At 64.9% G+C, this 57671-nt stretch carries 45 protein-coding genes and 2 pseudogenes (1 of these 47 only partly in view); 30 read left to right on the top strand and 17 right to left on the bottom strand.

The features are described 5' to 3' along the window. From HD592_RS08820 to HD592_RS08810, 3 genes are all read right to left on the bottom strand, one after another. On the bottom strand, positions 1 to 376 hold the 5' end (the start) of the coding sequence (locus HD592_RS08820) for a hypothetical protein (protein WP_184453442.1). 557 nt of this gene lie to the left of the window's left edge; the window shows 376 of its 933 coding nt (coding positions 1-376); the start codon lies at positions 374 to 376; its stop codon lies off the left edge, out of view. Next, on the bottom strand, positions 373 to 1704 hold the full coding sequence (locus HD592_RS08815) for a tyrosine-type recombinase/integrase (RefSeq protein ID WP_184453439.1): 1332 nt from the start codon (positions 1702 to 1704) through the stop codon (positions 373 to 375). Before HD592_RS08815 ends, HD592_RS08820 begins: the two co-directional genes overlap by 4 nt. Positions 1705 to 2507: 803 nt before the next feature. After that, positions 2508 to 3335, bottom strand: a complete 828-nt coding sequence (locus tag HD592_RS08810) for an SDR family oxidoreductase (protein ID WP_221437865.1) — start codon at positions 3333 to 3335, stop codon at positions 2508 to 2510. 522 nt (positions 3336 to 3857) lie between these two features. Between HD592_RS08810 and HD592_RS08805 the strand changes: the two genes are divergently transcribed. Both HD592_RS08805 and HD592_RS08800 read left to right on the top strand, forming a co-directional pair. After that, positions 3858 to 4358: a helix-turn-helix domain-containing protein gene (locus tag HD592_RS08805; protein ID WP_184453436.1), complete on the top strand. Its 501-nt coding sequence runs from the start codon at positions 3858 to 3860 to the stop codon at positions 4356 to 4358. A gap of 8 nt (positions 4359 to 4366) precedes the next feature. Beyond that, a complete protein-coding gene (locus tag HD592_RS08800) occupies positions 4367 to 5215 on the top strand; it encodes an IS3 family transposase (protein WP_184453434.1) in 849 nt (282 codons plus the stop codon). Between the two features lie 60 nt (positions 5216 to 5275). Here the strand turns inward: HD592_RS08800 and HD592_RS12680 are convergent, their stop codons facing one another. The 4 genes from HD592_RS12680 to HD592_RS08780 form a co-directional block, all read right to left on the bottom strand. Next, entirely contained in the window at positions 5276 to 5578 is a 303-nt protein-coding gene (locus tag HD592_RS12680; protein WP_184453432.1) for an integrase core domain-containing protein, read from the bottom strand. Between the two features lie 54 nt (positions 5579 to 5632). Next, entirely contained in the window at positions 5633 to 5845 is a 213-nt protein-coding gene (locus HD592_RS12675) for a DDE-type integrase/transposase/recombinase (protein ID WP_407822385.1), read from the bottom strand. Then, positions 5830 to 5997 (bottom strand): IS3 family transposase, encoded by a 168-nt coding sequence (locus HD592_RS12670; RefSeq protein ID WP_425503122.1) that lies wholly within the window; start codon positions 5995 to 5997, stop codon positions 5830 to 5832. The genes HD592_RS12675 and HD592_RS12670 overlap by 16 nt, the downstream gene beginning before the upstream one ends. A 700-nt stretch (positions 5998 to 6697) precedes the next feature. Next, positions 6698 to 9769, bottom strand: coding sequence for an immunoglobulin-like domain-containing protein (locus tag HD592_RS08780; protein ID WP_184453426.1), 3072 nt, complete (start codon positions 9767 to 9769; stop codon positions 6698 to 6700). 195 nt (positions 9770 to 9964) lie between these two features. Here HD592_RS08780 and HD592_RS08775 point away from each other — a divergent pair. Continuing rightward, positions 9965 to 10156 (top strand): annotated as a pseudogene (locus HD592_RS08775) (isochorismatase family protein); the annotation flags it as partial. Between the two features lie 544 nt (positions 10157 to 10700). On the opposite strand, the gene HD592_RS08770 reads toward HD592_RS08775, so the two are convergent. After that, positions 10701 to 11528 (bottom strand): GNAT family N-acetyltransferase, encoded by an 828-nt coding sequence (locus HD592_RS08770; RefSeq protein WP_184453424.1) that lies wholly within the window; start codon positions 11526 to 11528, stop codon positions 10701 to 10703. Positions 11529 to 11737: 209 nt separating this feature from the next. Between HD592_RS08770 and HD592_RS08765 the strand changes: the two genes are divergently transcribed. The 3 genes and pseudogenes from HD592_RS08765 to HD592_RS08755 all read left to right on the top strand — a co-directional run bounded on the left by HD592_RS08765 (position 11738) and on the right by HD592_RS08755 (position 20283). After that, positions 11738 to 12991 carry an ATP-binding protein gene (locus HD592_RS08765; RefSeq protein WP_184453422.1) on the top strand — a complete coding sequence of 418 codons (1254 nt, stop codon included), beginning with the start codon at positions 11738 to 11740 and terminating at the stop codon, positions 12989 to 12991. 641 nt (positions 12992 to 13632) lie between these two features. Beyond that, entirely contained in the window at positions 13633 to 18777 is a 5145-nt protein-coding gene (locus tag HD592_RS08760) for an endo-alpha-N-acetylgalactosaminidase family protein (protein ID WP_184453420.1), read from the top strand. 228 nt (positions 18778 to 19005) lie between these two features. Beyond that, a pseudogene (locus HD592_RS08755) lies at positions 19006 to 20283 on the top strand (peptidoglycan bridge formation glycyltransferase FemA/FemB family protein). A gap of 120 nt (positions 20284 to 20403) precedes the next feature. Here HD592_RS08755 and HD592_RS08745 read toward each other — a convergent pair. Beyond that, positions 20404 to 21231: a YwiC-like family protein gene (locus HD592_RS08745; RefSeq protein WP_184453413.1), complete on the bottom strand. Its 828-nt coding sequence runs from the start codon at positions 21229 to 21231 to the stop codon at positions 20404 to 20406. 137 nt (positions 21232 to 21368) lie between these two features. On the opposite strand from HD592_RS08745, the gene HD592_RS08740 reads away from it, so the two are divergent. Then, entirely contained in the window at positions 21369 to 22343 is a 975-nt protein-coding gene (locus tag HD592_RS08740; protein ID WP_184453411.1) for a bile acid:sodium symporter family protein, read from the top strand. Positions 22344 to 22615: 272 nt separating this feature from the next. Here the strand turns inward: HD592_RS08740 and HD592_RS08735 are convergent, their stop codons facing one another. Then, positions 22616 to 24580, bottom strand: a complete 1965-nt coding sequence (locus tag HD592_RS08735) for a solute carrier family 23 protein (RefSeq protein WP_184453409.1) — start codon at positions 24578 to 24580, stop codon at positions 22616 to 22618. A gap of 432 nt (positions 24581 to 25012) precedes the next feature. Here HD592_RS08735 and chvE point away from each other — a divergent pair, with 432 nt between their 5' ends. The 7 genes from chvE to HD592_RS08700 all read left to right on the top strand — a co-directional run bounded on the left by chvE (position 25013) and on the right by HD592_RS08700 (position 33561). After that, complete coding sequence (gene chvE, locus HD592_RS08730; RefSeq protein WP_184453407.1) at positions 25013 to 26197, top strand: multiple monosaccharide ABC transporter substrate-binding protein; 1185 nt, start codon at positions 25013 to 25015, stop codon at positions 26195 to 26197. An 83-nt stretch (positions 26198 to 26280) separates the two neighbouring features. Further along, on the top strand, positions 26281 to 27828 hold the full coding sequence (locus HD592_RS08725; protein ID WP_184453405.1) for an ATP-binding cassette domain-containing protein: 1548 nt from the start codon (positions 26281 to 26283) through the stop codon (positions 27826 to 27828). Continuing rightward, positions 27825 to 28994, top strand: coding sequence for a multiple monosaccharide ABC transporter permease (gene mmsB, locus HD592_RS08720; protein ID WP_184453403.1), 1170 nt, complete (start codon positions 27825 to 27827; stop codon positions 28992 to 28994). The genes HD592_RS08725 and mmsB overlap by 4 nt, the downstream gene beginning before the upstream one ends. A gap of 155 nt (positions 28995 to 29149) precedes the next feature. Further along, complete coding sequence (locus HD592_RS08715; RefSeq protein WP_221437864.1) at positions 29150 to 30184, top strand: LacI family DNA-binding transcriptional regulator; 1035 nt, start codon at positions 29150 to 29152, stop codon at positions 30182 to 30184. A 252-nt stretch (positions 30185 to 30436) separates the two neighbouring features. Continuing rightward, entirely contained in the window at positions 30437 to 31180 is a 744-nt protein-coding gene (locus tag HD592_RS08710) for an L-ribulose-5-phosphate 4-epimerase (RefSeq protein ID WP_184453401.1), read from the top strand. Then, positions 31180 to 32688 (top strand): L-arabinose isomerase, encoded by a 1509-nt coding sequence (araA, locus tag HD592_RS08705; RefSeq protein ID WP_184453399.1) that lies wholly within the window; start codon positions 31180 to 31182, stop codon positions 32686 to 32688. The genes HD592_RS08710 and araA overlap by 1 nt, the downstream gene beginning before the upstream one ends. Positions 32689 to 33276: 588 nt before the next feature. Further along, complete coding sequence (locus HD592_RS08700; protein ID WP_154476535.1) at positions 33277 to 33561, top strand: HU family DNA-binding protein; 285 nt, start codon at positions 33277 to 33279, stop codon at positions 33559 to 33561. A 166-nt stretch (positions 33562 to 33727) separates the two neighbouring features. Here HD592_RS08700 and HD592_RS08695 read toward each other — a convergent pair whose 3' ends face one another. Next, positions 33728 to 34888: an ROK family protein gene (locus HD592_RS08695; RefSeq protein ID WP_184453397.1), complete on the bottom strand. Its 1161-nt coding sequence runs from the start codon at positions 34886 to 34888 to the stop codon at positions 33728 to 33730. A gap of 190 nt (positions 34889 to 35078) precedes the next feature. On the opposite strand from HD592_RS08695, the gene HD592_RS08690 reads away from it, so the two are divergent. From HD592_RS08690 to HD592_RS08650, 9 genes are all read left to right on the top strand, one after another. Next, positions 35079 to 36386: an alpha-L-fucosidase gene (locus HD592_RS08690; RefSeq protein WP_184453396.1), complete on the top strand. Its 1308-nt coding sequence runs from the start codon at positions 35079 to 35081 to the stop codon at positions 36384 to 36386. A 36-nt stretch (positions 36387 to 36422) separates the two neighbouring features. Then, positions 36423 to 37697 carry an ABC transporter substrate-binding protein gene (locus HD592_RS08685; protein ID WP_221437863.1) on the top strand — a complete coding sequence of 425 codons (1275 nt, stop codon included), beginning with the start codon at positions 36423 to 36425 and terminating at the stop codon, positions 37695 to 37697. A gap of 25 nt (positions 37698 to 37722) precedes the next feature. Beyond that, on the top strand, positions 37723 to 38637 hold the full coding sequence (locus HD592_RS08680) for a carbohydrate ABC transporter permease (protein ID WP_184453394.1): 915 nt from the start codon (positions 37723 to 37725) through the stop codon (positions 38635 to 38637). Then, the gene (locus tag HD592_RS08675; protein WP_184453392.1) at positions 38627 to 39547 is read left to right on the top strand and encodes a carbohydrate ABC transporter permease; all 921 of its coding nucleotides are present in this window, start codon (positions 38627 to 38629) and stop codon (positions 39545 to 39547) included. The genes HD592_RS08680 and HD592_RS08675 overlap by 11 nt, the downstream gene beginning before the upstream one ends. A 63-nt stretch (positions 39548 to 39610) precedes the next feature. Then, positions 39611 to 41095: a M81 family metallopeptidase gene (locus tag HD592_RS08670; protein WP_184453390.1), complete on the top strand. Its 1485-nt coding sequence runs from the start codon at positions 39611 to 39613 to the stop codon at positions 41093 to 41095. Then, positions 41092 to 42042, top strand: coding sequence for an ROK family protein (locus HD592_RS08665; RefSeq protein WP_343058780.1), 951 nt, complete (start codon positions 41092 to 41094; stop codon positions 42040 to 42042). The genes HD592_RS08670 and HD592_RS08665 overlap by 4 nt, the downstream gene beginning before the upstream one ends. Beyond that, on the top strand, positions 42042 to 42731 hold the full coding sequence (locus tag HD592_RS08660) for a copper homeostasis protein CutC (protein WP_184453388.1): 690 nt from the start codon (positions 42042 to 42044) through the stop codon (positions 42729 to 42731). Before HD592_RS08665 ends, HD592_RS08660 begins: the two co-directional genes overlap by 1 nt. 29 nt (positions 42732 to 42760) lie before the next feature. Next, positions 42761 to 43102 carry a DUF3039 domain-containing protein gene (locus HD592_RS08655; protein ID WP_154476551.1) on the top strand — a complete coding sequence of 114 codons (342 nt, stop codon included), beginning with the start codon at positions 42761 to 42763 and terminating at the stop codon, positions 43100 to 43102. After that, entirely contained in the window at positions 43099 to 44910 is a 1812-nt protein-coding gene (locus tag HD592_RS08650) for a DEAD/DEAH box helicase family protein (RefSeq protein WP_184453386.1), read from the top strand. Before HD592_RS08655 ends, HD592_RS08650 begins: the two co-directional genes overlap by 4 nt. 129 nt (positions 44911 to 45039) lie before the next feature. Here HD592_RS08650 and HD592_RS08645 read toward each other — a convergent pair whose 3' ends face one another. Beyond that, positions 45040 to 46380 carry a nicotinate phosphoribosyltransferase gene (locus HD592_RS08645; protein WP_184453384.1) on the bottom strand — a complete coding sequence of 447 codons (1341 nt, stop codon included), beginning with the start codon at positions 46378 to 46380 and terminating at the stop codon, positions 45040 to 45042. A gap of 81 nt (positions 46381 to 46461) precedes the next feature. On the opposite strand from HD592_RS08645, the gene clpS reads away from it, so the two are divergent. The 4 genes from clpS to HD592_RS08625 are packed head-to-tail and all read left to right on the top strand — an operon-like array spanning position 46462 to position 48973. After that, positions 46462 to 46749 carry an ATP-dependent Clp protease adapter ClpS gene (clpS, locus tag HD592_RS08640; protein ID WP_184453382.1) on the top strand — a complete coding sequence of 96 codons (288 nt, stop codon included), beginning with the start codon at positions 46462 to 46464 and terminating at the stop codon, positions 46747 to 46749. Further along, a complete protein-coding gene (locus HD592_RS08635) occupies positions 46746 to 47321 on the top strand; it encodes a DUF2017 family protein (protein ID WP_184453380.1) in 576 nt (191 codons plus the stop codon). Before clpS ends, HD592_RS08635 begins: the two co-directional genes overlap by 4 nt. Before the next feature lie 9 nt (positions 47322 to 47330). Further along, the gene (murI, locus tag HD592_RS08630; RefSeq protein WP_184453378.1) at positions 47331 to 48167 is read left to right on the top strand and encodes a glutamate racemase; all 837 of its coding nucleotides are present in this window, start codon (positions 47331 to 47333) and stop codon (positions 48165 to 48167) included. Further along, on the top strand, positions 48164 to 48973 hold the full coding sequence (locus HD592_RS08625; protein ID WP_184453376.1) for an MBL fold metallo-hydrolase: 810 nt from the start codon (positions 48164 to 48166) through the stop codon (positions 48971 to 48973). Before murI ends, HD592_RS08625 begins: the two co-directional genes overlap by 4 nt. Before the next feature lie 73 nt (positions 48974 to 49046). On the opposite strand, the gene HD592_RS08620 is transcribed toward HD592_RS08625, so the two are convergent. Beyond that, positions 49047 to 49967 (bottom strand): LysR family transcriptional regulator, encoded by a 921-nt coding sequence (locus tag HD592_RS08620; RefSeq protein WP_184453374.1) that lies wholly within the window; start codon positions 49965 to 49967, stop codon positions 49047 to 49049. A 138-nt stretch (positions 49968 to 50105) separates the two neighbouring features. On the opposite strand from HD592_RS08620, the gene HD592_RS08615 reads away from it, so the two are divergent. Continuing rightward, entirely contained in the window at positions 50106 to 50234 is a 129-nt protein-coding gene (locus HD592_RS08615; protein WP_184453372.1) for a histidine kinase, read from the top strand. Between the two features lie 92 nt (positions 50235 to 50326). On the opposite strand, the gene rdgB is transcribed toward HD592_RS08615, so the two are convergent. Further along, the gene (rdgB, locus tag HD592_RS08610) at positions 50327 to 51010 is read right to left on the bottom strand and encodes an RdgB/HAM1 family non-canonical purine NTP pyrophosphatase (RefSeq protein ID WP_184453370.1); all 684 of its coding nucleotides are present in this window, start codon (positions 51008 to 51010) and stop codon (positions 50327 to 50329) included. Continuing rightward, positions 51007 to 51777: a ribonuclease PH gene (gene rph / locus HD592_RS08605; protein WP_184453368.1), complete on the bottom strand. Its 771-nt coding sequence runs from the start codon at positions 51775 to 51777 to the stop codon at positions 51007 to 51009. The genes rdgB and rph overlap by 4 nt, the downstream gene beginning before the upstream one ends. 36 nt (positions 51778 to 51813) lie before the next feature. Here rph and nudC point away from each other — a divergent pair, with 36 nt between their 5' ends. Together nudC and HD592_RS08595 are read left to right on the top strand one after the other, a co-directional pair. Further along, positions 51814 to 52845, top strand: coding sequence for an NAD(+) diphosphatase (nudC, locus tag HD592_RS08600; protein ID WP_184453366.1), 1032 nt, complete (start codon positions 51814 to 51816; stop codon positions 52843 to 52845). Positions 52846 to 52890: 45 nt separating this feature from the next. Beyond that, positions 52891 to 54909, top strand: coding sequence for an ATP-dependent helicase (locus tag HD592_RS08595; RefSeq protein WP_184453364.1), 2019 nt, complete (start codon positions 52891 to 52893; stop codon positions 54907 to 54909). 22 nt (positions 54910 to 54931) lie between these two features. On the opposite strand, the gene HD592_RS08590 is transcribed toward HD592_RS08595, so the two are convergent. Then, positions 54932 to 55939 carry a hypothetical protein gene (locus HD592_RS08590; RefSeq protein WP_184453362.1) on the bottom strand — a complete coding sequence of 336 codons (1008 nt, stop codon included), beginning with the start codon at positions 55937 to 55939 and terminating at the stop codon, positions 54932 to 54934. Positions 55940 to 55995: 56 nt separating this feature from the next. After that, positions 55996 to 57549, bottom strand: coding sequence for a zinc-dependent metalloprotease (locus tag HD592_RS08585; RefSeq protein ID WP_184453360.1), 1554 nt, complete (start codon positions 57547 to 57549; stop codon positions 55996 to 55998). Positions 57550 to 57671 lie beyond the last annotated feature (122 nt).

Raw genomic sequence — 57671 nt, 5'->3', positions numbered from 1 at the left:
CCCCCCGCGAGCGCGCTCGGTCAAGTAGTTTGGCCAGATCGGCGACCTCAGGCATCGCGAACGTCGGCCAACCGCACATGCAGGGGAATACCTGTACTTCGGGAATCAAGCCTTCCTTGATTTCTCCGTGCTCATCAATGCCGATACATCCGAAGAGCTTCGGCGCTTGCGAACGGTCGTGAGTCGCACGCGCAATCGCCCCAGGTGTTCCCCCGCGCGGCTCTTTGAGGACGAGACGCCACCCGGGAACGTCCTGCGCCTTGGGATCCTCTTCGGGAACGAATCGAGCGAGGATCGAAGCGCGCCGTTCATTGCTTCCGTTTCGAGCGTGCCAGATTCCGCGATCGCAAATAATATCGACGCGATCAACGCTCATGCCCGGAGCCTCTTCCTTGCCTCGTCGAGGTCGGCGACCTCTCCCGTCGTATTCGCGCGCCGACGCTCGGCCATGTTCGACACGATCTCTTGTTGATAGTCGGCGTCCTGACGCTGGTAGCGCATCGCCATTTCCGGTTTCGTCCACCCATAGCGGTCGAGGAGGGCCGCCGTCGTCGCGCCCGCCTGACCGAAGCGCGTCGCCGAGTAATGCCGGAAGGCGTGCCACCCCGCCGAACGGTCCTCGGGAATCTGTACCTCGGCAGCCTTGAGGGCGGTCTCAAGCCACTTCGTCGCCGTGTTGTCGCGCATGAACGAATCTGGGCGAGTGGCCGTCGTGAACACGGGGGACTTCAAACCCGGGCCCGTGAACTCTTCCAAGTGAGCCGCGAGCGCGTCCACGGTGTCGGCGGCTAGGTACACGTCGCGGCGCTTGTGTGTCTTCGTGGCCCCGAGTGCGAGGCCGCTCCCTTCTCGGTGGAGGGAGTGGAGGACGTGGACGACGCCGGTGCGCTTCACGGTGTCGAGGTCAATGCAATCACGGGTGAGGGCAAGCGCCTCATTGATCCTGAGTCCGGCATCGGCTTCGAGGATGACGAGGGCCCGGCCACGCGGATAGATCGCGTCGGCGATCGCGTCGATCTCATGATCCGCGAACAGGTACTTCGGTGGCTTGACGGGGATCGGCTTGCCCCCTCGTGGCACTTGGCACGGGTTGGATGTGAGTGGGCACTTCTTCGACTTCACGCCAAGGTTCATCATCGCGTTCATCGTCTGATAGCACGTCGCCTTCACGCCGTCGGGAAGGCGCTGATACCACTCAGTCACGTCCTCGTCGGTCACGTCAACGATGCGCATTGTCTTGAACGTCGGGTACACGTGATTCTCGAGGATCCCCTCACGCTTCTGAATGGTCTTGCGTGCCCACTTCATGACCTCGCGTCCGTACCTGATGTACTCGGTGCCCCATTCCTCGACGGTCATTTCACGTGCCTCGGCGTCGCGGGCCTCCTTGATCTGTGCGGCCTTGACAGCATCGGGGTGCTTCCATGTCCCGGCGGCGACCTCGGCCCCCACCTTGATGAGCCATTGCTCGGCCTCGCCCTGAAGGCGGAACGTGTGGGGTGCGAGGATGCGCGGGGCCCTGCCGTCCCCGGTCCATGTCGGATCGGGGAATGAGGCTTGCCAACGTCCGGAGTTGAGTTGCTTCCGGCTCCCGAAGCCGGTCCATCGCTTCGGGCGGCGGCCGCGCCTCTTGCCCTGAGAGGGGCCTGATCCGTGATTATCGGCGTTTCGTGCTACATCTCGGCCCTGATGGGGGGTGGACATGAAACCCATCTCCTCACCCTGTTATTGGAATCATGCGGAAAAGTCGGGGTTAGTAGCACGTTGGGGGGTGCTACCTACGTGCTACATCTCCAAGGGGAATCCTAGCATTCGGTGGGACTCGGTGGGCTATAGCGCGAAGTAGGAATCCCGCGCGATTCCAACGAAAAGTGAAGAAATCGGCGCGATCGCACCAATCCGAAAAGTGCCCAAAATTGGCGATTTGGAGAGTCCCCCCATCTCCACCATGTGTACTCGACTTTTGATACGAAGATGTGAGTACGAACTGAACCCCTTGGGTTCCGCGTTTTACAAGGTATTTCGCGAGATTCGAGGGGTTCTTTGTTTTGTTGCGACGATTGGGGTCGGTATTGGTCACGACCCGTGACGGTGAGATTCTGGTGTTTGACCAGTCCGGGGCGACTTGAGCCGGGGTGGCGTCAAAAAGTATGGGCCTACGTCAAAAGGTTCATGGTAGGCGTCACAAGTTATAGTGTCTTCTGGGAGGCTTTTAGTTGTTCGTCTTGTGAGACTCGCGTCTCTTGTAACCTCACTGGAGTGCCAAATAGCTTGCCTCACGTTTAGTGATTGCTGTTATGGGACTGAGAACCACTGGCTTGCTTCGGGATCGCATCGGTGGTGGTGTTGTGTGCACACTGCATCTGTCGTTTCTTCATGGGCACGCCCCAGTCAACGGATGACGGTCGTTGAAAAGATGACGTCGTTGTACCAGTTCAACAGGAACTTTTGAAAAGTCCCAGGCTCAATATGCTGAGCCTGGGACTACATCGTAAGAGAATTTCGCTTTATTCGCCGTCGCGCTCCTTGCGGTAAGCCTGGTATTCCGCTAGACGTTCCTTGTATTTGCCGATATCCTCCGGCTGGATTGGCCCGGGGTAGTCGTTGGCGCGGAACCACGCATCGGTACCGCCGTCAAGGAAGATAACCGAGCCACAGAGGAAGTTAGCGGCAGGGGAGAGCATGAAGATCACCCATTGTGCGATGTCTTCAGGATTGCCGAATCCGCCGACTGGAACAGGGAAGTCGAGGACAGCCTGCGCGGTTTCTGGGGTGGCAAGCTGCTTGTCGATCATCGGAGTGCGGATAGCGCCGGGTGCGAGTGCGTTGAGGCGGATTCCTGATCCGGCCCATTCCATCTTGGTAGCGGTCGATCGGACCCAGTGTGCTAGTGCAGTCTTGGAACCTGCGTAGATCGCGGTTGCCGGACTGTGGGTCGACTTGGCGACTTCGAGTACTCGATCGAGGTCACGATCGTTGAATGCCTGGATGAGTTCCTTCGGCAGTCCGGGAACTGTGGTGGTCGAGTTAGAGGAGAAGACGACGACCTTCGAATCGATACCTTCGGCGAGCAGATCGCGGATACCTTCGAGTAGCTCAACGACGCCCCAATAGTTTACCTTCGCGATGAGCTCTTCGCGTCCAGGGATCGGGCCGAGACCAGCGGCAAGGGCGGCACCTTCGAGGCGCCCGCCACTCATCTCGTGGATTTTTGCGATTGCCTCATCGCGCCCTTCCTTCGTGGAAAGATCTACGGTGATATCAGCATAGTGGAGGTCAATACCGATGACGCGGTGGCCTGCCCAGCGAAGATGATTAGCGGTTGCTTTACCCATTCCGGATGCGACTCCGGTTACTACATAAACTCCCACAATAACTCCTTGAGATTAGGTGGTGGCATTTGCCTTTAGAGTCAGTATAGCGACATCTCTGTGACGTGGATTGAAGAATAAGAAGTTCGTTGCCCGTAGCTCCTCAATGTCTTTCGGATCCTGTTCCTTCTTCGGAATCCGAGTAGTGATAGCGCCGTATAGAGGAAGACGACAATGCGTTGATCCTCAAACAAATGGGTATTGTCTCGTCCGCTAGATACGTGCTTTGCAGTGAATGTGCGATGCTGAAAACGTGGTCGACTAGTTTTGCGGTTAACCACACTCTTTGACGAATTGTATTCGTCGTCGACTCAAATCAAACAAGAACATGGATAAACGTTGGATTGGCAGCGGCTCGACGATAAGAAGGCGTCGAGAATCAGACATTATATTCCCGGTCTTGACTTCACAGATCATGCGACCTATGAATGTACTGAACCCTGAAAGTTGGACGGTTATTTGTTCAGTTTTAGGGTAGGGGGTGTTATGCGTCCTGATAGTTCGTTGTCGGTGGAGCAGCGAGAGGCGGCTGTTGATTCGTTTGAGGCGGGGTATGGCTCTCGAGCCACAGCGAGAAAACTTGGGTTGCCGTTTCGGCCGGTGAATCTTCTTTATGACAGGTGGGTTCTGCATGGGAGAATGGCGCTTGTGGCAGGTGATACGAAAGCTGTTTACTCGTGGGAGTTCAAGCGCTCGGTTGTTGCTCGTTTTCTTGCTGGTGAGAGTGCGAGGCAGTTGGCGGCAGAGTTTAATTTTTCTTCGGTTGATATCGTGTATTCCTGGGTGCGGGTGTGGCGTTTAGCTGGTGATGAGGGCTTACGCCCAAAAAGGCGTGGTAGGAAGCTGAAAACGTTGATTGCTAGCCCTGATCCCGAGAGGAGCGCGACGGTTCCGGATGCTGCGTTAATTGAGGAGAATACGAGGTTAAAAGCAGAGGTATCGTATTTGAAAAAATTACGAGATCTGAGGGATCAGGGGCAAGGCTGAAAACCCGTGTGGTTGCCACTCTCAGATCTGAATACCCGTTGCCGGTACTGTTACAGGTAGCCAATCTGGCGCGATCGACGTTCTATTATCAGCTGGGGCAGATGCAGGCTCAGGACCGGCATGTGAAGTTGAAACAGGCGATTCGGAAGATTTTCGATAAAAGCCATCAGCGTTATGGTTATCGCCGTGTTCGGCTTCAGCTGCTGCGTGATGGGTGGTGTGTGTCGCGCAAGCTTGTTGCTAAGTTGATGAGGCAGCTCGGTTTACGCTCTAAAACGAGGAAGCGTAAGTGTTACAACTCTTACCGCGGTACAACGTCACGTCGGGCTGATAATCATTTAGATCGGCGGTTTGCCACGGAAAAGCCGAATCAACAATGGGTCTCCGATATTACCCAGTTCCAGATCTCGGGGCAGAAGCTGTATTTGTCTCCGGTGATGGATTTGTGTGATCATTCGATTCTTGCTCACACTCTTTCGGTGTCTTCTACAACGAAAGTGTCCGCGTTGAGCCTGAAAAAGGCTTTTCGTGTAGCGGGTGATCCTGAAGGTGTTCTTGTTCATACTGATCAGGGTTATCACTATCAGCACCAGTCATGGATCAGTCAGCTAGTTGAGCATCAGTGCGTTCAATCCATGAGCCGTAAGGGCAATTGTTACGATAACTCCGTGATGGAGAACTTCTTTTCTCACTTGAAAGAAGAAATGTTCAACAATGACTCATTCGCTTCCATCAGCGAGCTACGCGCAGCGATTGACGAGTACATACAGTGGTACAACACTGAGCGTATGCAAGAACGGCTCGGAGGGATGACCCCAAACGAATACCGGCAACACGCACTAACCACCATCGGATAGAATCACACTGTCCAAGAATTGGGGTTCAGTACAGAAGCGTTCTGGGTTTTGTTCCGTTTCTTATGTTGTTGCTATTGGCTCTGGTGTGTTGGTAGTTCGTTTAGCGTAATAGATTTGCTTTATTTCTGTTGGTGTGTGGTAGTCGATTGCCTTGTGTAGGCGTTGTGTGTTGTACCAGTGCGCCCGGTTCAGGGTGGCGAATTCGACATCCATGAGTGACGCCCATGATTGACTATAGATCAGCTCGCTCTTGTACAGCCCATTAACTGTTTCGGCTAGCGCGTTGTCGTAGCTATCGCCAACCGTGCCGGTAGAAGGCTTGATCCCGTAATCAGTAAGCTTCTCGTTATAAGCGATAGACACATACTGCGAGCCGTGATCACTATGGTGAATAAGCCTGTCTAGGTCTTGTTTCGCTCATGCTATGGCCTGCTCTAGTGCTTGTAGCGGTAGTGCCTCGGTTTTCATACTTGATCTGGTTGCCCAGCCCACGATCTTACGGCTGACGACGTCGGTCACGAAGGCTGTGTACACGAAGCCGGATAGGGTTCGCACATAGGTAATATCAGCGACCCACAGCTCATGGGGCCTACTGGCCTTGAAGCGGCGATTCACTAAATCCGGGCGCATATCCGGGCTATGAGCTGGGTTCGTCGTGATCGGTGATCTGCCACCCTCGTACCGCAAAGCCCGGCTTGACGCATCAACCTCGCTATGCGATCACGTCCACTATCCCAGCCCTCGCGTCTGATCGCGTGCCACATTTTACGACCCCCATACACTGAATAATTCTCCCTATGAATCCGCTCTAGCTCGCTGATCAGTAACTGATCACTCACATGACGGGCAGCTATCGGGTGTGATCATGCAGCATAATAGCCACGAGAGGTAAGAAACACTCCATCATGGTGTTCGCGTAGCACCCAGCATATCCGCCAGGCCCCTAAAATCTTTGCGATATTCATCAATAAACGCGATCACTTTGTTCCGGGACGGTCGAGCTCTGCCACGAAAAAAGCCGATGCCAGCTTCAAAATCTCATTGGCTCGTTTCAACTCTTGATTCTCGCGTTTAAGCCTTTTATTCTCAGCCAGCACGTCACTAGGAACACCAGGCCTGACACCCACATTCTATTTGTTCCTGACGCCACCAGCGATCCAGTGTCTTATCCGAGACCCCTAACTTGGGAGCAATATCTTTAATCACCGTGCTCACAACCAAATCTGGCTGTGAATCAACACGATCTTCAACAAGCCGAAGAGCCCTCACTCTACACTCCGGCAGAAATGGTTTAGACATGTCCCAATCCCCTCAAAAAACCAGGAACAAAACCCAGGACACTTCAATCGACTCCTCCACCCCACAGGGAAAGAAACACATAAGCGTCGCAATTACATGGCTTTCTCATCGTTGGGATGCAGGAAAGTCGGGTGTGCCCCCACTACCCGAGGGAAGCAGGGGCACAGTCCTTTCAGCCAGCGACTACTTCACACGACGCCGGGTCGCCACAAGCGCCGCGCCCATCAGGAGCATCGCACCTGCAAAGCCCGCGAGGTTGCGCGAATCGGCGCCTGTCCACGCAAGCTTGCCGGAGGAAGCGGGCGGTTGGGTCGCCGACTGAGGTTCCGGTTGCGGCGCTGGGACCCCACTCTGGTTGTCTGTCGGAGCACCAGGGGCGGGCGTTTGCTTTGCCTCGACCGTCACTGTCGCCGTCTTAGCCACTTTCGCACCCTGCGAATCAGCAACCTCAAACTTCAACACATACGTACCCGGCTTGGACAGGTCCAACCCACCATCATCAACAAGCTCAACCCGATCAGTAATCACACCATCTTCAGCATCTTCAGCCTTCACCACCAAAGACACTGGATCAAACTCGTCACCAGCAGCAACCGAGGCATCCTTCACCTCCAAAGACGGAGCCTCATTCAAAGCCACCATCTTCATATTCACCGTCACTGTCGCCGTCTTAGCCACTTTCGCACCCTGCGAATCAGCAACCTCAAACTTCAACACATACGTACCCGGCTTGGACAGGTCCAACCCACCATCATCAACAAGCTCAACCCGATCAGTAATCACACCATCTTCAGCATCTTCAGCCTTCACCACCAAAGACACTGGATCAAACTCGTCACCAGCAGCAACCGAGGCATCCTTCACCTCCAAAGACGGAGCCTCATTCAAAGCCACCATCTTCATATTCACCGTCACTGTCGCCGTCTTAGCCACTTTCGCACCAGCCGAATCAACAACCTCAAACGTCACCGTATACTTACCCGGCTTGGACACATCCAACCCACCATCATCAACAAGCTCAACCCGATCAGTAATCACACCATCTTCAGCATCCTCAGCCTCAACCACCAACGACTTCACATCAAAATCATCACCAGCAGCAACCGAGGCATCCTTCACCTCCAAAGACGGAGCCTCATTCAAAGCCACCATCTTCATATTCACCGTCACCACCGCCGACTTAGTCGCCTTCGCACCAGCCGAATCAACAACCTCAAACGTCACCGTATACTTACCCGGCTTGGACACATCCAACCCACCATCATCAACCAGCTTCACCTGATCAGTCAGCACACCATCTTCAGCATCCTCAGCCTCAACCACCAACGACTTCACATCAAAATCATCACCAGCAGCAACCGAGGCATCCTTCACCTCCAAAGACGGAGCCTCATTCAAAGCCACCATCTTCATATTCACCGTCACCACCGCCGACTTAGTCGCCTTCGCACCAGCCGAATCAACAACCTCAAACGTCACCGTATACTTACCCGGCTTGGACACATCCAACCCACCATCATCAACCAGCTTCACCTGATCAGTCAGCACACCATCTTCAGCATCCTCAGCCTCAACCACCAACGACTTCACATCAAAATCATCACCAGCAGCAACCGAGGCATCCTTCACCTGCAAATCGGGGTGCTGATCCCACTTCGCGGTGAAGGACATATTGCCATCGACCTTGAGCTTGTCCGTCGACTTGTAGGTCTTGCCCTCCGTGTTGTCGTCCGCCCATCCCATGAAGGTGTAGCCATCGCGGGTCGGGGTGGGGAACTCTACCGTCTGGCCGTCAAACTGGGTGCGGCTGATCCGATCCGTGCTGCCATCGACAGCTCCGCCATCGAGGTTGAACACGACCTGCCTCTCGGTATCCCACACCGCGTGAATGACAACGTTGTAGTTAGGCATCGATCTTGACGAATCAGCCAGCATCGACACCCCGGCGGAGTCCCATGCCCATCCGCGGAACACGACGTCATCACCCAGGTCGGAAGGCTTCGTGGGCGTAGGAAAGTTCAGATCTGCGATAGCCTGACCGTAGGGCACGGTCAGCGTGTTCTCGGCGGAGTAATCGCTGTCGGCCTTGGGAACGCGGGGATCGTTATCGAGGAAGAGGCTAAACTTCTGCCGCTTGTATTCGAGGCGCAGGTAGCCGTTCGTGTCACGCCTTGTGCCGTAAAGCGTGCGGATGAAGGTCAGCGGAGCAGCGTCGCCGCGAGTAGCGTTTACCCTATCGAAACCCGTTTGACTCCTCACCGCTTTCTGCTGCTTCTTCGGGACGACCCGATCGAAGCCCTTGATCTCGGGGACAGGGAACGAATATCCGGTCCAGGATGTATCGGACTTCCAATACGAGAGCGCCTCATCCACAGGGAACTGTCTCGGCTCGAGCCCATCTTCAAAACCTTCCAAAGCGAAATCCACGAAGACCGGGTGAGACGCAGTGTTGAAACTGATGCCCATCGCGATGGTGTGATCGGTGTAGCTCACGCCGGGCCGGGAGACCGAGGTTGCCCTCTTCCCCGCGTATTGGATGAACTCGCTATACGTGAGCCGGTACGGAGGAGTATCCAAGTAGTTTGCAGAACTCTCTCCGGTCATGATCTTCCAACCGGTCAGGCCGAAGCCCCGCTTCCCTTCGCTGGGCACATTCACGATGTCCTTGTCGAAGGGCCAGGCGTCGCCAAACTCCTGGCCGAAGCGCATGCGCACCGTGTAGGGGTTCGTCGTCGCATCATAGGTGGTGCCATTCTTCGAGATGACCGGATCGAACGTATATTCTGACTGATTGCCTTTCTCGAAGACCACGTCGTAGACCTCGCGGTCGAAGAAGACGTTGTAGACGTTCTTCTTGTCGGCGCTCAACGGGCGGATCGCGCTGTCGTCGTTAGCGTTCTGCGCTGTCGTGAAGTCGGCGTTCAGATGGTAGAGCTTGGCGAACAACTCGGGATTCGACGAGGTGGCCAGTTCAATATCAGGGAACTGGACGCCGCTCGGATCGACTGTCAGGAGGCCGGGTACATGCCCCTCGGCACCCGTGAAGTTCTTCAGGCCGATGTATTCATACTTATCGCCGATGGAGCCGACGTTGGCCTCATCATAGTCGGCGCGCTCCGACCAGAATTGGACAGTGTATGGAATATTCTGAGGGGCTGCCTCATTGGGTGTAGCGTGAGCACCGCCAGGCAAAACAATCAACAGAAAACTAAACAAGGCCGCGAAAAGCAAGCGTGCCCTAGACGTGTTGCGCATGGTGGCTACCCCGGTTGTAGGCGAAATAGAATACATACGGTACTCTACCCGTCTCGACCCACAAAAGCTGAACTGTCCGCAGATTCTGCAACGCTCGCAACCGAAGCCGCACCCGCACCCGTCCCCACGCCCTATCGATACCCCTGCCACCTGCAAACGGCTAGAATGAAGAACCACGAGCTCACGGGAGGAAACATGCCCGATCATCGCGCACTCATCATCGTCGACGTCCAGCCGACCTTCTGCGAAGGCAGGGCCCTGGGCGTGGAGAGCGGCAACGCATTCGCCGAGCGCATCGCCGACTTCGTCACCGACAACGCCGACGAATACGACCTCATCGTCACCACTCAGGACTGGCACGTGGACCCGGGCGCCCACTTCTCCGACCTGACCGTCCCGTCAGCGAGGAACGCGGGGAGGCCGCCCGAGCAGAAATGGACGAAGCCGGGTGTCTGAATCTTTTGGTACGGAGTAGACGGTTTTGGTTGACCCAGCATTTGCGTGGCCGTGAAAGCATCTAGATCCTCAGCACTAAGTCTCTAAGTCTACGAAATCTTGCACCCAAGCTGGCCGTCTTGCACCCAAAACGGTGCCTCTGCACCCGAAATCAGGCTTGTATTAAAATGAGAGTGTAAGTAACTAAGTGCCTGCTGGCGTTGATACACTCACGCGCCAGCAGGCATTTTGTCGTTTTCTTGTGGCATTTTGTGCCCCGCGCGTGAGAGTTCACGGTTTTCGCGCAAAACTCCTGGTTAGAGCGTTTTGATGCGCGTGAGAAGTGCCCGGATTGGGGCACTATCGCCTGCTTGGGTGTACATCATGTTGTGGGAAGCCGCCCTGGTCGACCTCGCTGGACCAAGCTCGGCCGTGCCTTGCCGAACTAGGTGTTGGCCGGAGCGTACGGTGTCGTGCGCCGATGGAGCGGTTGCGTCTAATCAGCCAGTGTGCGGAAGTGGTAGCCGCCTTGGTCCTGCCATCCCAGCGAGCGGTACAGGGTGATGGCTCGAGCGTTGTCTGCCTCCACTTGGAGTACCCCGGTACGGGCTCCGAGTTCCCGCCCCATCAAGGTCATGGCGGTCATCATCTGTCGTCCCAGGCCCATCCCTCGCATCCGGCTCAGAACGAGGAGATCGGAGACGTCGTAGAACTCGCCTGCTGCGCTGACTCGTCCTCGGCCGATGGGTTCGTGTTCATTCCAGAGGGTGAGGTACTTCGCCGGGTGGGCGAGTGTGACCTCCAGGGCGTGGGGATTGTCGTGGAATCTCTGTGATGCGAGTGATTTCCATCCTTGGGTGGGTGTATCGGTCCATTCGGCCGAGACCCCCGCGGGCCACTGCACATCCCCAGCCGCTACGTGTGCCGGAAGTGTCTGGACGAGTGCTGGAACTGACCAAGCGTAGTCTGCGTGCTCGAGAGCATCGTCGAGTTCCTTGTTGACGGGCGTGGCTCCGGTGTCGATGGTGCTTCCTGGAACAAACGAATCTGCTCGCTCGGCTTGCGCAGGAATCCTCTGCGGGATCTCCGCATGCGTCAGGAGCGGGATCTGGTACTTAGGGGAGAGCCCGCGGGATGCGTAGGAATCCTTTACGTGCTTGATAGCCTCGGCAATGGGCACGCCAGGTTTCCCGACGGGAAGAGCGCTGTTCGCGCGGCTGGTGTACCCGCCGCCGAATCGGAGGATCCAGTCGCCCAGGTGCTCCTGGGACAGTCCCGGCCAAGCCTGTCCCATGCCCACGTGAATGCGCTCGAGCTCTTGCATGGGCCTCTCCTATCAGCATCGTTGTCGGAAGCATAAACTACCGCCTAGGTCCTGATGTTGGACCAGTCGGGCGAGGGCGGTTTGGAGGACCTGCTCGAGTTGCTGGTCGTGTAGGACTGACAGCATGGTCGAGTGCGGGGTGCGGTATCTGCCTCTGGCTGTAATGACGAAACTTCGATTTGAAGAATGACGAACTGTAGACTTCATGCATGACTGATTATCGACCTCGAGTGGTGGACGGCGAGCTGAACCGGCGGATGGCGGCGATGGGGGCTGTGCTCATCGACGGTCCCAAGGCGGTCGGGAAGACGTGCACTGCTGTTGAGGTCGCTGCCTCGGTGTTCAGGATGGATGTCGATGAGGCGGCTCGCGCAGCCCTCGAGGTGGCGCCCGAGCAGCTGTTCTCCTCCCCGGCCCCGATCGTCTTCGATGAGTGGCAGGAGACCCCGCGTCTGTGGAATCTTGTGCGTCGCGCTGTCGACGACCATGACGGGAGAGGCCTCTACGTCCTCACCGGCTCCTCTCGTCCGCGCGATGACGCGCGGGTCCACTCGGGTGCGGGACGGATTGCGCGCTTGCGCATGCGGCCGATGACCTTGTTCGAGACCGGGCATTCCACGGGTGAGGTCAGCTTGCAACGTCTCCTGGACGGGGGCGATCCCGTGGGTGCGAGTTCTGGCCTGAGCATCGATGGACTGTTGGAGCGGATCGTGGTCGGCGGGTGGCCGGACCTGCTCGACGTCGGCGAGCGAGAGGCGTCATTGTGGCTGAGCGATTATCTGCGAACGCTCGCCGAGGTGGATGTCCCGGGACTGGGCCCCCGGCGAAACCCCGGCAACATCACACGACTCCTGGCCGCTCTTGGGCGGTCTGCAGCGACTCCGCTGAATCTGACGTCACTCGCGAAGGACGTCGGCGGGGCCAGGGGGCCGATCGCGTCGGAAACCCTCGCGAACTACATGGATGCGCTGGAACGCCTCATGCTCATCGAGCCCGTTCCGGCCTGGCGTCCTCATATGCGTTCTCGGACCCGGCTGCGCGCATCCGCCGTTCACCACTTTGTCGACCCCTCGCTGGGGATGGCGGCCTTGGGGGTCGGGACTCGGCAGCTGCGTCAGGACCTCAATGCTGCGGGCTTGCATTTCGAGTCTCTGGTCATGCGCGACCTGAGAGTCTACGGCCAGTCCTTAGGCGCAGCGCTGGCCTCTTGGCGCGATTCCCAGACAGGGCACGAAGTCGATGCGGTGCTCGAGCTCCCTGACGGAAGATGGGCCGGGATCGAGGTCAAGCTGGGAGAGTCCGCAGCAGATGCTGCTGCGGCTTCACTACTGCGGATGGCCGGCAAGATCGATCATGAAAGACACGGCGAGGCGGCTGCGCTCATAGTGGTGACAGGAGGCCGCTTCAGCTACCGGCGTCCCGACGGCGTCTGTGTCGTCCCCATCACGGCTCTCGGTCCGTGATAGCCGCTTCGGGACGCACTCTGAGCGGGCGCGTCCTTCACGGCGTTGCACGCAATCCGAGAAGTGATGATTCTTGATGTCGATCGATTGGATGGTGGACACGAGCGCGTTCCCTGAACAAGCAACACGCGGTCGCGAGCAGGAATGAGTTCGACACGTGCCGCCCAAGCTCCACCTGTGTGAAGTCCCGGGACACTGTCGAACAATGCCCCGGGACTTCCTCGTGTCAGCATCACGCCACCCGGGCGGCAATCGCATGAGCATCGAGCCCTCACCGCACCTGGAACGATCCGGTGGGGATGGTCCGGCCGGGGGCGGCCTCTTCGTCTCGACAGGCGGCTTGGGCGAGCCCGTCCCCAGGAGATTTGAGGGGCGAAATATGACACCGAATCGCCCGGGGTGTTGCGGGGGCTCTGGACTAGAATCAAGCGCATGTCAGCGTTGACATGCACTAGAGGGCGATGCTCGTGCCGGCTGAGCCGCTGGGCGATTGAGTACTCCGCGCCATCTGAGCACTCCGCGCCATCGAGGAACCTCGGCGGAACGATCCGTAGAGGGAACGGTGTTTTTCCTGATCGCGGTTCCGGCATCGGTCGCTCTCTGAGTTACCACCCTCACGCAGAATCGGAGAAAGCATAAGGATGCGCCCGAACAACTGGAGAGCCGCGACAGCGGCGTGCGCGATTCTCATGCTCGTCGGTTTGACGCCGGCCGGGCATGCCGCACCCACCTACACCTATACGCCGATCGACCCGAGCCGCATGGTCGCGGTGGCGACTGACTCGATCGAGACCACGGGCGAGGGCGCCAATGGAGCCCTCGAATTGGTGCTTGATGGGAATACCGACACGTATTGGCACACGAAGTGGCAGGGCGGGTCTGATCCGCTTCCGCACTGGTTCGTCATCGATCTCGGACAGAAGGAAGAGGCGCTCGGCCGCGTCACGCTCACCCCCCGCCAGTCCTCCAACGGCTCGGGCCGCGTGGGGGAGTACGCGGTTGAGGTGTCGACCGATCCGAACTGCCAGGTCGCTGAGAATGCTGCGGCTGCGCAGTTCACTCAGGTGGCGAGCGGTTCCGTTCCCGCCGCGCCCGAGAACGGGAAACTCGCCCCGGTGGTGATTGATTTTGATGAGCCCGCGCCCGCCCAGTGCGTGCGCGTCACCTACAAGTCCTCCTGGGGCGGCAACGATGCGCCGGAGCAGGTGGCGACCCTCGCCGAGTTCGGGGCCTCATCCGCGAGCGAGGCGGAGGATCCTGGCGCGGATCCCTCGAATCCCGACGATCCGAATACCGGGGATCTGGGTGAGGGCCCGAGTATCGTCGTGCCGGAGGGCGCTGTGGAGATCACCGATGGTGAGCTCACTGTGCGAACGCATCCGGGCTTCCCCCAGATCGTCGATTACCGCTACGACGGCAAGCAGCTCGCCGGTCAGTTTGGCGATCCGCTTTCCGAGATCACGATTTCCGACCGGTCTTACAAGGTGACGGTCGGTGAGCCGGCGGTGTCTGCCGACCGCTCCTCCGTCACCTATCCGATGACGGTCCCCGGCCTCGAGGGTGTCACCCTCAACGCGATCCTTTCGGTGAAGGACGGTGCTCTCACCTACGAGCTTGCGGATATCACCGATCCCGAGGCGCAAGTCGGTACTATCGGCATCCCCGGGCTCAGTCTCGTTTCGGTCGTCGGAACGGATCCTGCGGCCCAGATTCTCGGCGCTGAGATCTCGGTGAACCGTGCGGTGTCCGGCGACCGCCTCGTCAATGTCGCGAATTCCGTGCTCAGGCCCTCTCGGGCGTACGCGGTAACGGCATCGAACTCCGAGCTTGCGGCCGGCTTCGACACCAACGCAATCGGTTCTGACGGCACTGCGCTCGCCGCCACGAATTCGCGTTTCATCTACGCCAGCTCGAAGGTCCGCGGAGTCAACGTCGGCACCGTCTCCCCGGGGACGTGGGTCCACCGTGCGGAGGAAGTCGCGAGCTATGACACGGGTTCTGGCATCGGTGTCGACCCGAATCCAATGGTCAAGGTGAAAGTCGTAGCGGATGCCAATGGAGATGCGAAGGTCGACTGGCAGGACGGGGCCACCGCCGCGCGCGAAATCCTCTCAGTCGCCAACGGCCGCGAAGACGTGAAGAACTACGTCATCATGCGCATCCCCTTCAACATCGTCTCCCAGGCGACGCACCCCTTCCTGCGCACCCTTGACGATACGAAGCGCATCTCCCTCGCCACCGACAACCTCGGCCAGGAGGTGCTCCTCAAGGGCTATCAGGCCGAAGGGCATGATTCCGCCCAGGGCGATTACGGCGGCAACTACAACGAGCGGGCCGGCGGCTTGGAGGACATGAAGACCCTCGTCTCCGAGGGCGGGAAGTGGAACGCCACTTTCGGCATCCACGTCAATGCGACCGAGTCCTACTCCGAGGCGAATTGTTTCGCGGACGCCGAGAACATGGACGTCAACGGCGTGGCTGCGCCCTGCGAGGTCGATCTTCCGCCGGGCAAGGCCTGGGGCTGGATGAACCAGGCCTATTACATGAATGAGCGGAAGGATCTCGCCTCGGGCAACGTCCTCAAGCGCCTTGACCAGCTGCGCGCGGATTTCCCCGCCGATTCGAACATGAACTGGCTCTATTGGGACGTCTACTACAAGCACGGCTGGCAGGCCCAGCGCTTCGGTCAGGAGATGCGCGACAGGGGATGGCGTCTGGGTTCGGAATGGGCGTACTCCATGCCGCAGTTCTCGTCCTGGTCCCATTGGGCGAACGATGAGGCCTATGGCGGCACGAATATGAAGGGCATCAACTCTCAGCTCATCCGTTACATCGAGAACTCCTACCGCGACACCTTCAACCCCGATCCGATGCTCGGCAATACCAATGTCATCGAGTTCGAAGGGTGGACCGGTCACACCGACTACAACGCCTTCATCACGAATGTGTGGCAGCGCAACCTCCCGGCGAAGTTCCTCCAGCAATCGGATATCCGCACCTGGGAGAAGGGCCGCATCACTTTCAAGAACGGCACCGAGGTCGTCTCGGCCCAGTCGTCCATTTCAGGTGCGGAAGTCCCTGTTCAACGGACCATTACCTACGACGGTTCCACGGTGTTCAAGCCCGGCGGCTCCTACCTCCTCCCCTGGAAGGACGGGGGGAGCGACCGCTTGTACTACTGGAACCCCACGAACGCTCCGCAGAGCTGGGAGCTCACCGATTCCTTCAAAGGGCAGGCCTCTCTCACGCTGTTCAAACTCACCGATACCGGCAGGGAGAAGGTTGCCGACCTCGGCGTGAGCGGCGGCTCGGTGAACATCCCGGCGACCGAGGCCAACACCGCGTACGTGCTGTACCCGACGAGCGCGGTCCCCGCGCCCAAGACCCCGAATTGGGGCCAGGGATCGGGTATCGAGGACCCCGGATTCTTCTCTGAGACCCTCGATGCGTACACGACGAGCGGTGCGGTGACGATCGAGCAGTCGAAGGTCAACAACTCCTTCGCGCAGCTCGGTGCGGGTGAGTCGTCCTTGGCTCAGACGATCACCGTCGAGCCCGGCACCTACTCCGCATGGGCCTGGGTGGAGATCGAGCCCGGGAAGACGCGGACGGTGAAGGTATCCGTGTCCGGCGAGGGCGTGAGCGCGCCTCCCGCCCAAAAGGGCGGGAACGGTGAAGCGGTGACGACCATCCATTCGTCCAGCGCGCTCAATGCGACGGCATCGGATGAGAAGCTGGGCACCTACTTCCAGCGCGTCCCCGTCCACTTCACCACGACCGGGACTTCGGTGACCTTGAAGGTCGCGGCCGACGAGGGCGACGCCCGCGTGGGGATCGATGATCTGCGAATCGTCGATCGTCCGACGCCGGAGAAGGAAGGCGCCGTGGGCGGCACCGTCGTCTTCGAGGATTTTGAGAACGTCGATACCGGCTACTACCCCTTCGTCACCGGCAAAGCGAACGCGGGCGGCGATGCGCGCACGCAGCTTGCCAAGCTGCACGCGCCCTTCTCCCAGTCCGGGTGGTACGGCATCGTCGACGACAGCCGTCAGGGGCTGAAGGGCCAGAAGTACCTGGACAACGTGTTGGACGGCCAGTGGTCCCTCCTCGCGCACCAGGAGAACGGCGGTCGGATTCTGCGCACCACGGAGGCGACGCTGCCTCTCGAGTACGGTCACAGCTACGAGATCAGCTTCGATTACCAGGCCGGTTTCGACGGCAGTTACAAGCTCGAGCTCGGGCATGACGTGGCAAGCGGTGCGGGCTGGGAAGAGGCAGTCGATCAGACCTGGGATGTTCCCAAGGCCCGAGGGACCGGGTGGACCGACGGCGTCGAGACGGGCGAGGGCACGGCGACCTTCGTGAGGAACTTCGCTGTGATGACGAGTGCTCCTGCATTCATCGGAGTGCGGATGACCGCTTCGCATTCGCAGGACGATCTCGTGATCGACAACTTCCGGGTGGTCGATCTGGGGATCCGTCCGGTTGTGTCGATCTCGGGAACCGCGCTGCCCGTCGGCGACTCGGACACGGCCGCAATGGACGTGACGACGACCGTCAGGCTCGCCGAGGGCGTCGTGACGGGTGTGAAGCATTCGCTCCAGGTGCCCGAAGGCTGGGCTGCGGAACTGGTCGCCGCCCCCGGTGACCGGGTGAGCGGGTCCGAGGAGGGCTCTCTCGATTCGGTTGCGACCTGGAGGCTCACCATGCCTGCCGGCGCCGATCCGGCTGATGTCGTCTTCACCGCGAGCTGGACGGACGCTGAGGGCAAGGCGGCGGAGGACTCCGACACCCTGCGAGTCGCCCCTTCCGCATTCCCCGAGCGCGACCTCTTCACTGGGCATGACGAACTTGAAGTCGTCGGCGTCTCCTCGGAGCAGACCTCGCTGGAACCGGCCCCGAGTGGCTTCGCGGATGCCGCCATTGATGATGATCCGTCGACCTACTGGCACAGCAAATGGTCCGACGGAGAGGACCCCTACCCGCACGAGATCGTCATCAAGGTGATCCCCTGCGCGCAGAGCGGTTGCACGATCAACGGACTGGAATTCATGCAGCGCCAGAACGCGGATAACGGCCGTGTCGGCGGGTACGAGATTTTCGTGTCCGAGGACGGCAAGACCTGGGGCGACTCAGTCGCGGGCGGAGAGTTCACCGGCGATCTCGCACCTCAGTTCGTCGCCTTCAATGCGGTGGAGGGCAAGTACGTCAGGCTCGTCGAGACGAGTCCGCTCTTAGCGGGTAAGAATTTCGGCGGCGCCGCGGAGATCCGCATCAGCGGGAAGACCTTGGCTTCCGCCGAGCCGGTGAGGGTTGACGAGGTCGTGGCGCCGAAGGCCACTGATCCGGCGACCTGTACGGTCAAGCCTTTCGTGACGATTCCAGCCACTGAGGGCGTGATCTATCGGATCGATGGCAAGGCGGTGAGTGCTGGGGGTTTCACCTACGAGTACGGCGGGACGCTGACGGTGACCGCTGAAGCCGCCGAGGGCTTCGCGATCGCGGATGGCCTGGAGGTCGAATGGACCTTCAGCGCGCCGAAACCGGAGGATTGCGCGTCCCCCGGTGGCGATGCGCCCGGTGGCGGTGACGAGCCCGGCCCGGGGGATCAACCGGGTGGGAGCGCTCAACCGCCGCTGACGCCCCCGAAGACCGCTCCGGGTGGGCGAGATTCCGATCTTGCCCGCACCGGCGCCGCTGCGAGCGCGATCATCCTGTCGGCGGCGGTGCTCGCCGGGGCAGGCGGAGTCCTCGCAGTTCGTCGTCGCAAGGCGGTGAGGCGCTGAGATCCCTCGGCGCGGGCGTGCGCGGATCGATCTGCTCCGTGCAAGCCCGGGCCGCATGGACGCTCCCCGGGACGGCGCTTTCGCCGCCCCGGGGTTGCGCCTTCGGGGCAGGCCCGTTGAGGCGTCCATCCTGAGCGCACGCCCGCCTCTCCGCCCGCCTTTTCTCCCCGCCTTTTCGCCCGTCCCTTCGAGGGGCCTGCGGGAGGGGCCCGAAGAGGGCGGACGGCTATGCATGAACGGCATGAGCGACCTGCGCTTCTCCGAAATAACTCCCGAGGAACTCGATGCGATCAGCCTCGGGACGCTGCATTCCTCGTTCATCCAGAGCGCGGCCGTAGTGAGGGCGCAGTCACGAGGGCGGAGACGGCGTGCTTCGGGGTGAAGGAGGAGGGCGTGCTCATCGCCGGCGCCCTCGTCGTCTGCCGCACGGAACGCAGATTCTTCAAGGTCGTGCATATCAACCAGGGGCCCGTGATCGACCTGGAGCGCGAGGACCTGGTCGTATTCTTCTTCTCCTGGCTTCGGGAGGCGCTCGCGAAGCGCGGAGTGACCTACTGCCTCGTCACCCCGAATGTCGAAGTCGTCCTCCGCGATCTCGACGGCGAGGTGGTCCCGGGCGGCTTCGATCATGCCGGGCTCCTGGCGAATCTCACGGCGGCCGGGCTGGAGTACCTCGGCCCGGATAACTCGTTGATCAACGGGGTCGGCCGGTGGATGTTCGTGAAGGACTTCGAGGGGATCGCCTCGGAGAAGGACTTCTTCAAGAGCGTCGATCGTTCGGTCCGGCGCCAGTACCGCGCGGCCGACGAGCTGCACGTCCAGATCGTCGAGCTCCCGAGCGACGGCATGGAGCCCTTCTTCGACGTGCTCAGCCATACCGGTGAACGGCGGGGATTCGACACGCGTGATGACTTCCTCGTCGCCTTGAAGGAGGAGTTCGGGGACAAGTGCCGCGTCCTCCTGGCTCAGCTCGACGTGAAGGCCGGAATCGAGATCCTCGAATCCGAGATCCGGAAACTGAACACTGAGATCGCGCGGGTGACGAAGCAGCGCCAGAAGCAGGACTCCGACGGTCTGCGCCGCCGCCTGGAGGTGCTGGCCGAGCAGATTCCTCCGACGCAGGAGCGGATCGCCGTGCTTCGTGAACTGCTCGAAAGCGGAGTCGAACTCGCCAATCTCGCGGCCGGCATCTTCTTCGAGCACGGGAACGAATACACCCACTTCATGGGCGGCACCTACGAGGAATTCATGCATGTGAATCTCAACGGCAACAATTTCCTGGCGACGAGTCAGATGCTGCGCCTGGTGGAGTCCTCGGACGTGGACCGCTACAACTTCTAAGGCACCTTCGGGAGGTTCTCCGGCAGCGAGGACGAGGGCGTGTACAGATTCAAGCGGCGCTTCGGCGGGCGGATCCTGGAACAGCCCGGCAACTACCGGCTCGTGGTCTCGGCCCCGCGAATGAAGGCCTTCAACCTGCTGGGCCGCCTCGCGGGCAAGGGCTGAGCGGGCGGGCTCCGGCCTTCTCGTCTTGACGAGGGCGGGCCGGCCGGATTGAAGGCGGGCGCCTCTTGCGGCCCTCGGCCTCGGCCGCGCGGATTCGCGCATCCGGTGCCGGTCGTCTTGTCACATTCCCAGGAGGAGGAAGACCCACACGGCGGTCGTGCACGCCATTTCGAGCAGTCCGATCATCATCGGTCTGATCGTCCGGCCCGCACGGACCGCGAGGGGCAGTCCTATCGAACGGACGAGCAGTCCCGCCCACACGAGGGCGAGCCCCGGATGGATGATCCCCTTCCAGGCGGCGAGGGCGATGAGCGTGAAGCCGGCGGCGTGCCAGGTCCCCGAGGCGACGATCCAGCGGAGTTCGCCGCGCCCTCGGATCATCGAGCGCACGTAGGGCACGGTCCCGAGGAAATAGGCGGCTTCGAGGGCGGCGATGAGCCATGCCTGCCCGAGGTCGGGCGCGAGCGGGTGGTCTGCGTGTGCGCCGAGCGACCATGCGACGGGGGTCATGAGGCAGGCCGCGAGAATCGTTGAGACCCGCGAAGTCAACGAGCGCGGGCGGCCGCGAAGTGCTTCGACGATGGCGCCGAGGGCGAGCGGTGCGAAGAAGGGCGACCATCGCAGGAGCGCGGGGGAGAGGACGATGAGGGGGACGCCCGTGCCGATGGCGATGGCGCTCCAGGTGACGAGGGCGGGCGTCACCGCATGCCGGCGCCGCTCGGCGAGGCGCGCGAACAGGCTCATCGCGTGGAAGGCGCTGAAGCCCGCGAAGCACGCTCCGAGGAGAAGGAGGGCGAGCGGACGGGGGCCGCCCGCGACGATGCCCGTGAGCGCGGGCAGCAGCGCCATGGGCCAGGCGCCGTGCTGATCGGGCAGCCATCCCGCGGTGAAGAGTCGGCGTGCGCCGCGGGGGCGCGAGGGGCGGGCCGGGGCTCGGGAGGAGGTCACGATGCGAGCTTAATCCGGATACCCGGTCCCGGTTGTGACGGACTGTCAGGGCCGCATCGGGGAGGGGCGAGGGCGGGATGGGCCGGGCCGAAGTGAGATGTTTCGACTCCGGGGCCCGATCCGACGAGAATCGGGGTATGAGTGTTCAACAGACCGTCATCGCACCCGTGAATGCGTCCGCTTCCAAAGAGGACCGATCCGCGAAGATCGCCGTCACCGTCTTCCCCCTCATCATTCTGGCCGCCCTCGTCTTGGGCCTTCTGCTCCCGGTTCAGACTGCTCCGCTGGTGAAGGGCGTGAACTACGCGCTCATGGTGATCATGTTCGGCATGGGCCTGACGCTCACGGCGCCGGATTTCGCGGTGATCGCGCGCCGGCCGTGGCCGATCCTCGTCGGCGTCCTCATGCAGTACCTCATCATGCCGCTGGCGGCGGTCGTGGTCGTGTGGGCCTTCCGGCTCGATCCGGCGCTCGCGGTCGGCGTCATCCTGGTGGGCTGCGCGCCCGGCGGTACCGCCTCGAATGTCGTATCCTACTTGGCGAAGGGCGATGTCGCCCTGTCGGTGGCGATGACCTCCGTCTCGACTCTGCTGTCGCCGATCGTGACTCCTCTGCTGACGAAGCTCTTCGCCGACACCTATATGCCGGTCGACGCGCCCGCGATGGCGAAGTCGATCCTCATGATCGTCGTCATCCCGGTGGTTGCGGGTCTTCTCGTGCGCAAGTTCGCCCCGCGCTTCGTCACCGCCCTGCTGCCCGTCCTTCCCTGGATCTCGGTCATCGGGATCTCCTATGCGGTTCTCGGCCTGGTGGGGGCCTCCGCTCCTCGGATCATGACGGGGGGCCTCCTCGTTCTCGCGGTGGTCATCGTCCACAACGGCATCGGTCTTCTCCTGGGCTATTTCGCCGCCAAGGGGCTGAAGGTGGGGGAGCGGGCCGCTCGCACGACGGCGATCGAAGTGGGCATGCAGAACTCGGGCCTCGCGGCCGGTCTCGGCGCGCAGTACTTCACGCCCGAGGCGGCGGTCCCGGGGGCGATCTTCTCCGTGTGGCACAACGTTTCGGGGTCGATCCTCGCGGCCTACTTCCAGCGCCGTCCGGTGGAGGACTGAGCCCGCCGCCCGTGCTCGGGCGGGCGGCGGCCCATCGAGCGGCGGGCCTCGATCCGGCGGTTCGGAATCTCAGGGAATTCTTAGCTCATCCCGATGCTCCTTCGAGTATGGCGCCCTAGCGTGGTGTTCATCGACAAGGGAGCCGGCGGGGCCCGAAGGGCCGTGTCCGTCGGCGTTGAGCAGCAGAGGAGACCGGATCGGAAGAACTCGCATTGTGTTGATGGGATGCCATGAGGGGCCGACTGAAGAGTCGGCCCCTCATGACGTGCGTTTCAGTCGACTTGGTCGAACTTGCGGCCCCAGGCGGTTCGGATCGGGTTCGCGTCGGCGACGAGCATGTCGAAGCGCTCGTCGGCGATGTCGATGACCTCGCCGAGGGCGAAGCGGGCTTCGCGGGCGGGGGAGGATTCGACGCGCTTCCACACGGCGCTCATGAGCTGTTCGCGGTCGGCCAGGCGCGTGACGCGCACGATGAGTGGGCGCGCGAACTTCTCACGATAGGCGTCCGAGGCGGCGCTGAGTTCTGCGATCTCGGCCTCGTCGAAGTCCCCGAGGCCGAGGGCCGCCGTGTCGGCGTTGGCGCGTTCGTCGCCCTCGCCCTTGACGAGCGCCGCGATGTCCGTGTACGAGGCGATGAGGGCTTCCTGCTCCTCGGTGCTCGCCGCGAGGACCTCGTCTTCGAAGGCGCGGCGCAGAGCGGTCGCGTCGGCGAAGGGGCGGTGCTCCCAGGCGCGCTCGACCGGCCACTTCGGGCCTTCGTACATTCCCGAGAAGGCGGCGACGAAGGCGCCGCGGTCCATCGTGTTGACCTCGTCGAGGTCGACGGCGCGGCCGTTGACGATCGCCAGGTCAGGGGCGTCCTGCTTCCCGATGTGGAAGAAGAGGATGTTGAGGAGGAAGGCCGTGAGGGCGCCGATGGTCACGCCGGACCCGAAGAGAATCTGGAGCCAGGACGGCAGGACGGAGGCGATGTCGGGCTTGAGGGTGACGAGCATCGCCAGGCCGATCGAGGTGGAGACGATGACGGCGTTGCGGTTGTCGCGCATGTCGACCTTGCCGAGGGTCTGGATGCCGACGACTGCGACATTGGCGAACATGGCGAGCGAAGCGCCGCCGATGACGGGCGCGGGGATCGAGGCGACGATCGCGCCGGCCTTGGGCAGGAGGCCGAGGACGATCATGAGGACGCCCGCGGCGGTGACGACCCACCGGGATTTGACGCGGGTGAGGCGGACGAGGCCGACGTTCTGGGCGAAGCAGGTGTAGGGGAAGGAGTTGAGGACGCCTCCCAGGAGGGTCGACAGGCCGTCCGCGCGCAGAGCGTTCGCGACGTGGTTCGGGGTGATGCGCTTGCCGACGACCTCGCCGGTGGCGAAGACGTCGCCGGTGGTTTCGACGGCGGTCACCGCCATGACGATGAGCATGGAGACGATCGCGGCGAGGGAGAACTTGGGCAGGCCGAAGAAGAAGGGGGTCGTCACTCCGACCCAGGCGGATTGGGAGACCTGGGAGAAGTTCGCGTCGCCGAGGGAGAAGGCGAGGATCGTCATGACGACGAGTCCGACGAGGACGGAGATCGTCGACATGAAGCCCTTGAAGATCTTCTGGACGGCGACGATGAGTGCGAGGGTGCCCATCGCGTAGGCGAGGCCCTTGAGGGTCAGGGCCGCGGTCTCCGCCCCCTCGGGGGCGTAGGTCGCGAGCGAGACGATGTCTCCGGCGGATACCGCGATGAGCGTGATGCCCATGACGGTCAGGAGGGTGCCGGTGACGACCGGGGGGAAGAAGCGCAGGAGCTTCGCGAAGTAGGGGGCGATGAGGAAGGTGACGAGGCCTGCGGCGATGATCGAGCCGTACATCGTCGCCAGGCCGGTGGTCGGGTCCGCGCCGGCGGGGGTCGCGGCGATGCCGATCGCGATGAGGGGCGAGACCGCGGTGAAGGTGACTCCCTGGATGAGGGGGAGCTTTACGCCGATCTTCGGCCCCAGGCCCGCCGACTGGATGATCGTGGCGATGCCGCAGGTGAACAGGTCGGCGTTGATGAGATGAACGAGGGTCTGGGAATCAAGACCCAGACCCGAGGCGATGACGAGCGGAACGACGACCGCTCCGGCGTAGAAGGCGAGGACGTGCTGAATGCCGAGGACGGCGAGTTTGCCGGCCGGGGGCACTTGGTCGACGGGATGACGGTGGGGCGATCCGGCCGGGGCGGCCTTCGCATCGCGTCCGAGAGTCATGAGATCTCCTGGAGGATGAGGAGTTGATGGGCGCTTCGATTGTCCTCGCGGAAGGCCTCCGTTTTCGTCGGACGCGGGCGATGCGGACCGTGCTGCGCGCCTTCGGGGCGAGGGACTAGAGTTGTGAGAACACGCCCCTCGGCCTTCGCCGTGGACGCTCCCCTCCGGCTTCTCGTGAATCGGTGTCGAGGGCGGGGCTCTTCGTTCCGGGGGTCGTCACCCGTTTCGCACGGCGCTTCTTCGCACGGTGTCCATATGTGCGAAGGGATTCCTTGTGATTCAGCGGATGTGCACGCGCACATCGTTATGCGATCTTTATCTGAGCGGCTTGCCCCGCAGTGTGTGTGAGCGTTAACGTGAGGTGTCGGTCGCACGCGGAGGACTCTTTCGCGGTGACGGCATTGATTCTGTTGCTCGATGAGGAGAACACCCATGACCATTAGGCGAATCTTCGGTCGTCGCGCCGCCGGCCTCGCAGCCGTCCTCAGCGCGGGCGCCCTCGCCCTGTCCGCCTGCGCCGGTGGCGGCGCGGGCTCCACCACCGATGCCGCCGCCTCCGGAGCCGCCGGCTCCGCAGAGGGCATCAAGGTCGGCATCGCCATGCCGACCCAGACCTCCGAGCGCTGGATCGCCGACGGCAACGCGGTCAAGGAAGGCCTCGAGAAGGCCGGATACCTCGTCGATCTCCAGTACGCCAACGACGACATCCCGACTCAGACCCAGCAGATCGACCAGATGATCACCAACGGGGCGAAGATCCTCGTCATCGCCTCGATCGACGGCACCGCCCTGTCGAGCCAGCTCGACGCCGCCGGCGCCGCCAACATCCCGGTCGTCTCCTACGACCGCCTCATCCGCGACAACGAGAACGTCGACTTCTACGTCTCCTTCGACAACTACAAGGTCGGCGTCGCGCAGGCCAAGGCCCTCCTCTTCGGCCTCGGCCTGACCGACAAGGACGGCAACAAGGCCGCCGATGCCCCTAAGGGCCCGCTCAACATCGAGCTCTTCGCCGGCTCGCCCGATGACAACAACGCCGGATTCTTCTTCAACGGCGCGATGGACACCCTCAAGCCCTTCATCGAAGACGGCACGCTCGTCGTGAAGTCCGGCCAGACCGCGTTCGACCAGGCCGCAACGCTGCGCTGGTCGCAGGAGGCCGCGCAGAAGCGCATGGAGGACATCCTCACCTCGACCTACGGCGGCGGCTCCGAGCCCCTCGCCGGCGTCCTCTCGCCCTTCGACGGCATCTCCCGCGGCATCATCACCGCCCTCCAGGGCGCGGGCTACGGCCCGACGATCGCCGACGGCCTTCCGGTCGTCACCGGTCAGGACGCCGAGATCGCCTCGATCAAGCTCATCAACGACGGCGTTCAGCAGTCCACGATCTTCAAGGACACCCGTCTCCTCGCCGAGCAGGCCGTCAAGACCGTCAAGGCGATCGGTTCCGGCTCCGAGCCCGAAGCGAACGACACCGAGACCTACGACAACGGCATGAAGGTCGTGCCCGCGTTCCTCCTCGAAGTCCAGACGATCCTCAAGGACAACATCGAGTCCGACATCATCGGCTCCGGCTACTACACGGCCGACGAGGTCGCGGCCGGCGTCAGCAAGTGACCCATCGGTGAGCGGGGCGGGCGCCTCCGGTGCCCGCCCCGTCCACTGCCCGAAGTCTTCCATCTCGCGAATACGGAAGTGACATGACCTTGAATATTCTTCAGATGCGCGACATCGACAAGGGCTTCAACGGGGTCCCCGTGCTCAAGCACGTCAACCTCGAAGTCCGACGCGGTGAAGTCCACGCCATCTGCGGCGAGAACGGTGCCGGCAAATCCACCCTCATGAAGGTCCTCTCCGGCGTCTACCCCCACGGCCAGTACGAAGGGGAGATCATCTGGGAGGGCAAGGAGGTCTCCTTCTCGTCCATCAAGGACTCCGAGACCCTCGGTATCGGCATCATCCATCAGGAGCTCGCCCTCGTCCCCTATCTCTCGGTGGCCGAGAACCTGTTCCTCGGCATCGACAAGCCGAAGAGGCACGGGCTCATCGACTGGCATGAGATCAACCACCGCGCTGAGGAGGTGCTCGCCAAAGTCGGCCTCGACGAGAACGTCACGACTCCCGTCGGCCAGCTCGGCGTCGGCAAGCAGCAGCTCATCGAGATCGGCAAGGCGCTCTCCAAGGACGTCAAGCTCCTCATCCTCGACGAGCCGACCGCCGCCCTCAACGACAACGACTCCGCGCAGCTGCTCGAACTCGTCCGTCAGCTCAAGGAGACCGGCGTTTCGATCGTCATCATCTCCCACAAGCTCAACGAGATCGCCGCGATCGCCGATCGCACGACGATCCTGCGCGACGGGCAGACTATCGAGACCCTCGACATGTCCGACCCCGCATCGACCCAGAACAAGATCATCTCGCTCATGGTCGGTCGCGAGCTCTCCCAGCGCTATCCGGTGCGCGAGTCCCATATCGGCGAGGAGCTCTTCCGCGTCGAGGACTGGACCGTCTACCACCCGACCCAGGAGGGGCGGCTCGTCATCAAGGACGCGAGCTTCAACGTCCGTCACGGTGAGGTCGTCGGAATCGCCGGCCTCATGGGCGCGGGCCGCACCGAACTCGCGATGAGCCTCTTCGGGCGCTCCTACGGCCGCAACATCTCGGGCCGTATCTACAAGGAGGGGCGGGAGATCCGCATCAAGTCGGTCTCCGACGCCATCAAGAACGGCATCGCCTACGCGACCGAGGACCGCAAGCAGTACGGCCTTAACCTCATCGACGACATCCGTCACAACATCGCGACCGCGGGCCTGTTCAAACTCTCGCGCTACGGCATGGTGAACGCGAACGAGGAGCTCGCCGTCGCGTCGGACTACAAGGAGCGGATGAACATCCGTTCCCAGACGGTGATGCAGCTCGCCGGCTCCCTGTCGGGCGGCAACCAGCAGAAGGTCGTGCTGTCCAAGTGGCTGTACACGGACGCGGACGTCCTCATCCTCGACGAGCCGACGCGCGGCATCGACGTCGGCGCGAAGTACGAGATCTACACCCTCATCAACAAGATGGTCGAGGCGGGCAAGGCCGTCATCGTCATCTCCTCCGAACTCGAAGAGATCCTCGGCATCTCCGATCGCGTCTACACGCTCGCCTACGGGCGCATCACCGGCGAACTGCCGATCGCCGAAGCGAACCAGGAGAACCTCATGGAACTCATGACCATTGAACCCTCAAGGGAGAACGACAAGTGAGCACCACCAAGAGCCTCGGCGAGATGTTCAAAGGGAACATCCGCCAGAGCGGCATTTTCTTCGCCTTCCTCGCCATCGCCGTCCTGTTCGCGGTGCTCAACCCCTCCTTCCTGAGCCCGGGCAACCTGACGAACATCGTCCTCCAGTACTCCTACATCCTGGTCCTCGCGATCGGCATGCTCTTCGTCATCCTCCTCGGCCAGATCGACCTCTCGGTCGGCTCGGTCGTCGCGGTCACCGGCGCCCTCTCGGCCGTCCTCGTCATCAAGAACGGCATGCCCTGGTGGGTGGGCGTGATCGCGGCGATCGTCCTCGGCCTCATCATCGGCGCCTGGCAGGGCTTCTGGGTCGCCTACGTGGGGATCCCCGGCTTCATCGTCACCCTGGCGGGCATGCTCCTCTTCCGCGGACTCACCTTCCAGGTCCTCGAGAACGTCTCGCTCTCGCCCTTCCCCAAGGCCTACTACAACATCGCGAACGGCTTCTTCAACGGACTCCTGGGAGGGATGGGCTTCGACGTCTTCACCCTCGTGATCTTCGGTATCGGCGTCCTCGGCTTCGCCTACCAGCAGTTCCGCTCGCGCAAGGCGCGCATCGCCTACAACCAGGCGGTGGAGTCGATGGCCCTGTTCATCGGCAAGATCGTCGTCATCGCGGCCTTCGTCATGTGGTTCGCCTTCCAGCTCTCCCGCTCGCGCGGCCTGCCCTTCGTCCTCATCATCCTCGCGATCCTCGTCCTCATCTACGGGATGCTCGCGAACTCGACGGTCTTCGGGCGCGACGTGTACGCGATCGGCGGCAACATCTCGGCCGCGGCCCTGTCCGGCATCAACGTCAAGTCCGTGACCTTCTGGACCTACGTGAACATGGGCTTCCTCTCGGCCATCGCCGGCATCATCTACTCCGCCCGGATGAACGGCGCCCAGCCCTCCGCGGGCAACATGTTCGAGCTCGATGCGATCGCGGCCTGCTTCATCGGCGGCGCGTCGACGACCGGCGGCATCGGCAAGCTCTCCGGCGCCCTCGTCGGCGGTCTCATCATGGCGGTCATGTCGAACGGCATGCAGCTCATGGGCGCATCGACCTCGACCCAGCAGATGGTCAAGGGCCTCGTGCTCCTCCTCGCCGTCGCCTTCGACGTCTGGAACAAGCGTCGTGCCGGTTGAGCCCTGTTGCTGAGCGCGAGTCCCTTGCGGGACTCAGGGGCGGGGCCGTGCCGGAAAGGGCACGGCCCCGCCCCGCGCTCGGAATGATGCGCGTAGCCTGTCATCATCGTTCCCCAGCCATCCGCTTGATCCACTCATGATGTGAGGAGTGAGCCATGGCTCGTCCGCGCCGTGCGAAGAGCACGCCCTCGATCGTCGACGTCGCGAAGGCCGCGGGCGTCTCCCATCAGACGGTCTCGCGGGTGCTTAACGGCTCGCAGTCCGTGCTGCCCGAAACCCGTGAGCGCGTCCAGAACGCGATCAACGAACTGGGGTATCGGCGCAATTCGGTGGCGAGGGCGCTCGCGAGGCAGCGCTCGGAGATGATCGGCATCGTCACCACGACCTCCCTGGACTACGGCCCCAGCTCGATCCTCATGGAGATCGAATTGGCGGCGAGGAAGGCGGGGTTCTACGCCGCGGTCGCGCCAGTGGAGGACTACGACGACGCCTCGGTGCGCGCCGTCTTCGACCACTTCCTCGGGGTTCCCGCCGAGGGGATCGTCTTCATCGCCCCGCTTCGCGAGATGACCGCGGACATGACGCAGATGACGATCCCCGTTCCGGTCGTCGCGGTGACGACGCAGGCCCTGGGCGCCGGAGCGGGACTGACTCCGATCTCGATCGATCAGGAGCTGGGGGCCAGACTCGCCCTCGAGCACCTCTACGACCTGGGTCACCGGGACATCGCGCATATCGCGGGCAATCAGGAGTTCTTCGAGGCGTGCAATCGTGAACAGGCATGGCGGGACTTCATGTCCGAGCGCGGGCTCGCGATCCGAGAGCCGCAGGTGAAGGGCTGGGAGTTCTCGGTGGGGTATGAGGAAGGGCGGCGCCTCCTCGCCGAGGGGCTGCCGACCGCGGTGTTCTGCGCGAATGATCAGATCGCCCTCGGCCTGTACCGTGCGCTCGAGGAGGCCGGGGTCTGCGTTCCGCGGGAGGTCTCGATCGTCGGCTTCGACGACATGCCGGCGGCCGCTTACTACTCGCCGGCTCTGACGACCGTTCGTCAGGACTTCGCGAACCTCGGCAGGGTCGTCCTCGAAACCCTCCTGGAGGAGATCGGCGCTGCGGACAAGGGCGGGGCCGCGCGGGCCTTGACTCCGGCCCTGGTGGTGCGCGATTCGACTGCGCCTCCCCGCAGCCGCTGACCTCGGGGCCTTCGCGTTCTTCGCTTCGGGCGGACGGGGCGGCGGGCTCCGAGGGCGCACGGCCGGTGCGGGCCTTGGAGGGGCGCCTCCCGAGGGAGGGGCGCCGGCTGAAGAAGATGGCGGGATCGTGGACAACACCGCGATGTGAGCGTTAACCTAAGGGGTGTCGGCGCACATGCGCTCTGGCATCGACCGAGCCCGACACAGCGGAGTGCTCGCGGCCTCGTCGCCCCGGAACCGGAAGGAAGACCAATGGACCATCACGACCCGTCCACCTGGGATGCGGAGTTCGCCGCGCGCGTGCGCGCGACCCGCGAAGTCGTGTCCGCGCTCCACGCCGAGCTGCCCCGATGGGGCCTCATCGTCTGGACCGCCGGGAACGTCTCGCAACGCGTGAAGGGGCCCGCCGCCGACGGCTCCCAGGATCTACTCGTCATCAAGCCCTCGGGCGTGTCCTACGACGAACTCACGCCCGAAACGATGGTCGTCTGCGACCTCGACGGCCGACTCGTCGAGGGCGAGGGCTCGCCCTCGTCCGACACCGCCGCCCACGCCTACGTCTACTCCCACATGCCCGAGGTCGGCGGCGTCGTCCACACGCACTCGACCTACGCGACCGCCTGGGCCGCCCGCGGCGAGGAGATCCCCTGCGTCCTGACGATGATGGGCGACGAATTCGGCGGCCCCGTCCCCGTCGGCCCCTTCGCGCTCATCGGCGACGACTCGATCGGCCGCGGCATCGTCGACACCCTCAGGGAATCGCGCAGCCCCGCCGTCCTCATGCGCAACCACGGGCCCTTCACGATCGGGAAGGACGCGCGCGCAGCGGTCAAGGCCGCCGCGATGGTCGAAGAGGTCGCCCGAACGGTTCACATCGCCAAGCAGCTCGGAGAGCCGATCCCGATCCCTCAGGACAAGATCGACTCCCTGTACAACCGCTACCAATTCGTCTACGGACAGCACGAGGGCGATGGCGCCCCGGAAGGAGAGAACTGATGACCGGTTTCTACGAAGGGCGCGAGGTCTGGTTCTACACCGGAAGCCAGGACCTGTACGGCGAGGACGTCCTCGTCCAGGTCGCCGACCAATCGCGCGAGGTCGTCCGCCTCCTCAACGAGTCCGGGCTCATGCCCGCCCCCGTCGTGTGGAAGCCCGTCCTCAAGGACTCCGACTCGATCCGCCGGGCGATGCTCGAGGCCTCGGCCGACGACAAGGTCCTCGGCGTCATCTCGTGGATGCACACCTTCAGCCCGGCGAAGATGTGGATCCGCGGACTCGAGGTCTTCTCCAAGCCGCTCCTCCATCTGGCGACGCAGGCCAATGTCGAGATCCCCTGGGACACCATCGACATGGACTTCATGAACCTCAACCAGGCCGCCCACGGCGACCGCGAGTACGCCTACATCCTCACACGCCTCGGCGTCGCCCGCACGACCGTCGTCGGCCACGCCTCGAACGCCTCGACCTGCGCGCGGGTCGCCGACTGGATCCGAGCAGCCGCCGGCTTCGCCGCGACGAATGAGCTGCGCGTGGTCCGCTTCGGCGACAACATGCGCAATGTCGCCGTCACCGAGGGCGACAAGACCGAGGCCGAGCGCCGTCTGGGCGTCTCGGTGAACACCTGGGGCGTCAACGACCTCATCGCCGTGGTCGACGCGGTCGAGGATGAGGCGATCGATGAGCTCGTCGCCGTCTACGAGGCCGAGTACGAGGTCGAGGACGCGCTGAAGAAGGGCGGCGAGCGCCACGAGTCGCTCCGATACGCGGCCCGCGAGGAGATCGCCCTGCGCCGCTTCCTCGACGAGCGCGGCGCGAAGGCCTTCACGACGAACTTCGAGGACCTTGGCACGCTGCGCCAGCTCCCCGGCCTCGCCGTGCAGCGCCTCATGGCCGACGGTTACGGCTTCGGCGCCGAGGGCGACTGGAAGACGGCCGTCCTCGTGCGCGCGGCGAAGGTGATGGGGGAGGGGCTGCCCGGCGGCGCCTCGCTCATGGAGGACTACTGCTACAACTTCGTCGAGGGCGCCGAGATGATCCTCGGGGCGCACATGCTCGAGATCTGCCCCTCGCTCACCGCTTCGAAGCCCCGGATCGAGATCCATCCCCTCGGCATCGGCGGCAAGGAGGACCCGGTCCGCATGGTCTTCAACGCGGACGCCCGCCCCGGCGTCGTCGTCGCCATGTCGGACATGCGCGACCGCTTCCGCCTCACCGCGAACGTCGTCGACGTCGTCGAGCCGCCCCGCGACATGCCCAAGCTCCCCGTCGCGCGCGCGATGTGGCAGCCCAAGCCCGACTTCTACACCTCCGTCGAGGCGTGGTTGACGGCCGGCGCCGCCCATCACACCTGCATGTCGACCCAGGTCGGCGTCGAGGTGTGGGAGATGTTCGCGAAGATCGCGAAGATGGAGCTCCTCGTCATCGACGAGCAGACGACCCGCCGCGACTTCGCGGCGAGCTCGAAGTGGAACCAGGCGTATCACCGCCTCGCCGAAGGACTGTGAGTCCGAAGCGGCCGATTCGAGAGCCTCATCGGCCGCTTCGAACGCAGACCCTGGTCGCGCACGAGGGCGCACCCGAAGACTTCGGGTGCGCCCTCGGTGTCTATGCGGGGCGGAGGGCAACAGGACCGTGCAGAAGGACGCCGAAGGGATCATGACCCCGTGACGTCCGCTGCGGTGATCACGACGGCGCGGCTGAACTCGGAGAGCCTGGCGGGCGGGCTCCGAACTGAGCAATGCCGATGCTCGGTGGAAACCCCTGAACAGGCACGGAGGGACGCAGCTGCATGAGTGCGCGCCGCGTTGGCCCTCCCGGAATGAGAGCACTGGTGCGCGCCCCGCTCGACCCGCGCATCCTCTCTCCGAACTCGCGCTTCCGAGGCGCTGCCCTCACCTGATCCGTCCGATCAACAGGCCTGAATCAGCGCGCGAAGCCGCCTTCTGCCGCCCGAAAATGACCACATGGCAAGAAACCTGGGGCAAAAGCGTGACTTTCCGCGCTCGAAGTGGGATTTTTGCCGCTGATTTCGTAGTGTTTTCACCAGCGACCGCCGCAGTGGCGGTTTGTACGAAAAGGAATGAGGTTCCTCCATGTCCGTGAATCGCACCGAGCTCGTCTCCAAGATCGCCGAGCGCGCCAACCTGACCAAGGCCCAGGCGGATGCCGCTCTCGGCGCTTTCCAGGACGTGCTCGTGGAGTCGCTCGCCCAGGGCGAGGCCGTCAAGGTCACCGGTCTCTTCTCGGCGGAGCGCGTCGAGCGCGCCGCGCGTACCGGCCGCAACCCCCGCACCGGTGAAGAGATGCAGATCCCCGCGGGCTTCGGCGTGAAGCTCTCGGCCGGCTCGAGCCTGAAGAAGGCCGTCTCCTCCAAGTGAGGCCATGTCTCATCGCTGAATGAGGCTGCGGGGCGGGTGCAACATGCACCTGCCCCGCCTTTTCGTCCGTCGAAGCGCGTCCATCGCATAGATGTGCCTTCGGAGGTGAAGCCCGGGCGGCATTCGAAGAAGGGATCGCCCCCGGTCCCTCCGTCCCGCCGACCGCTCAGCCCATGTCGGTGCTAAGGCCCCCGATGGCGGCGGCTGAGGCGACTGCTCCTTTGAGGGCGGCATCGATTCCCGCCGAAGTGGCCTCGATGACGAGGTTCCTCGTGATGAGCGGGTGACAGTTTGCATAGAGAGCCGCTCTGATGGCCGCCAGGAAGGTCTCGGAGGTGGACAGGCGCCCTCCGATGAACACCGCGTCGGGATTGAGGAGCCCCGCGATGACGCTCAGGGCCTCGCCGAGCCGTGAGCCCGCGGTCCTCAGGAGTTCCAGGGCTGCGCCACCGGCGTTGAAGTCGGCGTTGAGGAGGTCCTCCAGGTCCTGTGGCCGCCCAACTGCTTCGCTCCATTGCCGGGCCAAGGCGAGGCCGGAAAGAACCGTGTCCAGGCATCCTGACTTACCGCAGGCGCAGGGAAGATTCCCGAAAGCGGGCATTCGAACGTGAACGATGTCGCCGGCGGCACCAGTGGCCCCCCGATGGAGGCGAGAATCGATGACGACACCGACGCCGATGGAGCCGCCCGCCTTCACGGTGATCGAGTGCTGGAGTTCCGGGTGCTCGAGGTGCTCCCCGAGCGCCATGATGTCGGCATCGTTCTCGATGGCGACGGGGATTCCGAATCGTGCGGAGAAGAGGTCGGCGATGGGGAAGTGATGCCAGCCGCGCAGTCGTGAACCCGAGTCGACCCATCCCTTCTTATGGTCGATGGGTGCAGGGAGTCCGATGCACGCTGCGGCGGGGCTTCCTGAATCGATGTTGTCGGCGATCATCTCGTCGATGGTGGTGAAGAGGAGATCGAGGACTTTCTGAGGTCCAATCGACGAATCGATTTTGAGGGAGCGGAAGTCGACGATTTCACCATGCGCCTTCGCAAGGCCGAGGCGCGCGTGGTGCGTGCCGAGATCCGCGGCGAGTACCGTGCGCTCGCTGGAGGCGAGGGCGATGCCCCTGGAGGGCCGGCCTGTGCCAGAGGGCAGGGGGCCTATGTCGATGAGTTCCCCCGAGTCGATGAGCTCACGGGTGCGGAGCGAGACTATCGAGGGGGATGCGGGGAGCAGCGCGACGAGGTCGCCCCGTGTCTGTGCACGGCCAGTACGGACGAGGTCGAGGATCCGTCGATGGATCTCGAGGCGAAGTGATGGTGCTGCGTCGGCAGGCATCCGGGCTCCTTTGGCGAATCCGCGCCGAATTTGTGCAACAAGTATTGCAGAAAGTCTGCTGACTTGCATCCATTCTGTTATCGAATCTTGAGAAACAAATGCGGAAATCGTGTTGGTGGATCATGTATGCTTCGACACGTCGAGTAGGACAAAGCAGTCCTATTTATGCAAACTGTCGAAAGAAGTGAGAATGAGCCGTTCTTCCGCCGCCGACCGACGTGCCGATCACCGCTGGTTCGACGAAGCCCGCTTCGGACTCTTCGTCCATTTCGGTCTCTACTCCGTCGCCGCTCGCCACGAATGGGTGATGACTCGTGAACGTCGTACCGTCGAGGACTATGAGCGCTACGCCGAGTTCTTCGAGCCCGACCTTTTCGACGCCTCGAAAATCGCAACCCTCGCGAAATCCGCAGGGATGGGGTACGCCGTTCTCACGACGAAGCACCACGACGGCTTCTGCATGTGGGATTCCCGATTCACCACCTACACGTCGATGCATCATCAGCACAGGGACTTCGTCCGTGAATGGGTCGATGCACTGCGCGCAGCGGGACTCAAAGTGGGGCTCTACCACTCCCTGCTCGACTGGCACCATCCCGATTTCCCCTATGACTTCCACCATCCGCGTCGTGACGACGCGGACGCCCGGGACGCCCACCCGGAGCGGACGATGGCCGAGTACAGGACCTACCTCCACAATCAGGTCCGCGAGCTGCTCACGAACTACGGGACGATCGACTACCTCTTCTTCGACTTCTCTTATCCCTGGGAATCCGACGGATGGACGGGCAAGGGCAAAGAAGATTGGGGTTCTGATGAACTCCTCGCAATGGTGCGCGAGCTTCAGCCCGGGATCATCGTCAACGACCGACTCGATATCCCCGCTGATCTCGTCACGCCCGAGCAGTACCAGCCCTCGGCGCCGATGGAGATCGATGGTGAGCGCGTACGCTGGGAGGCCTGCCAGACCCTCAACGGTTCGTGGGGCTACGACCGGGACAATCTCGATTTCAAATCGACTGATCTCATCGTGAGGATGCTGTCCGACACGGTCTCCAAAGGCGGCAATCTCCTCCTCAACATCGGTCCTGATGGTCGAGGCGCGGTATCTCCCGTCGACGAGCACACACTCGCCGAAGTCGGGAAATGGATGCGCCTCCACCGCAATGCGATCGTCGGTGCGGACGCCGCGGAGGGGTTCACAGCACCCGAAGGCGCTGTGCTCACGAAGCGGGGCGACAGGCTTTACATCCATCTGCTCCACTGGCCCTTCGGGCACCTCCACCTTCCCGATCTCGCGGGCAAGGTCCGTTTCGCACGCCTGCTCAACGACGGCTCCGAACTCAAGATGACCGAGTTCTCGCCGGAGACCGTCGCGCTCACCACCGAACCCGGGGGGCAGCCCGCAGGAACCCTCACCCTCGAGCTGCCCGTCAGGCGCCCCGACGTCCTCGTCCCCGTCATCGAGCTCTATCTGAGCCCCGATGCGCTTCGCTGATCGATCACTCAATCACCATCTCAAAGGAGAGAAACCATGACACAACGAAAGACCGCGTTCCTCGTGGCAGCAGCCATGACCGCCACGATGGGGCTCGCCGCCTGCTCGGGCGGCTCGGCCTCCAACGGAGCCTCGGACGGCTCCGGTGTGAAGGTCACGTGGAACATGTGGGCCGGCTCGACGGATGACGAGAAGTGGGTTGCGGATACCGCGGACATCGTCCGTTCGCAGAACCCCGATATCGAGCTCGATACGCAGACCTCTTCGTGGGGCGACTACTTCACGAAGCTCACGGCGAACGCCTCGTCTGGGAATCTCGCCTGCGTGACCTCGATGAACGGTCAGCGACTCTCCGGCTTCCATCAGACCCTGTCGCCCTTGAGCGATGAGGATCTGAAGAAGGCTGGAATCGACAAGTCCGCTTTCGCCGACGGCGCCCTCGACATCCTCTCCTACGACGGAAAGGTTTACGGCGTTCCTTATGACGTCGCTGCGATGATGGTCTACTACAACCGTGACATGCTCGCCGAGACGGGAACCCCGGAGCCGACGGCGGACTGGACCTTCGACGACTTCGTCGCAACGGCGAAGGGCGCGACCACCGATGCGCATAAGGGATTCGCCGTCGGCATGGGCGAGTTCCAGTGGATGGCGCTTCCGATCGCGAAGTCCGGTGTTCAGCCGGTCGATCCTTCCTCCACTCTCCAGCTCACCGACCCGGCCTTCGTCGAAGCCGCCGAATGGTACGCGGATCTGGTCCTCAAGGAGAAGGTCGCTGATCCCGTCCCTTCCGCGTCCGAGGCCGGATGGGGTGAGGATCAGTACTCCAACGGCAACGTCGCGATGGCCGTTGACGGTACCTGGAACGCCACGGGCTACTTCACCAACGATGCGGGCTTCAAGGCCGGAGCAACTCGTCTGCCCTCGGGCGACAAGGGTTCACTCGGCCTCGTCCTCGGATCCGGATTCGGCATCGCCGCGAACTGCGAGGGTGCTGAGCGTGATGCCGCCCTCAAGGTTCTCGGGTCCCTCGTCTCGAAAGAAGCCCAGGATCTCATCGGCTCCTCCGGCCGATCCTTCCCTGCGCTGAAGGCCTCCCAGCCGGCCTACTTCGAGTCGCTCGACGAATCGATCCGCGATGACATCAAGGCTGCATTCGAAGCCGCCTTCTCGGACACCGTCGGACAGAACTCGACCGCCAAGTGGACCCAGGTGAACGAGTACTTCACCCCGAACCTGGTCTCCGTCTACTCCGGAGCAATGCCGATGAGCGAGATGCTCTCCCAGGCGCAGGCCCAGTTCGGCAACTGAACCTTCCCACGAAGCACACGGACCCATGAAATCTCCATCGACCTCGCGGCGCGGCCGCTCGGTGATGGCGAAGCGGGAGTCCCGCCAGGCCCTGGCCTTCGCAAGCCCGGCCCTGGTGGGACTCGCCGTGTTCACCATCGCACCAGTCCTCCTGTCCATCGTCATGAGCTTCTACGACTGGCCGGCTTTCGGCGAGAGAAGCTTCGTCGGCCTGAAGAACTATCAATGGCTGATGACCCAGAGCCCCGACTTCTGGCCGGCTCTGAGGAACTCGGTGGTCTTCACAGTCCTCTACGTGCCGATCAACATCATCGTCTCGCTCACCATGGCACTCATCCTCGGACCCAGGATCCGGGGGAGGAACGCCTTCAGGGTTCTCTTCTTCATCCCCGTGGTGACACCGATGGTGGCCAACGTTCTCGTGTGGAAGATGCTCCTTCAACCCCAGGGCCTTTTCAACGGGATCGCGCAGGGGTGGTTCGGCGTGAAGCTCCCCTCCTTCCTCGCGGATCCGCACTGGGCGATGATCATGATCGTCATCATGTCGGTTTGGCAGGGCGCCGGCTATAACATGCTCATCTTCTCGGCGGCGCTCGAGGAACTCCCGGACTCGGTGATGGAAGCGGCGAGGATTGATGGGGCGACCGGTGCGATCATGCTCTTCCGTGTCATCATCCCGATGATCTCGCCTTCGATCTTCTTCGCCGCCGTCATGACGGTCATCTCCTCGCTCCAAGTCTTCGTTCAGCCGCAGATGCTGACGGGTGGCGGTCCCGGCAACTCGACGCTCCCTCTCGTCATGTTCATCTACAACACCGGCTTCAAGTTCCAGCAGCTGGGCATGGCGGCAGCCGCGGCATGGATCCTGTTCGCGCTGGTCATCCTCGTGACGGCGTTCCAGTTCCAAGCTCAGAAGAGGTGGGTCCACTATGAGTCGTGATCGTGTCCATCCTTCCTCGCCCTCGAAGAAGCGTTCGGGCGAGCCCGCTGCGAAGCTCTCGAACGTGGGACTGCTGGGCGGCGAACCCTCGAAAGTGAAGGACTTCGTCGCGAATGCGGTCGTCTGGATCGCTGCCCTGTTCTTCGCCTCGCCGCTGATCTACGCCTTCTTCTCCTCCCTCAAGGCCAAGGACGAGATCTACGCAGTGCCGCCGACACTGTTCGGGGCGCGCCTGCGTTGGGAGAATTACATCGAGGTGTTCACCTACGGACCCTTCTTGCGCTACATCGCGAACTCCTTCATCGTCGCCATCCTCGGTACGCTCGTCGTCCTCATCGTGTCTTCCACGGCGGGCTACGCTTTCGCCCGCCTGCGTTGGAGGGGCCGTGAAGGCGCTTTCGTCGCCTTCCTCGCCACGATGATGGTTCCCGCCGAAGTGCTTGTGATCCCCATGTTCATCGTCATGCAGGAACTCAACTGGGTGAACACGTACCAGGCTCTGATCCTCCCCTTCGCTTTCGGAGCCTTCGGCACCTTCCTCATGCGCCAATTCATGCGAGGGATCCCCTTCGAACTCGAGGAAGCGGCACGGGTCGACGGTGCTGGGCCGCTGCGGACCTTCATTCAGATCATCCTCCCTCTGACGAAGTCGGCGATCGCGGTCCTTGCGGTGTTCACCTTCATGAGTTTCTGGAACTCTTACCTGTGGCCGCTCATCGTCACCGTCGACTACTCCGAGCTCGGAACCCTCCCGGTCGGTCTGGCCTCCTTCTCTTCGCAGAAGGGAACGCGGATCGACCTGCAGATCGCAGCCTCCATGATCTCGATGGTGCCGACCACGCTGCTCGTCATCCTCCTTCAGAAGCACCTCATCAAGGGGATCTCCATGTCAGGCATGGGCGGACGCTGATCCGCCGTGTAACGCTTCCCACATCGTCTAAGACCATCAGATCGTCCTCACCGAGGAGACATCATGTCCGTTTTCCACGTCGCGGCACCGGCCCGCGCACCTCGCATCGCCGTCTGCGGCATCCACATCGAGTCCTCGACCTTCACGCCGTACATCTCCACCGAAGCGGACTTCATCGTCACGCGCGGGGACGAGCTCATGGCGCGCTTCCACTGGCGCGACGAGCCGTGGGCGAGGGCGGTCGAATGGATCCCGATCCTCCACGCCCGCGCCCTTCCCGGCGGAGTCGTCGAACGCCGCGCCTACGAGGCCTGGAAGGCCGAGATCCTCGAGGGACTGGGCGCTTGCGGCCCCCTCGACGGCCTCTTCTTCGACATCCACGGCGCGATGAGCGTCGAGGGCATGGACGATGCCGAGGGTGACCTCATCTCGGCGATCCGCGGGGTCATCGGGAGCGGGCCGATGGTCTCGGCCTCGATGGACCTCCACGGGAACGTCTCCCACGCCCTCTTCGAGGGCTGCGACCTCCTCACGTGCTACCGGATGGCCCCGCACGAGGACGCCCTCGAATCCCGCGAGCGGGCCGCCCGCAACCTCGTCGACCGGCTCGTCGCGGGCGCGCCGAAGCCCGTGAAGGCGCTCGTCCACGTCCCGATCCTCCTCCCGGGTGAGAAGACCTCGACGAGGATCGAACCGGCGAAGTCCCTCTACGGCCGGATCCCGGCGATCGAGGCGAAGGAGGGGATCCTCGACGCGGCGATCTGGATCGGCTTCGCATGGGCCGATCAGCCCCGCTGCAAGGGCGCGGTCGTCGTCACCGGCGATGACGCCGCCCTCGTCGAGGCCGAGGCCCGCGAGCTCGGACGGGCCTTCTGGGACGCTCACGACGACTTCGAATTCGTCGCCCCGGTCGCCACGATGGAGGAATGCCTGGAGCACGGCGAGACGGCCGAGACGCCCTACTTCATCTCGGACTCGGGCGACAACCCGGGCGCGGGCGGCGCCGATGACGTCACCGTCGCCCTCAAGGCGCTCCTGGAGTGGGGGCCGGTCAAGTCCGCGTCGAAGGACGTCATCCACGCGTCGATCGTGGATCCGGCCGCGGCGGCCCGGTGCTGGGACGCGGGAGTCGGCGCAGAACTCGATCTCGAGGTCGGGGGCAAGATCGACGCCCGCGATCCCGGACCGGTCGCCCTTCGCGGCACGGTGCGCGCCCTCGTCGACGATCCGAGGGGCGGCCGCACTGCGGCGATCCGATGCGCCGGACTCACCCTCATCCTCACGACGAACCGGAACCAGTACACGGAGTTCGAGCAGTTCGAACGACTCGGAATCGATATCACGAGGGCGGATGTCGTCGTCGTGAAGATCGGCTACCTCGAGCCGGATCTCTATGAGACGCAGAAGTCGTGGTTGATGGCCCTGACTCCCGGAGGCGTGGACCAGGACCTCATCCGCCTCGGCCACAGCCGCATCGATCGGCCGATGTTCCCCTTCGACTCGGACATGGATCCGGGTGAGCTGCCCCTCACGGTGATCGTCCCGTGAACGGCGAGACCGGCCGCTCGGACGCCCTCTTCGCAGGGATCGACATCGGCGGCACCTCGATCAAATGGATGATCGTCGACTCGAAGGGGCGGATGCTCTTCGAGGGCTCCGCCCCGACGGATCCCGACTCCGTGGCGAGGCAGAGCGCGGAACTGGCGGGCGACCTCGTTTCCGCGCATCCGGCGATCGCGGGCCTGGGCGCCTGCTGCCCCGGGATCGTCGATGAGGACCGGGGGATCGTCGTCTACGCCTCGAACCTCGACCTGCGTGAAGCCGACCTCCGCTTAGAGCTGGAGGAGGCGGCCGGACGGCCGACCCGACTCCTCCATGACGGCCGCTCGGCGGGCTTGGCCGAGGGGCTGCTCGGCGCGGGGCGCGGTGCGTCCTCGTTCGTCATGATCCCCATCGGAACCGGGATCTCCGCGGCGCTGTGCTTCGGCGGGGATCTGTGGGCCGGTGCGAGCTTCTCCTCCGGGGAGATCGGGCACTCGCCGGTCTTCCCCGAGGGCGAAGCCTGCGCGTGCGGGCAGAGGGGGTGCCTCGAGGTCTACGCCTCGGCGAAGGGGCTGGTGAGGCGTTACCGCGCGGCGGGCGGCGAGGCCGCCGGAGCGCGTGGCGTCGAGGCGCGCCTCGGTGAGGACCCGCGCGCCGACGAGGTCTGGGCCGAGGCCGTCGACGCCCTGGCGATCTCCTTGACGCAGATGACCTTCGCCCTCGACCCCGAAAGATTCGTGATCGGCGGCGGACTGTCCCGGGCCGGCGATGTCCTCCTCGGCCCGCTCCGCCGGGAACTCGCCTCCCGTCTGCGATGGCGCAAGGCGCCGGAAGTCGTGCGGGCGGGGCTCGGCTCGGCGGCGGGCAGATGGGGCGCGCTCATCGCCGCCGCCCGGGCCGTCGGGTCCGAGTGCTACCGGGAGTGGAGCGTCCTCGAGAGGGCGGTCTCGTGATGACCCGGGTGGAGCTGTGCGTTCAAGATCTCGAGGGCGCGCGCATCGCCCGCGAGGTCGGCGCGGATCGGGTCGAGCTGTGCGTCGACATCTCCGTCGGAGGCCTGACGCCCCCCTTCGACCTCGTCGAAGCGGCGGCCCGCCTGGGCTTCCCGGGAGGGATCGCGGTCCTCGTGCGGCCGCGGGCCGGGGACTTCGTCCACGACGCCCGGGAGATCGACGCCATCGAGGGAACGATGAGGGACTACTCGGAGCGCTTGGGCCAGGCATCCCGCCTCGCCTTCGTCGTCGGAGTCCTCGATGAGAGGGGACTCATCCACCGGGAGGCGATCCGCTCCTTCCGCGAGGCCGCAGGGGACCACGACCTCGTATTCCATCGGGCCTTCGACCGACTCGAGGACCGCTACGAGGGGCTCGAGATCCTGCGCGGACTCGGGGTCGATCGCATCTTGACGACCGGCGGGCATGAGTCCGAGGCGGATCCGACTGAATTGCGGCGCCTCATCGAGGCCGCAGGGGACGGGATCACGATCCTGGCTTCCGGCGGTCTGCGCTCGGGGAACGTCGCGCGGATCGTCTCCCTCAGCGGGGCCCGCGAAGTCCATATGCGCGCGCCGGCCGGAGCGGATCGGACCGATCCTCGGGAGGCCGCGGCGATCATGTCGGCTCTCACACCCCCCGACTGGTGATGCCCGCCCCCGGCCCTACAATGGAGGGCATGCGCGATGCCCTCGATGAACCGACCGGACCCGGAGCCCCCGAGGGGCCGGGTGGACCGTCGACCCGCACCTCGACGGGACTGCTGGAGCGGACCGAGGTCGAGCAGGAGAAGTCGCCGGGCGACGGCGACCGCTTCGCTCATTTCGTGCGCAAGGACAAGGCGGATTCCTCGATGATCACGGGGCAGCCCGTCGTGGCCCTGTGCGGGAAGGTCTGGATCCCCACTCGGGATGCCTCGAAGTACCCCGTGTGCCCGACGTGCAAGGAGCTGCGGGATTCGATGGGGAAGAACGGCCGCAATTGGCCCTTCTCCGACGGTTCGGGAGGCTCCGGCAAGTGAGTGCGGCGCAGGATCGGTCTCATTTCCCCGCCCGCGCCTCAGCATCCGCCGCCAGAACCCTTTCGCCCTCGTTCCCCGATCGCGCGCGCAAGGGGACTGCGGGGAGTCTGCGCGCGTGGCAGGCTGAAGCGCTCCGCCTCTATCTTGAACGGGCGCCCAGGGATTTCCTCGCGGTCGCAACTCCGGGCGCCGGGAAGACGACTTTCGCGCTGAGGATCGCCGTCGAGCTCATGGGCGCGGGCGTCGTCGACAAGGTCACCGTCGTGTGCCCGACGGAGCATTTAAAGACGCAGTGGGCCGACGCCGCGGCGCGCGTCGGCATCCACATCGACCCGGCCTTCTCGAACGCGCAGGGGCGGGCCGGCTCGCATTTCGACGGCGTCGCGGTGACTTATGCGCAGGTCGCGGCCAATCCTTCCGTGCATTCGGCGCGGACGAGGGCCAATCCGACCCTCGTGATCCTCGACGAGATCCATCACGCGGGCGACGCCCTGTCATGGGGCGACGGCGTGCGCGAAGCCTTCGATTCAGCGACCAGGCGCCTCGCCCTCACGGGCACGCCCTTCCGCTCGGACACCTCGCCGATCCCCTTCGTCCGCTACGAGGCGGACGCGGACGGGATCCGCCGCTCGAAGGCGGACTACACCTACGGCTACGGCGACGCCCTGCGCGACAAGGTCGTCCGTCCGGTCCTCTTCATGTCCTATTCGGGCACGATGTCGTGGCGGACGAGCGCGGGCGACGAGATGTCGGCCCGCTTGGGCGAGGCCCTGACGAAGGACATGATGAAGCAGGCGTGGCGGACGGCCCTCGACCCCAAGGGGGAGTGGATTCCCGCGGTCCTGCGCGCCGCCGACCTCCGCCTCGAGGAGGTGCGCCGCCAGATCCCCGACGCGGGAGGCCTCGTGATCGCCTCGGATCAGACGAAGGCCCGGGCCTACGCGCGTCATCTGCGCGAGATCACCGGTCGGGCCCCAGTCGTCGTCCTCTCCGACGACGCCGACGCCTCGGATCGCATCGACGCCTTCCGCGAGGGCGACGAGCGGTGGATGGTCGCGGTCCGCATGGTGTCTGAGGGCGTGGACGTCCCGCGCCTCTCGGTGGGCGTCTACGCGACGAACACCTCGACCTCGCTCTTCTTCGCCCAGGCCGTCGGCCGTTTCGTGCGGGCCCGCAGGCGCGGCGAGACCGCGACCGTCTTCATCCCCTCCGTCGTCCAGCTCCTCGATCTGGCCGGCGAGATGGAGGTCGAACGCGACCACGCCCTCGACCGCCCCAAGCCCGAGGGCGAGGACGCGATGTGGAACCCGGAGGACGCCCTCATGCAGGCGGCGAACCGGGAGGAGAAGGCCTCATCGGATCTGCTCGGCCAGTTCGAGGTCCTCGGCGCCGATGCCGAGTTCGATTCGGTCCTCTTCGACGGCGCGGCCTGGGGGCAGGGCGCCGAGGTGGGCTCGGAGGAGGAGCAGGAGTACCTGGGGATCCCGGGCCTTCTCGACGCCGACCAGGTGACGACGCTCCTCCGTGCGCGCCAGGCCGAGCAGATGGCCGCGCAGTCGAAGCAGAAGTCGGCGTCGCGGATGCGCGAGCAGAACGCGGGCCTGGCCGATCACCGCGTGCGCGCGGCCAAGCGCAAGGAGCTGTCCCACCTCGTGTCCTCGTGGTCGCGCAGGTCGGGCGAATCGCACGCGATGATCCACTCGAAGCTGCGGACCCGATGCGGCGGCCCTGAGATCGCCCAGGCGACCACCGAGCAGATCGAGGCGCGCATCGCGCTCCTGCGCGAGTGGTTCGTCGGACGCTCCTGACCCGCCTCCTCCCGTCGGGGGAGCGGGACGGAGCGGGGGACAGCGGGACGCGGGAACGGGCCCCTTCGGGTCCGCCCTTCGTCGTCGGGCGCCTCCGCCCTCGTCACCGGAGTCACGAGGGCGGGCGGCTCAGGCCTCGATGTAGCGGGTCGGGATCGCCGTCTCGCCTTCGGAGAGCCTCCACGCCTGGTAGGGCAGCTCGTTGCGGGTCCGCACGTGGTGGGCCTGCGCCTTCTCCAGGGCCCCGTCCTTCCACAGCTCGGATCGGATCTCGCCCTTCGTGATGAGCGGGATCTGCAAGCGGCGCGCGCCGAGCTCGTCGAGCTTGGCCTCAGCGGCTTCGCGGGAGGAGGCGACGACGAGGATCTCCTCAGCGGCGTAGCCCTCCTCGTCGAGCACGCGGCCCGCGAGCTTGCGCCCGCCGACGGTCGACTTCGACTCGGACTTCTTCGCGACCGGCTTCATGACGCCGTCGTCGCCCTCGCGCGCGACGAGCTTGTAGACGAGAGCCGCAGTGGGCACGCCCGACCCGGTGACGAGTTTCGTGCCGACGCCGTAGGAGTCGATGGGGGCGGCGCCGAGGGCGGCGATCGCGTACTCGTCCAGGTCGTTCGTCACCGTGATCTTCGTGGTGGTGGCGCCGAGGGCGTCGAGCTGTCCGCGGACCTTGAAGGCCTGTGCGACGAGGTCGCCGGAGTCGATGCGGACCGCGCCGAGCTCACCGCCGGCTGCGCGCGCCGCCTCGACGGCGTTGACGACTCCCTGCGGGATGTCGTAGGTGTCGACGAGGAGGGTCGTTCCCGGTCCGAGAAGGGCGATCTGCGCGTCGAAGGCCTCGCGTTCGGAATCGTGCAGGAGAGTGAAGGAGTGCGCGGCCGTGCCGATGGCCCTGATGTTGTAGCGCTTCGCCGCCTCGAGGTCGGAGGTCCCCGCGAAACCGCCGATGATGGCGGCGCGCGCAGCGGAAACGGCGGCGCGCTCATGGGCGCGCCGCGCGCCCATGTCCATGCAGGGGCGGCCGTGCGCGGCGATGGTCATGCGGGACGCGGCGGAGGCGATCGCGCAGTCGTGGTTGAGGATCGACAGCAGGAGGGTTTCGAGGATCGTGCATTCGGCGAAGGTGCCCTCGACGGTGAGCAGGGGCGAGCCGGGGAAGTAGCACTCGCCTTCGGCGTAGCCCATCATGTCGCCGGAGAAGCGGAACTCCTTGAGGTAGTCGAGGGTCTCATCCGAGACGATGCCCCGCGCGTGGAGGAAGTCGATCTGCTCGGGCTCGAACTCGAAGCGCTCGAGGGCCTCGAGGATCCGGCCCGTTCCGGCGACCACGCCGAAGCGCCGCGTCGCGGGGAGCCTGCGCCCGAAGACCTCGAAGACGGAGGGGCGCATCGCGGTGCCCGTCTTCAAAGCGGCGTCGATCATCGTGAGCTCGTACATGTCCGTCAGCAAAGACGTGGAAACCGAAGATGGCATAGGGCGAGGGTACCGCGATCCGGGTGCGGGTAGAGAGCCGAAACCTCAGCGATTCGACGAATCCTTGCATAGTGTGGAGCCATGCCGAGCACGACAGCCCTTCCTCAAGGCGCGACATCGACGCGATCGACGCCGATCCCGTCGTGGCGCACCGTCGTCTGGGACGATCCGGTGAATCTCATGGATTACGTGACGGGCGTCTTCATCAGGCATTTCGGCTATTCGGAGCCGAAGGCGCGGGCGCTGATGATGGAGGTCCACACCCGCGGCCGGGCGGTGGTGTCGATCGGGATGCGCGAGCGCATGGAGGCCGACGTGGTCGCCATGCACGGCTACGGCCTGAAGGCGACCCTGGAGGCGGTCTCGTGATCGGAGCGTTCCGCTTCGAGGACGGCGCCTACCGGGCGAGACTCGAACCCCCCTATTCGACTCTCATCGCACGGCTCATGCGCGAGATCCTCGTGGTCTTGGACGAACCGGGGGAACTGGGGAGTTTCATTCAGGCGGCGACGCAGTTGGAGACGGAACGACCGGCTCCCGAGGAGTGCGCACTGGGGCATCTGCTCCCCGCGATGAGCGAGGACCCGGAGGACGCTTCGGGCTTGCGGGCCCTGACGGAGGACTTCCTCCGGGCGGAGAAGTCCTCGCGCTTGCGGGTCGTCGGCGGGCAGATCGAGCGGGCGGCGCTCCACGGGGGAGTCGAGGTCGAAGTCGCGCCCGACGAGGTGTGGGAATGGCTGGCCGCGCTCAATGATCTTCGTCTCGGTCTCGCCGGTGAACTCGGTATTGAAACCGATGGGGACGTCGAGCGCATCGAGGCTCTCGCCTGCGCGGATCCGGATGGGAGTCGCGAGCAGCCGGCCGCTGCGATCTACTCGGTGCTCACCTGGTGGCAGGATTCACTCATCGCGGCCCTGAACTCTTCGGAGGCATCGAACTAGGGTCGAAGCATGGACAACGCGCCGATTGGCATCTTCGACTCCGGCCTGGGGGGCCTGACCGTTGCGCGCGCCATCATCGACAAACTCCCCGACGAGGAGATCTGCTACCTGGGGGACACGGCGCACACGCCCTACGGCTCCCGTCCGATCGCCCAGGCGCGCCGCTTCACCCTGGAATGCTTGGACGCCCTCGCCTCGCGCGGCGTCAAGGCCCTGGTGATCGCCTGCAACACGGCGACGGCGGCCGCCATTTCGGATGCGCGTGAACGCTACTGGATCGACGCTCGGATCCCCGTCATCGAGGTGATCACGCCCGCGGCCCGCAGGGCGGTCGCGACGACTAGGAATCGGCGCGTCGGCGTGATCGGCACAGAGGCGACGATCCAGTCGGAGGCGTACCGCCATGCGCTCGCGGCCGTTCCCGGTTTGACGGTGGTCGAGCAGGCCTGCCCGCAGTTCGTCGAATTCGTCGAGCGCGGCGTGACGACGGGCCCGGAGCTGGAGGCCGTCGCGCGCGAGTACTTCGAGCCCCTCAAGGCCGCGGAGATCGACACCCTGGTCCTGGGCTGCACGCATTACCCCCTGCTCACGGGGGTGATCGGCCGCGTCATGGGCGATTCGGTCTCCCTGGTGACCTCGTCCGAGGCGACCGCGAACGCGACCTACAACGAATTGGTCGATCGCGGTCTTTTGCACGAGCCCTGGGCCGAGGGCCGGGCTCCTTCGCACCGCTTCCTCACCACCGGTGCGGGCGAGTCCTTCCCGCGCCTCGCCCGCCGCTTCCTGGGCCCCGAGGTGGCGCGCGTCGATGAGATCGCGATCGATTCGACGGAGACGGGCGCATGAGGCTGACGATTATCGGTTCGACGGGGTCGATGTCGGGTCCGGCGTCTCCGGCCTCGTGCTATCTCGTCCAATCCGAGGGCGCGGATCCGCAGACGGGCGGGATGCGGACGTGGAACGTCGCGCTGGAGCTCGGGCCGGGATCCTTCGGGGCGCTGTGGCGCCACATCGATCCGCGCGACCTGGATGCGGTGGTCCTGTCGCACACGCATGCCGATCACATGGGGGACATCATCTCCTTGCAGGTCCATCGGCGCTGGGGCCCCGGAGCGGACCTGGGGCCGCTGCTCCTCGCGGGTCCGGTCGGCACGGTGGAGCGCATCCGCCAGATCGATGGCACGCGCCTCCCCGATGACTACTCGGGCGAGTTCACGATCCTCACGGTGCGGGCGGGCACCCCCTACCGGGTCGGTCCGATGACCTTCACGCCCTTCCCCGGCGTTCACACGATCGAGTCCTTCGGCACGCGCATCGAGGGTCCCGCCGAGGGGGATCCCGATTCGCGGGTTTCGCTGTTCTTCACGGGGGACACCGATGAGGCCCCGGCGATCCTCGAGGGCGCTCGCGGCGTCGATCTGCTGCTCTCCGAGGTGGGCTTCACCCAGGCCGATGAGGTCCGCGGGATTCACATGGACGGGGTCCGGGCCGGGCGGCTCGCGCGCGAGGCGTCGGTCGGGCGCCTGGTCGCCACGCACATCCAGCCCTGGACCGACAGGGAGGTCGTCGAGAGGGAACTGCGCTCCGAGTGGTCGGGGCCGCTCGATTTCGCCGATGCGGACAGGGTTTTCGCCCTCGGCCCCCGGTCCTAGGGGCGACTGGCCTGCTCGGCGGATCGCGAGGCGGGCGCGCACACCCGCCTCGTCGGCTCTTCGGCCCTGGGGCTCAGGCTTGCGCGCCGCGCCAATCGCCGTGGTGTTCGGCGACCCATGAGAACAGGCCGGTGAGGACCTGGCCGGTGGCCGTCGAAATCGCGTCCTCTCCCTTGCGGTGGCGGACGAGGATCCGCCGGTATCCGAGTCCGGGCAGCGTGGTGACGCGCATACCGTCGAGGTTGATTCCGCGCACCGCCATCGAGGGCAGGATCGTCGAGCCCTTGCCCGCGCGGACGAGGGCGTGGGCGGCTTCGTAGTTGATGTAGGAGTAGGGCACCCATTTCGGGTGGCGCAGGGCCGATGAGATGCGCTCCATGGTGTGGTACCCGATGGTCTCGGGGTGGACGCGCAGCCATTCGACATCGGCGAGGTCGCGTTCGGAGCCGACTTTGGGGGCGGATTCGGGGCTGACGAGGACCCAGGGCTCGTCGATGAAGGAGGTGTCGACGAAGCCCTTGGGCGCGATGCCGGGAGCGGTGTCGCGCTCGAGCATGAGCAGGTCGATGCGGCCGGCGCGCAGGTCCGCCATTCCTCGGGGCTCGTCGACCTCGTTGATGTGGATCTCGACTCCGGGCAGGTCGCGTTCGAGGGTGGAGGACAGGGGCAGGAGGACGTTGCGGATGACTGTCTGGAATCCGCCGATGCCGACGACGCCGGTCACCTGTCCGGTGATCGGGCGGAGGTCGCGGGCGATCTCGTTGAGGTCGTTCTCGATGCGCTCGGCGCCTTGGACGAGGATGCGGCCCGCGGGGGTGAGCATGGCGCCGGTGGGGGCGCGGTCGAGGAGGGTGAGTCCGACTTCTTCTTCCAGGCGTCTGATCTGCTGCGATACCGCTGACGGGGTGAGTCCCAGGACGTCGGCGGCGGCGACGATGCCGCCTTCTCGATGGACTGCGAGCAGGTGGGAGAGGCGTCTCGGGTCGATGCGCACGGGAACCTCCTGATATGTAGAAAAAATGAATCTGTTCTGAAGTGTACTTCGATTGGACTATATGTGCATGTCTGGCACAATAGTGGTATGGCGCACGGACTAACAGGGTCCTCGGCGCTTCGCACAAAGGGGTCCGACATGTCGACGTTCATCCGCGCTCGCCTCGTCCAGTTCCGCTCCTACGTCACCAGGTACCGTCGCCAGCAGAGGGATGAACTCCAATTCTGCATGGACCGGCCGATCTACGGGTCCCTCGTCGCCCGCTGAGAAGGACGGCGGGGCGCACCCGGCGCGAGACCGCCCGGCGCCGTCCGTGAGCATCGGGCGGCCGACGGGTTCACCCGCCCTCGTCGTCACGCCTACGCTGAAAGCTCCATCGCCTGAAGGATCGACGGAACAAGAGCCCTGAAGGCGATGCCGCGATGGCTGATCGCGTTCTTCTCATCGGGCGTCATCTCGGCGGTCGTCACCTCGAAGCCGTCGGGAACGAAGATCGGATCGTAGCCGAATCCGCCCTCGCCCCTCCGCTCGCGGATCAGGACCCCCTTCACCTCGCCGCGCTCGACGAACTCGCGCCCATCGGGGAGCACGAGGGCCGCGGCGGAGACGAAGGACGCCCGACGATTCCGATCGGGCACGTCCGACAACTGGGCGAGGAGGAGGTCGAGATTGGCCTCGTCGTCCCCGTGGCGGCCGGACCAGCGCGCGGAGAAGATCCCGGGAGCGCCCCCCAGGATCTCGACCGCCAGACCCGAATCGTCCGCAAGCGCGGGCAGACCCGTCAGCGCGACCAGGGCTCGCGCCTTGATCAGCGAGTTCTCCTCGAAGGACGCGCCGTCCTCCACGGGATCGGGCGCATCGAAATCGGACATGCGCGCAATGCCGTCGACCGCCGCGCCGCCCAGGGCCTCGGACAGGATCGCCTCGAGCTCGCTGATCTTGTGCGCGTTCGAGGTCGCGAAGACGAGGCGGGGCGCGCCCTCATCGGGCCGGGCGCCGTGGACGGAGACGGCCGGGGCGGCGGGATCCTGCGCGGCGCTCATGCCAGCCTCACCGTCTCACCGGGCTCGGCGGCGAGCGCGCGCTTCTGCAGGTCGGCGAGCTGAGCGTTCCCGATCGAAGCGAGGTCGAGCAGATCGGACAGCTCCTCGCGCGAGAAGGGCCGGTGCTCGGCGGTGCCCTGGACTTCGATGAAGGCCCCCGAACCGGTCTGTACGACGTTCATGTCGGTCATCGCGCGCACATCCTCGACGTAGGGCAGGTCGAGCATCGGCGCGCCGTCGACGACGCCGACCGAAATCGCGGACACGGAGTCGGTGAGGACGGGGGAGGAGGCCTTCGGCGTGATGAGCCCCCGCTCGACGCCCCAGTTCACTGCCTCGGCGAGGGCGACGTAGGCGCCGGTCACCGAAGCGGTGCGGGTGCCGCCGTCGGCGCGCAGGACGTCGCAGTCGAGGACGATGGTGTTCTCCCCCAGGGCGGTCACGTCGATGATCGCGCGAAGCGAACGGCCGATGAGCCGGGAGATCTCCTGAGTGCGCCCCGAGACCTTGCCCTTGACGGATTCGCGCTGGGAGCGCTCCGAGGTCGCGCGCGGGAGCATCGCGTATTCAGCGGTGACCCAGCCTTCGCCGCTGCCCTTGCGCCACCTCGGCACGCCCTCGGTGAGGGAGGCGACGCACAGGACGCGGGTCCGCCCGAACTCCACGAGGACGGAGCCCTCGCCCGTCCCGGACCACGAACGGGTGAGGGAAACGGGGCGGAGCTGGTCGAAAGCGCGCCCATCGGCGCGAAGATCACTATTCGTCATGGGGCCCAGCCTAGTCGAGGGCGTTAGCGTGGGGTCATGAGCCTTCATCTTCCCCTGGCGCGCGGGCGCCTGCTCCACATGGCCGCGCTGCGCGAGGCGGTCGATCCCGTCGCGCTCATGAGGGAGGGGACGGGCACCCTGCGAGGACTGGACGGGCGGGCCGCCGAGGAGGCGTCACGAATCCGGAGCGCCGGCGTAATCGCGGTGACCCGCGAGGGCTCCGTCTGCCTCGATCCTGCTCCGCTCGGGCCGGCCGCTGCCCCGCATCGGGCGGGCCCCGGATCCTCGCCGATCGACGAGGGCGCGCGCCTGCGCCGGATCGAGGGGGAGGATGCGGAGCGCCTGCTGGACGCGAGCGCCCTGCCCCTGCTCATCGGCGCGAACGCGAAAGGCGAGCTCCTCGTCGCCCTCGTCGCGGATGCGCCCGATCCGAGGCTCGGGCGCTGGATGCACCTGAGGCGCTGCGCGCACCTGCTCGCCGACGACGAGTCCGCTCTCGCGGTGAGCGCGACGGCCCTGGCGGCCTGGCACGCGGACTACCGCTTCTGCCCGGCCTGCGGGACGCGGACGCGCCCGATCCTGGGCGGGTGGGCGAGCGAATGCGCGGCCTGCGGCCGTCAGGAGTATCCGCGTCAGGACCCGGCGATCATCGTGGCGGTCCTCGATGAGCGGGATCGTCTGCTCCTCGCCCACAACACGGCATGGCCCCATCCGCTGGCGTCTTTGATCGCGGGCTTCGTCGAGGCCGGTGAGACGCCGGAGGCGGCCGCCCGGAGGGAAGTGCTCGAAGAGGTCGCGCTGGTGATCGACGCGCCCGTCTATCGGGCGGCGCAGCCCTGGCCCTTCCCCCGTTCGCAGATGATGGGCTACGCGGCGCGCCTTTCCCCCCATTCGCCTCTTGAACCCGCGCCCGACGGCGCGGAGATCGACTGGGCCGGGTTCTTCACGCGCGACGAGTTCGCGAAGGCCCTTCGCGGGGGCGATTTCGTGGCGCCGGGGCCCGCGTCGATCGCCCATTCGATGATCGTCGACTGGTTCGGAGGCCCCCTTCCGGCGCCCGGCCCCTGATGGGGATGAACGGAAGACGCCCGAGGGGCGTGGGATGATCGGGGTATGAATGAACGCGACCCCGAAGCGCTGCTCGACGCCCTGGACCCGGATCAGCGGGCCGTGGCACTGCAGGTGACGGGCCCGCTCGCCGTGCTCGCGGGCGCGGGAACGGGGAAGACCCGGGCGATCACCTATCGGATCGCCTACGGCACCGCGATCGGCGCCTATCCGCCCGATTCGGTGCTGGCGGTGACCTTCACGAGGCGCGCGGCCTTCGAGATGCGGCATCGGCTCGCGGGCCTGGGCGTGCCGAGGGCGCAGGCGCGGACCTTCCATTCGGCGGCCCTGCGTCAGCTGCAGCACTTCTGGCCGACGGTGATCGGCGGGCCGATGCCGTCGATCCTCGCGCACAAGGCGTCGATCGTGTCCTCGGCCGCTGCGAGGCTCGGAATCGCCGCCGATAAGACGATCGTGCGCGACCTGGCCGCGGAGGTCGAGTGGGCGAAGGTGTCACTGGTCGATTCGGAGCATTACGCCGAGAAGGTGAAGGCCGGCCATGAGGTGCCCGCGGGTTTGAGCGCCGATGACATGGCGCGCCTCCTCGAGGTGTACGAGGACGCGAAGTCCGAGCGGGGGGTCATCGATTTCGAGGACGTGCTCGTGATCCTGTGCGGCATGCTCCAGGAGCGCTCCGATGTGGCGGCGAAGGTGCGCGCGCAGTACCGGCATTTCGTGGTCGACGAGTTCCAGGACGTGTCGGCGATCCAGCGCCGACTGCTGGACCTGTGGCTGGGGGAGCGGCACGACGTGTGCGTCGTCGGCGATGTGGCGCAGACGATCTACTCCTTCGCGGGTGCGGATCCGGCGCATCTGCTGGACTTCCCGCGGCGCCATCGGGGCGCGCGGGTCTTGGAGCTGAGGCGCGACTATCGTTCGACTCCGCAGATCGTGGCGGTGGCGAACGGATTGATGGCGCATGCGAAGGACTGCGGCGCGGTGCGCTTGCAGTCGCAGCGGCCCAGCGGCGCTGCGGTGCGTTTCACGACCTACGCCTCTGACGCCGAAGAGGCCGAGGGCGTGGCCGCGAAGGCCGAGGGCCTCATCGCCTCGGGGGTGAGACCCGATGCGATCGCGGTCCTCTTCCGGACGAACGGTCAGTCGCAGGCCTTCGAGGAGGCCTTCGCCGCGAGGGGGATCCCCGTCGCCCTGTCGGATGGCAGGCCCTTCTTCCAGCGCGAGGACGTGCGCAATGCGATGCGCGTGCTCACGACCGCTGCGAAGTTCGCCGACCCTCAGGCGCCCGCGTCCCTGGTCGAGGCCGTGACTGCGCAGTTGGAGGCCGTGGGGTGGACGCCGGAGGCCCCGACGGGCGGGGCGGCTCAGGAGCGCTGGGGGAATCTGAGGGCGATCGTGTCCTGGGCGGAGGACTCGTCCGCGAGGGATATCGCGGAGTTCGTCGCTGAAATGGAAGAACGCGCCCAATACCAGGTCGAGCCCGATAAACGGGGCGTGGAACTGACGACCCTGCACGCGGCCAAGGGCTTGGAATGGGATGCCGTCTTCCTGGTGGGCGCCGCCGAAGGGCTGCTGCCGATCTCCTACGCGAAGACTCCCGAGGCCAAGGAGGAGGAACGCCGCCTCCTGTACGTGGGCATCACGCGCGCCCGGGATGCTCTTGAGATCTCGTGGGCGAAGACGCGGGGCGCGGGCTCTAGGGGTGCGCGCAAGCGCTCCCAGCTGCTGGACGGCGTATGGCCCGACGACGCGGCATCGCCGAGGACGTCGCGCCGGGCGAGCGGGAGGGAAGCGGCCCGTGATTTCGCGGCGAGGGCTTCTGAGGAGGACCTGGCCCTCTACGAGGAACTGCGGGCCTGGCGGAGCGCCACCGCGAAGGCGGGCGGCCGCCCGCCCTTCGCGGTGTTCACCGACCAGACTCTCAGGGAGATCGTGCTGTCGCGTCCGACCGGCTTCGAGGGCCTCCTGCAGGTGAAGGGCATCGGCGAGGTGAAGGCGCGCATGTTCGGGGCTCATGTCCTGGCGATCGTCGCGGGCGAGCAGGTGGACCTGCCGGAGGCCGAGTAGGCGAGGCGCCGTCGCCTGCGGGTCAGCCCCGCCGCCGCATCCCGGCCCCGCCGTCTTCCGGCTCGCCCCTCCCGACGCCCGGGGCCCGCTTCCGTTTCATCCCCTCGGGGACGGCCCCCGCTCCCCGGCGGCTCCCGGCATCATCAGCGGGGAAGGGAGGGCCCGCGGCGCCGCAGCCGCACTGCGGGTGCGGCGCGACCTCGAGCGGGTGCGGGCGCCCGAGCGCATCGATCCGGACGATCCGCCCGCAAGACGCGAGAGCGCGCTCCCCGAGGGCGAAAGCGCGAATCATCCCGGCGGCATGAACGGCGGCCGCGTAGAGGGAGACGAGCGGGGGCTCGGGCGGGCCCCCGTCCCGGGTCGCGTAGACCTCGGCCGGGTGGAAGGGGTCGGACTCCGCTCGCCGGAGCGCCACGCAGTGGGCGCAGGCGGTGCGTCCGGGGACAGTGAGGGGACCGAGCTCGTAGCCGTCGGCGCAGGCCCTGATCGGCAGATGGGGCTGATCCTGGACGAGCAGGGAGGCGAGGGGCGCCGGGTCGCCGTGGCCTCCGCCCGCGCAGATCACCAGGTCCGGGCTGCTCAAGGAGGAGACCGTGATGCCCGTGCCGGCGACGGCCTTCGCCAGCGCGATCGGGAGCTTCATGCCCAGTGCAGCGGATCCGAGGGCGAGGTGCAGGGGCGCGGGCACCGTCCTCGGGCTCCTGGGATCGACGTGGAGGCTGAAGGTTTCGGACAGGACGCCGATCAGGGCGAGCGACAGGAGATCCGCGCCTTGAATCGCGATGCCGAGCCGGGGCCGCTCGGTTTCGAGCATGTCGTCGGCGAGGAGGCGGGCGGCGATGTCGGGGCGGAGCAGGGCGGGCGCGCCGGTTCCGCGCGGCGAGGAGGATCGAAGGGCGCGGATGAGCGCGCCGGCTTCGAGCCCGTCGAGCCCGTGCAGGGTCGTGGCGCGCGAGAGACCCGCGTTCAGGTGCAGTGCGCCCGGCCCGCGCCGCGTGGCCGTCGTTCCTTTGCGAAGTTGCGTTCCCACGCCAGAAGTATCGGGCGGCGAGGGCGGGAGCGGAGCCCTTCCACAGGCCGATCCCTTCAGGCCTTGTCGGTGCCGCCCTCGTCCTGCGGAGCATCGGCGTTCTTCGGAGCATCCGCGTCCTCCGAAGCGCCGGCGTCCTCCGAGGGATCGCGATCGGGGGCGGTCGCGTCATCGGCGTTCCCGAAACCCGCCTTGGCCAGGGTCTGCGTCTCCGGGTCGAGATCCGGGGTGACCCCGTCCGCCCAGCCCATCGTGCCTTCGAGCAGGGCTTCCAGGGCCGCGTCGATGTCCGCGTCCTGCTCCCCGGCGGCTCGGCGCATGACGAGGAAGGTGTCGGGGGAGTCGAGCTCGGCGATCGTGGGCACCATGTCGGGGTGGGACCACAGGGCGTCGCGGGCGGCGGCGTCGGAGTCGGCCTCGACGAGGGCGAAGATCTTCGCTGCGCCTCGGGCACGACGCGGGCGCATCTTCAATCCGATGAGTTCGCCGAGGACCTGTTCGGCCGGTCCCCCGGAGGCGCGCCTGCGGCGCATCATCTCGCGCAGCTGGTCGGCGTGCGGCAGGTAGGGGGCGACGGCGCGCGCGGTGACCACCTCGACCCAGCCCTCGATCAGGGCGAGGATCGTCTCGAGCCGGTCGAGGCTGCGCTGCTGCTCCGCCGTGACGCCGATGGCGAAGACCCCGCCCGAGAGGGCCGATTCGATGGACCCCGGGTCGCCCGGGTCGAAGGATCGGGCCGCCTCGGCGATGGCGTCCTCGTCGATGGCGATGCGCGCGCAATAGCTTTCGACCGCGCGGAGGAGATCGCCGTGGAGCCAGGGCACGGCCGCGAAGAGCCTGCGGTGGGCGCATTCGCGGACGGCGAGGAAGTGGAGGATCTCATCGAAGGGGATGTCGAGTCCGTCTGCGAAGGCGTCGACGTTGGAGACGACGAGTCCGGTGACCCCGCCTTCGACCAGGGGCAGGCCGACATCGGTCGAACCGAGCGCTTCGGCGGCGATGCCGGTGAGGGCGCGCGAGATCTGCGAGGCGAACATCATCGCGGAGAGCTTCGGGACGAGCTCCTGGGTGCGTCCGAGCATCTGGGCCATGCCGGGCGGCAGCGGGGCTTCGTCGGCCTCGGAGCCGAGGCGGCCGCCGAGGACCTCCCCGAGGGCGCGCGACACGTTCTGCGCGACGGGCTCAGTCATGCGCTTCCACATGGGCAGCGTCTGGTCGATCCATTCCGAGCGGGTCCACGCGCGCCGCTCGACGGGCCCGGGTTCGAAGGCGGTCGCCGTGTCGAGCCACAGGTCGGCCACCGTCATGGCGCGCTTGGCCCGTTCCGCCTGCGCGGCGGTGAGGACGGGGTCGCCGTTCCGGTAGATCGCCTGCCGGGCCGAGTCGGTGACGATGCGCCAGTCGACCGGCCCGTTCGAGGTGTTCATGAGGAACTGGAATTGGTTGAGCGCGGCGTTCAGGGCCGCCGGATCGGAGAACTGCGGGGGCAGCTTCGCAGGGTCGAAGCCCTGGGCGCGCAGAGCGCGGGCGGCCTCTTCGGCCGCTTCGTCTCCGAGCATCTTGCGGAGGAATTCGTCGAAGGGGGTGGGCTCTGGAGCGTCCTGGGTCATGTCTTGACACTACCGCCACTGCTCGGAAGGAGCGTGGTGAAAGCTGTGCGCGCGCCGAGAACTGAAGGGGACTTTCCTGGAAACGCGTGCGCGGCGCGACGCGGCGGCCGCCGCGGGCGACA

Origin of the sequence: Schaalia hyovaginalis, assembly GCF_014208035.1 — a bacterium.
GTDB classification, from domain to species: Bacteria; Actinomycetota; Actinomycetes; order Actinomycetales; family Actinomycetaceae; genus Pauljensenia; species Pauljensenia hyovaginalis.
This window is presented reverse-complemented; position numbering and strand designations above follow the sequence as displayed.

Coding starts and splice junctions, on each gene's coding strand:
- HD592_RS08815 (WP_184453439.1), bottom strand. CDS start 1,704: ATGTCCACCCCCCATCAGGGCCGAGATGTAGCACGAAACGCCGATAAT.
- HD592_RS08810 (WP_221437865.1), bottom strand. CDS start 3,335: ATGGGTAAAGCAACCGCTAATCATCTTCGCTGGGCAGGCCACCGCGTC.
- HD592_RS08805 (WP_184453436.1), top strand. CDS start 3,858: ATGCGTCCTGATAGTTCGTTGTCGGTGGAGCAGCGAGAGGCGGCTGTT.
- HD592_RS12675 (WP_407822385.1), bottom strand. CDS start 5,845: ATGCGCCCGGATTTAGTGAATCGCCGCTTCAAGGCCAGTAGGCCCCAT.
- HD592_RS08780 (WP_184453426.1), bottom strand. CDS start 9,769: ATGCGCAACACGTCTAGGGCACGCTTGCTTTTCGCGGCCTTGTTTAGT.
- HD592_RS08770 (WP_184453424.1), bottom strand. CDS start 11,528: ATGCAAGAGCTCGAGCGCATTCACGTGGGCATGGGACAGGCTTGGCCG.
- HD592_RS08765 (WP_184453422.1), top strand. CDS start 11,738: ATGACTGATTATCGACCTCGAGTGGTGGACGGCGAGCTGAACCGGCGG.
- HD592_RS08760 (WP_184453420.1), top strand. CDS start 13,633: ATGCGCCCGAACAACTGGAGAGCCGCGACAGCGGCGTGCGCGATTCTC.
- HD592_RS08740 (WP_184453411.1), top strand. CDS start 21,369: ATGAGTGTTCAACAGACCGTCATCGCACCCGTGAATGCGTCCGCTTCC.
- HD592_RS08735 (WP_184453409.1), bottom strand. CDS start 24,580: ATGACTCTCGGACGCGATGCGAAGGCCGCCCCGGCCGGATCGCCCCAC.
- chvE (WP_184453407.1), top strand. CDS start 25,013: ATGACCATTAGGCGAATCTTCGGTCGTCGCGCCGCCGGCCTCGCAGCC.
- HD592_RS08725 (WP_184453405.1), top strand. CDS start 26,281: ATGACCTTGAATATTCTTCAGATGCGCGACATCGACAAGGGCTTCAAC.
- HD592_RS08715 (WP_221437864.1), top strand. CDS start 29,150: ATGGCTCGTCCGCGCCGTGCGAAGAGCACGCCCTCGATCGTCGACGTC.
- HD592_RS08710 (WP_184453401.1), top strand. CDS start 30,437: ATGGACCATCACGACCCGTCCACCTGGGATGCGGAGTTCGCCGCGCGC.
- araA (WP_184453399.1), top strand. CDS start 31,180: ATGACCGGTTTCTACGAAGGGCGCGAGGTCTGGTTCTACACCGGAAGC.
- HD592_RS08700 (WP_154476535.1), top strand. CDS start 33,277: ATGTCCGTGAATCGCACCGAGCTCGTCTCCAAGATCGCCGAGCGCGCC.
- HD592_RS08695 (WP_184453397.1), bottom strand. CDS start 34,888: ATGCCTGCCGACGCAGCACCATCACTTCGCCTCGAGATCCATCGACGG.
- HD592_RS08690 (WP_184453396.1), top strand. CDS start 35,079: ATGAGCCGTTCTTCCGCCGCCGACCGACGTGCCGATCACCGCTGGTTC.
- HD592_RS08685 (WP_221437863.1), top strand. CDS start 36,423: ATGACACAACGAAAGACCGCGTTCCTCGTGGCAGCAGCCATGACCGCC.
- HD592_RS08680 (WP_184453394.1), top strand. CDS start 37,723: ATGAAATCTCCATCGACCTCGCGGCGCGGCCGCTCGGTGATGGCGAAG.
- HD592_RS08675 (WP_184453392.1), top strand. CDS start 38,627: ATGAGTCGTGATCGTGTCCATCCTTCCTCGCCCTCGAAGAAGCGTTCG.
- HD592_RS08670 (WP_184453390.1), top strand. CDS start 39,611: ATGTCCGTTTTCCACGTCGCGGCACCGGCCCGCGCACCTCGCATCGCC.
- HD592_RS08660 (WP_184453388.1), top strand. CDS start 42,042: ATGACCCGGGTGGAGCTGTGCGTTCAAGATCTCGAGGGCGCGCGCATC.
- HD592_RS08655 (WP_154476551.1), top strand. CDS start 42,761: ATGCGCGATGCCCTCGATGAACCGACCGGACCCGGAGCCCCCGAGGGG.
- HD592_RS08645 (WP_184453384.1), bottom strand. CDS start 46,380: ATGCCATCTTCGGTTTCCACGTCTTTGCTGACGGACATGTACGAGCTC.
- clpS (WP_184453382.1), top strand. CDS start 46,462: ATGCCGAGCACGACAGCCCTTCCTCAAGGCGCGACATCGACGCGATCG.
- murI (WP_184453378.1), top strand. CDS start 47,331: ATGGACAACGCGCCGATTGGCATCTTCGACTCCGGCCTGGGGGGCCTG.
- HD592_RS08625 (WP_184453376.1), top strand. CDS start 48,164: ATGAGGCTGACGATTATCGGTTCGACGGGGTCGATGTCGGGTCCGGCG.
- HD592_RS08615 (WP_184453372.1), top strand. CDS start 50,106: ATGTCGACGTTCATCCGCGCTCGCCTCGTCCAGTTCCGCTCCTACGTC.
- rdgB (WP_184453370.1), bottom strand. CDS start 51,010: ATGAGCGCCGCGCAGGATCCCGCCGCCCCGGCCGTCTCCGTCCACGGC.
- rph (WP_184453368.1), bottom strand. CDS start 51,777: ATGACGAATAGTGATCTTCGCGCCGATGGGCGCGCTTTCGACCAGCTC.
- nudC (WP_184453366.1), top strand. CDS start 51,814: ATGAGCCTTCATCTTCCCCTGGCGCGCGGGCGCCTGCTCCACATGGCC.
- HD592_RS08595 (WP_184453364.1), top strand. CDS start 52,891: ATGAATGAACGCGACCCCGAAGCGCTGCTCGACGCCCTGGACCCGGAT.
- HD592_RS08585 (WP_184453360.1), bottom strand. CDS start 57,549: ATGACCCAGGACGCTCCAGAGCCCACCCCCTTCGACGAATTCCTCCGC.